The organism is Pseudofrankia sp. EUN1h (genome assembly GCF_001854645.1).
Classification (GTDB): domain Bacteria; phylum Actinomycetota; class Actinomycetes; order Frankiales; family Frankiaceae; genus Pseudofrankia; species Pseudofrankia saprophytica.
The window spans coordinates 1-57671 of record NZ_MBLN01000092.1 but is presented as its reverse complement, the minus strand read 5'-3'; the positions used below and the strand labels follow the sequence as shown (position 1 = coordinate 57671).

52 protein-coding genes, 2 pseudogenes and 1 riboswitch (1 of these 55 running past the window's edge) are annotated in these 57671 nt (G+C 68.9%); of the genes and pseudogenes, 22 read left to right on the top strand and 32 right to left on the bottom strand.

The genetic code is table 11. From position 1 onward, the window contains the following. Nucleotides 1-363, top strand: partial view of a sialidase family protein gene (locus BCD49_RS35370; protein ID WP_157845214.1) — the final stretch only. 1476 nt of this gene lie to the left of the window's left edge; 363 of the gene's 1839 nt are visible here — the last part of the coding sequence; its start codon lies beyond the left edge, outside the window; it ends in the stop codon at nt 361-363. A 180-nt stretch (nt 364-543) separates the two neighbouring features. Here the strand turns inward: BCD49_RS35370 and BCD49_RS35365 are convergent, their stop codons facing one another. From BCD49_RS35365 to BCD49_RS35340, 7 genes are all read right to left on the bottom strand, one after another. Continuing rightward, the gene (locus tag BCD49_RS35365) at nt 544-1017 is read right to left on the bottom strand and encodes a VOC family protein (protein WP_007507446.1); all 474 of its coding nucleotides are present in this window, start codon (nt 1015-1017) and stop codon (nt 544-546) included. Beyond that, a complete protein-coding gene (locus BCD49_RS44460; protein ID WP_007507448.1) occupies nt 1007-1174 on the bottom strand; it encodes a hypothetical protein in 168 nt (55 codons plus the stop codon). Before BCD49_RS44460 ends, BCD49_RS35365 begins: the two co-directional genes overlap by 11 nt. After that, nucleotides 1171-2421: an MBL fold metallo-hydrolase gene (locus tag BCD49_RS35360; protein ID WP_007507450.1), complete on the bottom strand. Its 1251-nt coding sequence runs from the start codon at nt 2419-2421 to the stop codon at nt 1171-1173. Before BCD49_RS35360 ends, BCD49_RS44460 begins: the two co-directional genes overlap by 4 nt. Further along, nucleotides 2418-3674, bottom strand: coding sequence for a sulfotransferase family protein (locus BCD49_RS35355; protein ID WP_241832464.1), 1257 nt, complete (start codon nt 3672-3674; stop codon nt 2418-2420). The genes BCD49_RS35360 and BCD49_RS35355 overlap by 4 nt, the downstream gene beginning before the upstream one ends. A 124-nt stretch (nt 3675-3798) precedes the next feature. Further along, nucleotides 3799-4014, bottom strand: coding sequence for an SDR family NAD(P)-dependent oxidoreductase (locus BCD49_RS35350; protein ID WP_232794040.1), 216 nt, complete (start codon nt 4012-4014; stop codon nt 3799-3801). Between the two features lie 110 nt (nt 4015-4124). Next, nucleotides 4125-5051, bottom strand: coding sequence for an IclR family transcriptional regulator (locus tag BCD49_RS35345; protein WP_007507456.1), 927 nt, complete (start codon nt 5049-5051; stop codon nt 4125-4127). Nucleotides 5052-5346: 295 nt separating this feature from the next. Beyond that, complete coding sequence (locus BCD49_RS35340) at nt 5347-5952, bottom strand: TetR/AcrR family transcriptional regulator (protein ID WP_198939480.1); 606 nt, start codon at nt 5950-5952, stop codon at nt 5347-5349. Nucleotides 5953-6766: 814 nt separating this feature from the next. Here BCD49_RS35340 and BCD49_RS35335 point away from each other — a divergent pair. From BCD49_RS35335 to BCD49_RS35320, 4 genes are all read left to right on the top strand, one after another. Further along, entirely contained in the window at nt 6767-7930 is a 1164-nt protein-coding gene (locus tag BCD49_RS35335) for an NAD(P)H-dependent amine dehydrogenase family protein (RefSeq protein ID WP_007507460.1), read from the top strand. Between the two features lie 459 nt (nt 7931-8389). Beyond that, the gene (locus tag BCD49_RS35330) at nt 8390-8806 is read left to right on the top strand and encodes a carboxymuconolactone decarboxylase family protein (protein WP_007507461.1); all 417 of its coding nucleotides are present in this window, start codon (nt 8390-8392) and stop codon (nt 8804-8806) included. Between the two features lie 184 nt (nt 8807-8990). Beyond that, nucleotides 8991-10229, top strand: a complete 1239-nt coding sequence (locus tag BCD49_RS35325; protein WP_241832461.1) for an ABC transporter substrate-binding protein — start codon at nt 8991-8993, stop codon at nt 10227-10229. A 391-nt stretch (nt 10230-10620) separates the two neighbouring features. Continuing rightward, on the top strand, nt 10621-11415 hold the full coding sequence (locus tag BCD49_RS35320; protein WP_007507465.1) for an SDR family NAD(P)-dependent oxidoreductase: 795 nt from the start codon (nt 10621-10623) through the stop codon (nt 11413-11415). Nucleotides 11416-11445: 30 nt separating this feature from the next. Here BCD49_RS35320 and BCD49_RS35315 read toward each other — a convergent pair whose 3' ends face one another. The 4 genes and pseudogenes from BCD49_RS35315 to BCD49_RS35300 form a co-directional block, all read right to left on the bottom strand. After that, the gene (locus BCD49_RS35315) at nt 11446-12324 is read right to left on the bottom strand and encodes an MBL fold metallo-hydrolase (protein ID WP_007507467.1); all 879 of its coding nucleotides are present in this window, start codon (nt 12322-12324) and stop codon (nt 11446-11448) included. A 148-nt stretch (nt 12325-12472) separates the two neighbouring features. Next, a pseudogene (locus tag BCD49_RS35310) lies at nt 12473-13182 on the bottom strand (IS6 family transposase). A gap of 214 nt (nt 13183-13396) precedes the next feature. Further along, nucleotides 13397-13870, bottom strand: coding sequence for a nuclear transport factor 2 family protein (locus tag BCD49_RS35305; RefSeq protein ID WP_007507470.1), 474 nt, complete (start codon nt 13868-13870; stop codon nt 13397-13399). 387 nt (nt 13871-14257) lie between these two features. Beyond that, a pseudogene (locus BCD49_RS35300) lies at nt 14258-14530 on the bottom strand (DDE-type integrase/transposase/recombinase); the annotation flags it as partial. Nucleotides 14531-14788: 258 nt separating this feature from the next. On the opposite strand from BCD49_RS35300, the gene BCD49_RS35295 reads away from it, so the two are divergent. Both BCD49_RS35295 and BCD49_RS35290 read left to right on the top strand, forming a co-directional pair. Next, nucleotides 14789-15172, top strand: coding sequence for a hypothetical protein (locus BCD49_RS35295; RefSeq protein ID WP_007507474.1), 384 nt, complete (start codon nt 14789-14791; stop codon nt 15170-15172). A gap of 94 nt (nt 15173-15266) precedes the next feature. Beyond that, entirely contained in the window at nt 15267-17711 is a 2445-nt protein-coding gene (locus BCD49_RS35290) for a tetratricopeptide repeat protein (RefSeq protein ID WP_241832460.1), read from the top strand. Nucleotides 17712-18207: 496 nt separating this feature from the next. Here the strand turns inward: BCD49_RS35290 and BCD49_RS35285 are convergent, their stop codons facing one another. Further along, nucleotides 18208-19647, bottom strand: coding sequence for an MFS transporter (locus BCD49_RS35285; protein WP_007507477.1), 1440 nt, complete (start codon nt 19645-19647; stop codon nt 18208-18210). 150 nt (nt 19648-19797) lie between these two features. Between BCD49_RS35285 and BCD49_RS35280 the strand changes: the two genes are divergently transcribed. After that, complete coding sequence (locus tag BCD49_RS35280) at nt 19798-20709, top strand: phosphotransferase (protein ID WP_071042377.1); 912 nt, start codon at nt 19798-19800, stop codon at nt 20707-20709. A gap of 260 nt (nt 20710-20969) precedes the next feature. Here the strand turns inward: BCD49_RS35280 and BCD49_RS41500 are convergent, their stop codons facing one another. Both BCD49_RS41500 and BCD49_RS46635 read right to left on the bottom strand, forming a co-directional pair. Then, complete coding sequence (locus BCD49_RS41500) at nt 20970-21365, bottom strand: NUDIX hydrolase (protein WP_027140563.1); 396 nt, start codon at nt 21363-21365, stop codon at nt 20970-20972. A 501-nt stretch (nt 21366-21866) separates the two neighbouring features. Then, nucleotides 21867-22334, bottom strand: a complete 468-nt coding sequence (locus BCD49_RS46635; RefSeq protein WP_157845213.1) for a ricin-type beta-trefoil lectin domain protein — start codon at nt 22332-22334, stop codon at nt 21867-21869. A 960-nt stretch (nt 22335-23294) separates the two neighbouring features. Between BCD49_RS46635 and BCD49_RS35275 the strand changes: the two genes are divergently transcribed. Next, nucleotides 23295-23759, top strand: coding sequence for a hypothetical protein (locus BCD49_RS35275; RefSeq protein ID WP_007507485.1), 465 nt, complete (start codon nt 23295-23297; stop codon nt 23757-23759). Between the two features lie 60 nt (nt 23760-23819). On the opposite strand, the gene BCD49_RS43840 is transcribed toward BCD49_RS35275, so the two are convergent. After that, nucleotides 23820-23972: a hypothetical protein gene (locus tag BCD49_RS43840; protein WP_157845212.1), complete on the bottom strand. Its 153-nt coding sequence runs from the start codon at nt 23970-23972 to the stop codon at nt 23820-23822. A gap of 147 nt (nt 23973-24119) precedes the next feature. Here BCD49_RS43840 and BCD49_RS35265 point away from each other — a divergent pair, with 147 nt between their 5' ends. Then, nucleotides 24120-24416: a metal-sensitive transcriptional regulator gene (locus BCD49_RS35265; protein WP_007507488.1), complete on the top strand. Its 297-nt coding sequence runs from the start codon at nt 24120-24122 to the stop codon at nt 24414-24416. 193 nt (nt 24417-24609) lie between these two features. Here the strand turns inward: BCD49_RS35265 and BCD49_RS35260 are convergent, their stop codons facing one another. The 5 genes from BCD49_RS35260 to BCD49_RS35240 form a co-directional block, all read right to left on the bottom strand. Beyond that, entirely contained in the window at nt 24610-26937 is a 2328-nt protein-coding gene (locus BCD49_RS35260; protein WP_007507490.1) for a heavy metal translocating P-type ATPase, read from the bottom strand. Nucleotides 26938-26968: 31 nt separating this feature from the next. Next, nucleotides 26969-27913, bottom strand: coding sequence for a hypothetical protein (locus BCD49_RS35255; RefSeq protein ID WP_007507492.1), 945 nt, complete (start codon nt 27911-27913; stop codon nt 26969-26971). Next, nucleotides 27910-28122 carry a heavy-metal-associated domain-containing protein gene (locus BCD49_RS35250; protein ID WP_007507494.1) on the bottom strand — a complete coding sequence of 71 codons (213 nt, stop codon included), beginning with the start codon at nt 28120-28122 and terminating at the stop codon, nt 27910-27912. The genes BCD49_RS35255 and BCD49_RS35250 overlap by 4 nt, the downstream gene beginning before the upstream one ends. 416 nt (nt 28123-28538) lie before the next feature. Continuing rightward, nucleotides 28539-29279: an ABC transporter permease gene (locus BCD49_RS35245; protein ID WP_007507496.1), complete on the bottom strand. Its 741-nt coding sequence runs from the start codon at nt 29277-29279 to the stop codon at nt 28539-28541. Continuing rightward, entirely contained in the window at nt 29276-29998 is a 723-nt protein-coding gene (locus BCD49_RS35240) for an ATP-binding cassette domain-containing protein (RefSeq protein WP_071042376.1), read from the bottom strand. Before BCD49_RS35240 ends, BCD49_RS35245 begins: the two co-directional genes overlap by 4 nt. Before the next feature lie 262 nt (nt 29999-30260). Here BCD49_RS35240 and BCD49_RS35235 point away from each other — a divergent pair, with 262 nt between their 5' ends. Together BCD49_RS35235 and BCD49_RS35230 are read left to right on the top strand one after the other, a co-directional pair. Further along, nucleotides 30261-31460, top strand: a complete 1200-nt coding sequence (locus BCD49_RS35235; protein WP_241832459.1) for a sensor histidine kinase — start codon at nt 30261-30263, stop codon at nt 31458-31460. Then, on the top strand, nt 31457-32125 hold the full coding sequence (locus tag BCD49_RS35230; RefSeq protein WP_007507501.1) for a response regulator: 669 nt from the start codon (nt 31457-31459) through the stop codon (nt 32123-32125). Before BCD49_RS35235 ends, BCD49_RS35230 begins: the two co-directional genes overlap by 4 nt. Nucleotides 32126-32273: 148 nt before the next feature. On the opposite strand, the gene BCD49_RS35225 is transcribed toward BCD49_RS35230, so the two are convergent. From BCD49_RS35225 to BCD49_RS45550, 3 genes are all read right to left on the bottom strand, one after another. Then, nucleotides 32274-33254: a M56 family metallopeptidase gene (locus BCD49_RS35225; protein WP_007507503.1), complete on the bottom strand. Its 981-nt coding sequence runs from the start codon at nt 33252-33254 to the stop codon at nt 32274-32276. 1 nt (nt 33255) lies between these two features. Then, nucleotides 33256-33627 (bottom strand): BlaI/MecI/CopY family transcriptional regulator, encoded by a 372-nt coding sequence (locus BCD49_RS35220; RefSeq protein WP_007507505.1) that lies wholly within the window; start codon nt 33625-33627, stop codon nt 33256-33258. A 308-nt stretch (nt 33628-33935) separates the two neighbouring features. Beyond that, a riboswitch (cyclic di-AMP (ydaO/yuaA leader) is annotated at nt 33936-34102 on the top strand. A gap of 61 nt (nt 34103-34163) precedes the next feature. Further along, nucleotides 34164-34421: a hypothetical protein gene (locus BCD49_RS45550; RefSeq protein ID WP_232794037.1), complete on the bottom strand. Its 258-nt coding sequence runs from the start codon at nt 34419-34421 to the stop codon at nt 34164-34166. Between BCD49_RS45550 and BCD49_RS45545 the strand changes: the two genes are divergently transcribed. Beyond that, entirely contained in the window at nt 34414-35148 is a 735-nt protein-coding gene (locus BCD49_RS45545; RefSeq protein ID WP_232794036.1) for a C40 family peptidase, read from the top strand. The two genes, BCD49_RS45550 and BCD49_RS45545, sit on opposite strands and share 8 nt — an antisense overlap. 122 nt (nt 35149-35270) lie before the next feature. Here BCD49_RS45545 and BCD49_RS35210 read toward each other — a convergent pair whose 3' ends face one another. The 4 genes from BCD49_RS35210 to BCD49_RS43310 form a co-directional block, all read right to left on the bottom strand. After that, complete coding sequence (locus tag BCD49_RS35210) at nt 35271-35888, bottom strand: class I SAM-dependent methyltransferase (protein ID WP_071042385.1); 618 nt, start codon at nt 35886-35888, stop codon at nt 35271-35273. Between the two features lie 230 nt (nt 35889-36118). After that, the gene (locus tag BCD49_RS35205) at nt 36119-36949 is read right to left on the bottom strand and encodes a methyltransferase family protein (RefSeq protein WP_007507509.1); all 831 of its coding nucleotides are present in this window, start codon (nt 36947-36949) and stop codon (nt 36119-36121) included. Between the two features lie 47 nt (nt 36950-36996). Beyond that, nucleotides 36997-37242: a hypothetical protein gene (locus BCD49_RS35200; RefSeq protein WP_071042375.1), complete on the bottom strand. Its 246-nt coding sequence runs from the start codon at nt 37240-37242 to the stop codon at nt 36997-36999. Between the two features lie 110 nt (nt 37243-37352). After that, entirely contained in the window at nt 37353-37967 is a 615-nt protein-coding gene (locus BCD49_RS43310) for a hypothetical protein (protein WP_158072987.1), read from the bottom strand. A gap of 379 nt (nt 37968-38346) precedes the next feature. Between BCD49_RS43310 and BCD49_RS35190 the strand changes: the two genes are divergently transcribed. Further along, nucleotides 38347-38634 carry a DUF2933 domain-containing protein gene (locus BCD49_RS35190; RefSeq protein WP_007507514.1) on the top strand — a complete coding sequence of 96 codons (288 nt, stop codon included), beginning with the start codon at nt 38347-38349 and terminating at the stop codon, nt 38632-38634. A gap of 60 nt (nt 38635-38694) precedes the next feature. After that, nucleotides 38695-41217, top strand: coding sequence for a heavy metal translocating P-type ATPase (locus tag BCD49_RS35185; RefSeq protein WP_051466253.1), 2523 nt, complete (start codon nt 38695-38697; stop codon nt 41215-41217). 166 nt (nt 41218-41383) lie between these two features. On the opposite strand, the gene BCD49_RS35180 is transcribed toward BCD49_RS35185, so the two are convergent. The 5 genes from BCD49_RS35180 to BCD49_RS35160 all read right to left on the bottom strand — a co-directional run bounded on the left by BCD49_RS35180 (nt 41384) and on the right by BCD49_RS35160 (nt 47549). Next, nucleotides 41384-42025, bottom strand: coding sequence for a DUF305 domain-containing protein (locus BCD49_RS35180; protein ID WP_007507519.1), 642 nt, complete (start codon nt 42023-42025; stop codon nt 41384-41386). Between the two features lie 246 nt (nt 42026-42271). Then, nucleotides 42272-42790: a hypothetical protein gene (locus tag BCD49_RS35175; RefSeq protein ID WP_131803628.1), complete on the bottom strand. Its 519-nt coding sequence runs from the start codon at nt 42788-42790 to the stop codon at nt 42272-42274. 94 nt (nt 42791-42884) lie between these two features. Next, on the bottom strand, nt 42885-43934 hold the full coding sequence (locus BCD49_RS35170) for a C40 family peptidase (RefSeq protein ID WP_007507525.1): 1050 nt from the start codon (nt 43932-43934) through the stop codon (nt 42885-42887). An 821-nt stretch (nt 43935-44755) separates the two neighbouring features. Beyond that, a complete protein-coding gene (locus BCD49_RS35165) occupies nt 44756-45874 on the bottom strand; it encodes an ABC transporter substrate-binding protein (RefSeq protein ID WP_241832458.1) in 1119 nt (372 codons plus the stop codon). Between the two features lie 550 nt (nt 45875-46424). Beyond that, complete coding sequence (locus tag BCD49_RS35160; RefSeq protein WP_007507528.1) at nt 46425-47549, bottom strand: aminoglycoside phosphotransferase family protein; 1125 nt, start codon at nt 47547-47549, stop codon at nt 46425-46427. Nucleotides 47550-48376: 827 nt separating this feature from the next. Between BCD49_RS35160 and BCD49_RS35155 the strand changes: the two genes are divergently transcribed. From BCD49_RS35155 to BCD49_RS35125, 7 genes are all read left to right on the top strand, one after another. Further along, nucleotides 48377-49591 carry a cytochrome P450 gene (locus BCD49_RS35155; protein ID WP_035927796.1) on the top strand — a complete coding sequence of 405 codons (1215 nt, stop codon included), beginning with the start codon at nt 48377-48379 and terminating at the stop codon, nt 49589-49591. Nucleotides 49592-49743: 152 nt separating this feature from the next. Then, a complete protein-coding gene (locus BCD49_RS35150; RefSeq protein ID WP_241832457.1) occupies nt 49744-50421 on the top strand; it encodes a TetR/AcrR family transcriptional regulator in 678 nt (225 codons plus the stop codon). A gap of 288 nt (nt 50422-50709) precedes the next feature. Further along, complete coding sequence (locus BCD49_RS35145) at nt 50710-52926, top strand: ABC transporter permease (protein WP_007507535.1); 2217 nt, start codon at nt 50710-50712, stop codon at nt 52924-52926. After that, on the top strand, nt 52923-53693 hold the full coding sequence (locus BCD49_RS35140) for an ABC transporter ATP-binding protein (RefSeq protein WP_007507537.1): 771 nt from the start codon (nt 52923-52925) through the stop codon (nt 53691-53693). Before BCD49_RS35145 ends, BCD49_RS35140 begins: the two co-directional genes overlap by 4 nt. Continuing rightward, complete coding sequence (locus tag BCD49_RS35135; protein WP_007507538.1) at nt 53690-54544, top strand: ABC transporter ATP-binding protein; 855 nt, start codon at nt 53690-53692, stop codon at nt 54542-54544. Before BCD49_RS35140 ends, BCD49_RS35135 begins: the two co-directional genes overlap by 4 nt. 288 nt (nt 54545-54832) lie before the next feature. Beyond that, nucleotides 54833-56122, top strand: coding sequence for an ABC transporter substrate-binding protein (locus BCD49_RS35130; protein ID WP_232794034.1), 1290 nt, complete (start codon nt 54833-54835; stop codon nt 56120-56122). Between the two features lie 993 nt (nt 56123-57115). Further along, a partial coding sequence (locus tag BCD49_RS35125; RefSeq protein ID WP_083401885.1) for an IS6 family transposase occupies nt 57116-57671 on the top strand: 556 nt, incomplete at its 3' end.

The following is a 57671-nucleotide window of genomic DNA, read 5'->3' as shown; positions in this document are numbered from 1 at the left end:
AGCGACAACCTGGAGGTTTACATCACTGAGAACTCCGGCGCGAAATGGACTGGGCCGACCGTGATTCCCGCGGCGGGCGCGGTCAAGCCGTGGATTGATTTCGGCTCGACGGGGCTTCTCGGCGTCATGTGGCGCACATCCGCCGTCGATGTGTACTCCGCGGTCTCATTCAATCGCGGGAAGACCTTCAGTCCGCCGGTGAAGGTCAACAAGGTGACGGAGCCAGGCGTCACCGCCGCGGGCGACGAGTTCTCGCGGATTCTGGTCACGGACAAGTACGCGTACGTGTCCTGGTCAGATGGCCGGAACGGCGGCACGCCCGACGGTGTTCTCGCCAGGGTGCCGATTTCTCGGTACAAGTAGGTCCTACCGGGGCAGGTTCGACGGGGCTCGGTACCCAACCGGCGCCAACCGAGGGAACCGCTGAATTCACGTTCGGAGCGCAGAGTGGCCAGGGGGCGACCGCCTCCTGGCCACTCGACGTACCCATGGCCGGCGAGGTCTCTCCGCGCGGGAGGACGTGCACGCCAGCCGTCGCGCTGGTCAGGCGAAAAGCTCGACCACCCGTTGGCGGCCGGCGCTGAACTCCTGTAGTTGGATCGGTGTTCCGTCCGGGTCGGCGATGAAGAAGAACCGCGAGACCCTGGTTTCGGTGATCGGGCACAGCGGCGTGGCCCCGATGGCGGTCACCCGTCGGTAGGTGTCTTCGATGTCGACCACGGTCAATGCGATCTTTGGCCGCCCGAACTCCATCGGATAGAAAGGGTCAACTTCTGGTTGGGGGAAGCCGTCGGAACGAGGCCCGAAGAGCTCGACGACGGTCTCGCCTATTCCGAGGCCGAGTCGAGTCCAGCCCTCCCCCGTGTCCGTGTACAACTGACTGAACCCGAGGACCCGGATGTAGAAGTCGGCCGAGGCGGCCGGATCGGCGACGGTGATTCCCAGGTGTGAGAAGCAGCTCACCGCCGCCGGCGGCGGCGTCCCACCGCCGGCGACCGGGCGACGCTCAGACGTCATATCGGTAGCGTGAGCTCGCCCGCCGGACCGTCGGCTCGACGTCGCGTTCCGTCCAGCAGTTACCCAGGTCGGCGATCAGGCTGAGCCCGGTGCGGTCGTCGGCGAATGTCCATGGATAGGTGCACATTTCGCTGACGGAGAGGCGCGGGTGCGTCATGACAGTGCTGCCTTGGCGTCGCGGATCTCGGCCTCCAGCCAGCGGACCTCGCTGAAGTTCTCCCGCCCGCTGCGTGCGAGCAGCAGTTCGTGGGCTTCGAGCTTCACGCGTAGGGCGGCGGTGTCCTGGGGTGTCTGCGAGAGGACGATCTCGGTGAAGTGCAGCGCCTCCAGTGCTCGTCCGGCTGCCAGGTGGGTCTCGGCCCGGTCGAGTAGTGGAGCGGTGCCGCCGGCGAGCTCGATGAGTTCCTCCCAGATCGCCGAGGGGGGCATGTCGTAGAGCTCGGTGGTCGATTCGTAGCGGAACCAGCCGGTGTGTTCCTCCCATATGGCCCGCACGATCCAGGGAATCTTGCCGTGGCCCTGGGGGATGGTGAGGTCGGGAGGCAGGGTGATCTGGCCCATCAGCGTCCACAGGTCGACGCCGGCGTTCATGCCCTCGATCGTCCGGTCACGCACGTACTGAGTCGCGTCACGGATCTGGGTCAGCCGGCGGCGGATCTCCTCGGCGCCGCGGACCGGTTCGCCGTGCCCGGTGATCAGCAGTTCGGCCTCCAGCGCGATGACCCGGTCGACCGACTGGATGAAGGCCAGCGAGCCGCGGATCTTGTCGCCACGGACCGTGTAGAGGTTCGGGACATGCCCGAACAGCGGACCGGTGAGGTTGCCAGTGAACACGGTGCGCTCGTTGGGCAGCCAGACGACCAGCGAGTCGGTCGTCTCCCCACCCGGCGTCGAGTACAGCTCGATACGGCGACCGCCCAGGGTGAACGCGTGTCGATCTAGGAAGGTTGTGGTGACGACGGGTTCGGGAGGTTGGTAGGAGCGGTCGACGCCCGTGATGTCACGGCTCCACAGCCGCCCGGTACGGCGGGTGTAGAACGGCTGCAGGCGCCGCCAGTACTCCCGCACCGTCGCGTGGTTGGCCTGGGCGATCGTCTCGACGCCCGGCTCGTTGAGCTGGGACCAGCCGCCGACGTGGTCGCCGTGGCCCTGGGTGAACACGATGACCCGCAACGGGTTGCCGCTCGCCCTCTCGAAGCGGTCCCGGATCTGCTTCGCCTCGTTGTACATCCCCGTGTTGATCAGCAGATCGCCGTCCGGGGTCGTGATCAGATAGCTGTTGGAGATCCCTCTGGAGGCGAAGATGTGGTCGTTGATCGGGACCGCGTCCTGCTCGCCCTCGCCCTCCTTCACGATCAGTGCGTTCTGCGGCTGCCTGAGCGGCTGGTCTGACGGCTGGTTCATCGGCCACGTCCCTTTTCTGCCTCCGGTCGCAGGCCGACGGCGTCGATGTAGAAGGCGAACCGGTCACGGAGCCGACCGGCGTCCAGGCCGAAGTCCCCCTCCAGGTCGTAGACCACCCGGCCGCGCCGACCTCGCGGATGCTTCGCCAGGTATGCCTCGATGTCGGCGATGCTTTCGCCGGTCGCTGCCAGGCCCGCTCGCTCGAGCACACCGGCCGCTGCCTCGACGTCATTGCCGACGATGTCGTCGAACCTGACCTCGACGAGCTGTTCTGGCGGCACCAGATGCCGATCACGCAGGTAGCGACGCAGCATGAGCTCGAGGCGGTTCACCCAGTAGTCGACGTGCGCGTTGATGTCAGGCCGGCGCTGGCTCATCTTGAGCGCGAGGCCCCGCATCGTCAGCAACGACTGGAGAGTAGCCACCGGATCCCGGTGGATCATCACGACGGTCACGTCCGGGTAGGCCGCCAGCAGCGGGCCGAGCTGCTCACTGTGCTGGTTCGACTTGAGCATCCACCGCAGCTCACGCTGTTCGGCTGGGAGCTGCCAGGCGATCGCCTTGAGGACGTCGCGCATATAGAGGTAGTGCGGCGTCTGGTCCCGCGTGAGGTAGTAGTCGCGCCAACCCGGTACCCGGGCCAGCCACTCCCACTGGTAACTCGCGAAGTCCAGCAGTTGCAGCTCGTTCTCGCCGCACGCGTGGTCGGGCGAGTGCTCGTGCATCGCCGCGAAGAACTCGTTCTGGCTGGCCCGCTCCCACCGCGCCTGCGACCTCGTCCACCGCGGGTCCACCACGCCCGCGCCGTGCCCGGATGGCTCGTCGGGGCGCGGCGCCGGCTGCGCCGCGAGGTAGACCGGCAGGTGGCGCAGGCGGCGGTCGGCACCGACCAGGTTCTCGAGATGGGTGCTCCCCGACCTCGGCAGGGCGACCACGTTGATCGGACGCACGATCGGCGCGCCAAGGCAGTCGGGGTGCGCCGTCCAGTAACGCTGGATCAACAAACGGTTGGCCGCGGCACCGACACAGTGTTCGACGAAAGTCGCCTTGTGTGCCTTCCAGACGTTCTCGTCCGCTCCGACCTCGGCGAGCAGGCGCGCCAGCCGCTCGGTGAAGTCCATCAGGCCGAAGTCGTCGAGACTCGTACGTGTCCGGGCGGCTGTCAGCACGGCGTCGACGGTCATGTCGAGCGGTTCGCGCTCCGCGGCCTCCAGGCGGGCGCGTTCCGCGGGATCGCGGTTGTCCTCCCGCATGCCCTCCACGCGAAGAATCTTTACGGCCATGGCGGCAGCTCCGAGACGTCGGTCTTGCCCGCGTTGGCCAACCACCCGCCGTCGATGACGACGACGTCGCCGGTGTGGAACCGGGAGACGTCGCTCATGAAGTACACGCCGCGTCGCTGACGTCGACCTCCTGGGCAAGGACCCGATGGCCGAACTCGCCCAGCGCCTTGGCTGCCTCGGCGTTTTTGTCAGCCCGTCGGCCCCAGATGACGACGTCACCGCCAGACCGCGCGATGCCGCGTGCGAAGGCGAGGCCGATCCCCGCGTTGCCGCCGCTGACAAGGACGACGCGCCCCGCTAAGTCAAACATAAGCATTGCTATAACAAAACCTGATTTGCGTCAACGGCAGCGGGTCGGATCAGCGTTCCACGTGGGCCGAGGCCCCGAACGGCCGGCCCGATCCGCCGGAGGCGACTACGTCAGCGAGCCATGCCCAGGACAGCGACACCCGGCCGGTCGCGGACCGGGATCCGACCACGGGCCTCGCGGGTCACGATCGCGGCGGACTGGACCAGACGACGGCCGAGATCGAGAACCTGGTCGACGAGCACCGGATGGTCGGGTGCGGTGATGCTGAGCGACACGAGCACACGGCCGATCGGGTCGAAGATCGGGGCAGCGACCGTCTTGACGAGGATCTCGTCCGCCTCGGCCAAGCCGTCAAGCGACAGGAGCATCTCGTCGGTCCGGCCAAGCACCTCGGCGAGATGCTGCTCCGCGTCCTCGTCGGTCGGCTCGCTACGCAGCTTCGCGACGGCGTCGATCACCGCCGGCGCGGCGATCGCCTGGAGCGGCACGCTGAAACCCCTCGCGCGGATCTCGGCTAGGACGCCGCGGTAGAGCTCGGCGAGCGGGCCGGTGAGGGCCGCACGGTCGAACCACGTGGCAACCGCGTCGTCATCCGCCCAAGCCAAGAAAACGGCGCCGATTGGCGCGAGCAGCGGCGTCCGATCGCCTGGGTATCCGATGCTCGGCGCGAGGGGTACTGGGCCGCGACGAGCGAGGAGGATGACGTCGCGGCCTGCGAGGGCGGACACACCGACCTCGACGTCGAGTTCGCTCGCRAGTACCTCGGCCTGCTCGATGGCGGCGCCAATCGCCGGATGCTGGTCGAGGGTGGCGAACCCGGTCGCCACCAGCGCCGGGCCCAGGCCATAGGTGCGATGCATCGGATCCCGGATAAGGAACCCGCAGTCGCACAGGACGGCCAGGGTGGCGTGGGCGGATGCGATGTTCATGCCCAGGTGCGTCGCAAGTTCGCTGATCGTGAAGCCCCTGCCAGGGTGCGCGGTGAGGAACGACACGATGTTCGTCGCGCGAGCGGATGCGGGCGCAGGCCTGGCCATACACCCAAGATAGCGATATTGACGTGGTCTGAGCTAGGCTCACGACTTGATTGCAAAGTGACTTTTGGCATAGCAATGAACACGACCTGGTCGTGACCTCAGCGGACAGCCAGAGGGCGGTCGATCTCGACGCGCCGCGGGACGCTGGCCGTTGGCCGGGGTCGATTCGCATGCCATCGGCAGGACGTCAGGAGATCCCGACACGGCCGACGGGCATGCGGGTCGGGTCTAGGGCGCGCTCCCCGGACCGCCATCCGCACCGCCAGGTAGTGCCAGGCCCGTAGCGTGCCGCCCGTCAAGAGGGGATCCCGATGCCGTTCATGATGGTGTCGTAGAAATATTGGGCGATTTCTGGGGCGGTGCGCTTCCCGCCAGGGCGGTACCACTGGTAAGTCGAGCCGCACATGCCCAGGATCGCCAGCGCGGTCAGGTTCGGGGCCGGGACCGCGAACGCGCCTTCGGCCACCCCCCGGTTGAGAACGTCGACGAGCATCCCTCGATAGCGGTCGGCCTGCTCGGCGATCTTACTGCGGATGACTTCGGGCAGCTCCCGGTTGCGCTCGAAGTAGACGCGCATGTGGCCGGGATGAGTCTCCATCAAAGAAACCAGGTCGGTCATCATGGCCAACAATAGCCCACGCGGGTCAAGGGTACCTTCGCCCAAGCGGCTCTGGTGCGCGTTGATGACCGGTTCGATCATCTCCTGCTGCATCTGCCCCAGCAGCTCGTCCTTGCTGCGGAAGTAATAGTACAGCGACGCCTTGCGAATCCCGACGTGTTGCGCAATGGCCTCCATGGACGCCTCCTGGTCGGCGCGCCGCTCGAACAGGTCGCCTGCCGCCTTCAGGATCTGCGCCTTACGAGACTTCGCCGGCAACGGGGCCTGCGCCTGCTCGTCCACCACTGAGGACCTCCGTCCGTTCCGCTAAATTTCTTGATTCTATGAGCGCCGAGGACGCCCAGGCCGAACCGCCGACGGTTTCGACACGCGAATCCACAGGGTGGCGTCGCGCGGGCGAGGGGCAGGAACCGCCGGACGAACAGGAGCGCACCGGCGATCCGGGCTGGGGCCCGACGCCTTGATCATTTGAACCCGCGGATGCGGGGAGTCGCCCGCCGTGTCGTCGAGCGTCCAGGCCGGCGGCTGGCCGAGCGCGCCTCGGACCGGCGGCGGCCGGCAACCGTTCGGAAGGCTCCAGTACACGCGGACTGACGCCAGCAGGCCGTTCTCGTGGCGGTCGATCGTCACCGGTCTCCCAGCGCCAGAGGYAGACCCGGTGCGCCCGGGCGGGCGAGGTAGCTTGCGCGATGCGTTGACACAGGTCTGAACTCACCCTAGGTTACCTACCGTCCGGACGGTAGACAGAGGTAGGGATCGACTTCTCGTCACCAGGGCCTCCGCCGCCCTCCCGCGAGCGAGCTCCTGGCCACGCGGCGCGAAGGGGAGGTCTCATGGTTGTCACGAGGGCACCGAGCCCGCACCTCCTCCGAGCGAACCTCTTATCGGGCCACCATCGTGGGAACGAGGCGTAGGTGTGAAGAACGCGATTTTCACCGGCGATGCCTCCGGCATCAGCCGGGCCAGACGCGGCGGTTGAACGCCGACGGGTTCGGCGCGGGCTGTCCTCGCTCTCACCCCGTCCGACGCGCCCCGTCGACCGTCCGGCGCACAAGAACGAACGCCGCCAAGTTCATGACCCCTAACACTTCGCAGCATGCAGAACCTCGGCTTCCTGATGGGTCTGGTCGAGAGTCGGGCCAGCGAGATGGCCGAGTCAGCTTCGAGGGAGCCCCCATTGACCAGCGATGGTTCCAACCCGACCCAACGTGTGGACAGGAAATACCGTGTCGTTCAGTGGGCCGCCGGCCGGATGGGGAAGAAGGCCATCCGCGGTGTCGTCGACCATCCGGACCTGGAGCTGGTCGGCCTCTACGTCTACTCAGAGGACAAGGAAGGCAAGGATGCCGGCGAACTGGCCGGAATCAGCCCGCTTGGCATCCTTGCCACCCGCGACATCGAGGACGTCCTGGCGCTGAAACCCGACTGCGTGCTCTACATGCAGGAGGGCTTCGACCTCGACGATGTGACGCGGCTGCTGAGCTCCGGTATCAACATCGTCACCACCCGCAGCGAGTTCTTCTATGCGGCGGCGATGGATCCAACCATCCGACAGCGCGTCGAGCAGGCCTGCCAGCAGGGCGGCACGTCGATCCATGCGACCGGCAGCAGTCCTGGCTTCAGCACGACCACGATGCCAATGACGCTCGTCTACCCCATGCGAAGGCTCGACGAACTCACCATCGACGAGTACGCCGATATCCCGGCCTCGGTGGGACCCGACATGATCACCAAAGTCATGCGCTTCGGCGCGCCGGTTCACCAGGACACGATGGACCCGCGGTTGTTGCAGGGCACCGCCGAGGGCTACCGGCAGTCACTCACCGCGTTTGCCGACGCGATTGGCCTGCCACTTGACGGCTTCGAAGTACGGGGGGATATCGCGCGCGCCACCGAGCCGTACACGCTTTCGGACGGCTCCGTCATCGAGAAGGGTACGATGGCGGCGCAGCGGATCACGGTCGCCGGCCTGCGCAACGGCAAGCCGTTTCTGACCTTCCGAGCTCATTGGTTCTGCACACCGCGTCTCGACAAGGACTGGAACATCACCGGCGAGGGCTGGCTTTTCACTACCAAGGGCGACGCGCCCATGCAGGTCCGTGTGACGTACGGAAGGACGGACGAGGGGTACTCCGAGCACCTCGCCGGATACACCGCGACCCCGGCCGTGAACTCGGTCCCCGACGTCGTGGAGGCCGAATCTGGCATCCGCACGGTATTCGATCTACCGCCGGTTGTCGCGCGCCTCGGGCATAGGTAGTCCGTCCTTGAAATCCCCGGCGATCGGCGAGATGGACGAACGAAAATCATTCGTGTTTCCAGGGACGCAGGCTGACCGGCCCGCAGAACCGCAACTCGCGGCAACACGGTCGCGCCATCGTCGTGACTGGGTGGCCGGAGTTGTCCGGCTGGCGGGTCGGCCGAACCGCAGCCGACCCACCAGCGGCTGAGGCCCGGGTACGCGGCACCGGGGCAGGAGTTCGTAGCGATGATCGGCGACGACTCGGCCGCGGACCTGGGTGGAGACCAGCGGCCCCGCGCTCGCCGGAGAAAGGACAACCTGCATGGACCGCATCGGTCCCATCGCGCCGCGTGCATGGACACAGGAGATGCGCGCAGCCATGACCGCCCTGTTGCCGCCRGCGCCGCGTCATCCACTACCAAAGTCCGAGGGCAAGCCTGTACCACTCAACATGCTGGGGATCTTGCGCATCATCCTGTGCTCGCCCGGGCATTCTTTACCTTCAATGCCCACGCTTTGCTGACGACCACGTTGTCGGAGCGGCAGCGGGAGATTCTCATCCTCCGGGTCGCGACGCTGCGACAGTCCTCCTATGTGTGGGCGGAACACGTCTTCATGGCCCGGGATGCCGGCGTGAACGATGACGAGATCGCAGGCATCGCCCGAGGCCCAGGCGCGCCGTGCTGGGATCCGCTTGAAGCTGCCCTGCTGCGCGCCGTCGACGAACTGGTCGCCGACGGCGCTATTCGCGACAGTACGTGGGTGGTCCTCGCGGCGGCGCTCGACGTCCAGCATCTCATGGACGTAATTTTTACTGTCGGCGCGTACGAGACCCTCGCCTGGATGTTGCGCTCGTTCGCTGTGAGCATCGAGGCCGGTTCCACGTCGATCTGACGACGAAGCAGCCCATTGTCCGCGCGAGTCAATACGGTGCGGCCGAAATTGCCTGCGAGCCGCACTCCGCTCCTCCACCACACAAGACCGCTAGATGGGGATGACAATGCCGCACATCGGAATTGCTGGGGTCAGCATCGCGCTCAGACGAGAGAGGCAACGCTCCGCGCTGGCGCTGTTAGCGGTGCCGCTGGCAGCCGTCACGTTCCTCGCCGCCGGCTGCGGCGGAGGCGGCGACAAGAACACCGCTCCGAACGCGCCGGGCTCGGCCCCGGCCAGCGGCGACAAGGTTCTCGGCGCCATGAACCCGGCCAAGGGTGAGCCGATCAAGATCGGAATGGTTTCCGATGGTAAGTACCCGGGCAGCGACGCCTCCGTCGAGGGCCGGGTGGCCGACGCGACCGTGAAGTGGATCAACGAGCGCCAGGGCGGGCTCGGCGGCCGGCCCATCCAACTCGTCAAGTGCGAGGACCTGGGTGACCCCGCGAAGGCCGCGGACTGCGGCAACCGCATGGTCGAGGACAACGTCGCGGCCGTCGTCATGGGCGGCCCGGCCTTCCCGGACGCCATCTGGCAGCCGCTGCACGACGCGAAACTGCCGATGTTCTTCTATGGCGCGAGCAGCAACAAGGTACTCACCGATCCCAATGCGCACGTCCTCGCCGACGCGGTCTTCGGCGCGCTCGGCATGCCGGCCGGCCTTGCCAAGGAGAAGGGCGTCAAGAAGGTCTCGGCGATCGTGATCGACATCCCGGCCGCCGTGGACATCTACCAGAACCAGGCACCCGCGATCTACAAGGCAGCTGGCGTCGAGCTCCAGCTGGTCACCGTCCCGCCGGACCAGGCCGACATGACGCCGCAGGCCCAGCGCATCGCGACCGACGGCACCGGCCTCGTCTTCGTCGTCGGCGGCGAGCCGTTCTGCATCGCCGCCTTCAACGCCCTGAACGCCGTCGGCTACAAGGGCATCACGGCCAGCATCACCCAGTGCCTCGGCGACTCGTCCCGCAAGGCGGTCCCCGGCAGCTTCCTGAAGGGCATGACCATCGGCGCCGCATCGCCGCTCGGCGACGACGATGACCCGTCGATCAAACTGTTCAAGGCCGTCTCGGAGACGTACGGCAGCAACATCGACACCGGCAACGGCGTCGCGATCGGTATGTTCTCCTCGATGGCCGGCTTCCGTGACGCCCTCGATGGGATCTCGCCGAACGACCTCACCCCGGCGGGCATCGCCGCGGCGCTCAAGAAGATGCCGGAGAAGGACCTGCCCGGCGCCGGCGGCATGCGCTACCGCTGCAACGGCAAGGCCAGTCCGGCGCTACCCGCCGTCTGCGTGCGCGGCGGTCTGGTCACCACACTCGACGACAAGGGCCAGCCGACCACCTACACGCCGCTTGGCCAGTCGCCGATCGAGGACTGAACAGAACCGATCAAGAACTGAGCAGGGCAACCGAAACCGCAAGCTACAACCCAGCCCAACCACCGCCGCTCCGCGGGTTTGTCCCGGGACGTCCCGGGACAGCCGGGCGCTCCCGGGACAACCTCGCGGCGGCGGCGGTTTGGCCGTCGTCACGCCGGCCCGATCCGGCTTTGACACCACCGGGCTGCGCGGCGCCGGATCGCTGCCGCGCAAGGACCTCGGCATCATGCTCGACGTCGCCGGACCGTCGGCGTGGCCGATCAGATCACGCTTGTCGAACTCGCCCACCAGAGCGTCATGACGCTGCGCGGTGGCGACCAATAGCCGTCGATCACCGCGGCTGCCCGCCAGCGCGCAGCGCCGACGGCACCCACGAAGGAGGCAGTTGAGGATGAACCGGCTCGCCGGTAAGACCGCCATCGTCGTCGGGGGCGGGCAGCGTCCCGGCGCCACCATCGGCAACGGCCGCGCCACAGCGGTCGCGTTCGCCCGGGAGGGCGCGCGTGTGCTCGTCGTCGACCGCGACCTGAACGCGGCCGAAGAAACCGTCGCCCAGCTGCGTGCCGAAGGCGGGTACGGCCTGGCTCACAGCGCCGACATCACCCGGCCGGCGGACTGCGAAACCATCGTGCGTGCCGCCACCGAGGCGTTCGGTCGCGTCGATATCCTCCACAACAACGTCGGCGCGGTCGTGGCCGCGGGGACCGAGGCGACCAGCCTCGACGACTGGGAACGCGGGCTCTCGATCAACCTCACCGGCCTGTGGCTGGTCTGCCGGCAGTTCCTGCCTGTCATGCGCGCCCAGGGGCACGGCGTCGTTCTCAACATCTCGTCGCTCGCCGGGCTCCTGGCCGGCGCGAACCCCTACTCGATCGGAAAGAACGGCGTGAACGCGCTTACCCGCGGGCTGGCGCTCGAGTACGCACCACATGGCATCCGGGTCAACGCGATCGTCCCAGGAATGATCGACACACCGATTGGCGTCGACCGGGTCGTCGAGGCGACGGGACGTGACCGAGACGAGGTCGCCGCCGCCAGAGCCACCCAGGTACCGATGGGCCGCCAGGGGACGGCCTGGGACATCGCCAACGCCGCCGTCTTCCTGGCTTCCGACGAGGCGTCCTACATCACCGGCGTCATCCTCCCCGTCGACGGCGGCAGCGCCCTGCAGGCGAGGACCTACTAGACCCGTCTTCCGCGCGTGCGGCAGGCGGGTCTAGCTGCTGGGGGCACCGCCGGGTACGAAGACGAACTCGTCGCCGTCGAGGTCCACATGTCCGTGATGCGGCGCGGAGAAGTGCGCCGGGAACAGGAGTGCCCCCTCAGCCCGCAGTCTGCGCACCAGTGCCCAGCGGGTCTCGATGGCCGCCGGGAGGTCGTCGCAGCCCGGCAGGTGCAGCTCGGGCCTGGACACCTGGGCTGGGTGGTGAAACGCGTCGCCGGTGAAGTAGGCGCGCTCGCCCCCGGACTCCAGGCGGAGCATCGCGTGGCCGGCCGTGTGCCCGGCCGCCGGCTCCACCGAGAGGCTCGCGGAGATCGCGTACGTCGCGGGGACGATCGTGGCCTGACCGGCCTCGGCAATCGGACGTACACACTCGTCGAACACCGAGACGTTGAAGTCGTTGGGATGGCGGTACGCGGAGCTGGTGTCCCAACGCCGGTACTCGGCATCGACGAAGAAGTACCGGGCGTTCGGGAAGGTGGGTACCCATCTCCCGTCGACCTTCATCGTGTTCCAGCCGCAGTGGTCGTTGTGCAGATGTGTGCAGAAGACGACGTCGATCGTGTCGGCCGGCGCGCCGGCGGCGGCGAGTCGTTCGAGGTACGGCTGGTCGAGATTGTCGAATGGCGGGACTCCCCGCTGGCGGCCGTTGCCGTTGCACGGGTCGACGAGCACGGTCAGGCCGTCCACGCGGACGATCCAGCTGTGGTTGGAGAACTCGAAGGTCATCGTCGCCCGGTCAAGAAACCCGCCCGGCAGCGGGTCGATGCGGCGAGCGACGAATTCCTCATCGCCGGCGAGTGTTCTGGCGGAGGCACGAAAACTCTGCTCCTCGACCCGCTCGACAAAGGCCGCGCCAACCCGAAAAGCCATGCGGCGATGCTACCGACCCCGGCCGGGGGCAGATGTCGCCGGCTCGTGGATCTCCATTCGCTCGTCGAGCGGCGAGGACCGAGGGTGAGAGGCGGGGCCTGTTGCGTAGTGAGGAGCCGGACGTGCGGAGCCGCCGCCGGCCTGGTGATCAGACGGCGCGGGCGAGTTCGGTGAACGCGACCGCAGCCGCAGTCGTGGCTCGGCGTCGGTGGCGAGTTCGTAGGGTCCGCGGCGGATGTTCTGAACCAGGGAGTGTCCGGCGCTGATCGTCTGGGCGGAGCGCAGGCGTTTGAGACCGCGCATCGGTCGCAGCCGGGCCTTGAGCCGGCTGTGGTCCGATTCGATGCGGTTGTTTTCCCGAGCGGCGTCGACGTGGCAGGCCTCGGGAAGCAGCTCGTCGAGAACCCTCGGGTAGACGGGCGCCTTGTCGGTGGTGACCTCGACCGGCTTACGGCCGTGGCCCAGCGCCCGGATGAAGAACCTACGCGCCGCGACCTGGTCGCGCCGCTCGCTGACGAGCACGTCGATGACCTGCCCATGCTGGTCAACGGCCCGGTACAGGTACGCCCAACGCCCGGCGATCTCGACATAGGTCTCGTCGACGAACCACCTACTACCCGGACGGCGCCGGCACGGCCGGGCCGCCTCGACCAGCAACGGCGTGCACCGCTGCACCCACCTGAAAATCGGCACGTGGTCGACGTCGATGCCACGCTCGGCCAGGAGTTCCTCGACGTCCCGGAACGAGAGCGCGAACCGCAGGTACCACCGGACCACGAGCGTGATCACCCCGGGCAGGAACCGGAACCCAGCGAACTCCGAGACCGGAGCCGGTGGACGACGAAGGCAGCGAGCCATCATCCGATCAGCCTGGGCGTCGACCGCGACCCCGCCTCCGACCAGCGCAACAGACCCGACGCATCGACCACTCGGCCCTACACGCTTCTGTTCGCCCTCGCCCGCGTTCTTCGCCTTTTTCACCCGCTTCCCAAGCTCGTCTTGTCGATCCCGAGACTCTTCGAGATCGGGATCGCTCCAAAGCTCAGGTATGAGGCTTGAACCGGATCAGGCTTCAGGAGAGGTCCGCGAAGTCCAGGACGGAGTTCGGGAGTTTCAGGCCCGCCGGGATTGACGTGCCCGCTTCGCTCAGGACCTGGTCGAGCCGGCGGCGCGCGATGCGCCAGGCACCGTCGTGGTACACAAGCCTGTCGCGGTAGACGACAGCGGCGCGGTTGATCCGGTCCTGCTTGGCCTGGTAGACCCACTGCACCCAGCCGTAGCAGCTGGCCCACACGCCGTTGTCGTCGGCACCCACCAGATGGTTGGTCATTACGTGCAGGGTCCAGGCGCAGCTGTCGTGGAACGGGATGAAGAAGTCAAGCCAGCTGGCGATTCCCCTGTAGGTTCCGGTCGGATAGACCGCGACGACGTCGGGCGTGAACAACGTCCGAAAGAAATCCCAGTCGCGGGTGTCGATGGCCCATGCGTAGCCGTTCTGGTGCCGCATGGACTCAACCGCGATCTGGTTCAGGTCGATCGCTGTCATCCCGTCGCCTCCCTGTGTGATAAAAGACCTCGGCAGGATCGACCATGAGCAAACCGGACACGATATTGAATACCCCGGTCGATATCGGGCAACCCGCGGCGCAGAGCATACCCCCCGTAGCGCTGTGCCTGCCGACCATGGCATCCGCCCTGGTCAGGGTGGTCACCGCCGCCGGGACCGATCATGGCCCTTCCAGCGTCCGGCCCTCGCCCGGCAGGACCGGGCGCTGGGCGTGGAGCCGGGTAGACCCGGCGGGGCTGTTGCGTTGCGTGGAGCCGGGCACGCGGAGCCGCCGCCAGTGCGACGATCACATGGCCTGGACGAGTTCGGCGCGCGCTGTTGCGTTCGGCCGCGGCAAGGCCTGGCGGATGCGGGTTGCTGCCCTGGTCAGAGCACCAGAGCGAGCTCGATGAACGTCTCGGCAAGCCGGCGGTGGGGTTCGGCGTCGGTGCCGACTTCGTAGTGTCCGCGGCGGACGTTTTGAACGGAGGCGTGCCCGGAGCTGACGATCTGGACGGAGCGCAGCCGCTTCAGCCCTCGCATCGGCCGCAGCCGGGCTTTGAGCCGGCGATGGTCAGCTTCGATCTTGTTGTTGGCGTACCGGACGTCGATGTGGCGGGCGGCGGGCAGCTGTTCGTCGAGGACCCGTGGTACAGGCGCCTGGAATGAGTCTCAGGATCTCCCACGGTCGAGTTCAGCAAATCGGCACGTTCGGGAAGATTAGTACTCTTGCCGATAAACGGGCAGGAGGCGCAATGCGCTAACCCGAGTGGGTGCATTCTTGGGCGACAGCGCCTGTCGACGACAGCGGTTGGCGAATGCACCGCCGAGGGGTCACTGCCGTACTACAAGACCAGGAAATCCTTACTCGTAGACTGGCGCCGATCACCAAGATCTGATCTTTTGAGGGCGGTTGGCATGCCTCGTCGGAGTTGGCGGTGGGTATGGGCCGGGCGCATCGTGTTCGGTGTGATCGTCGGGGCGCTGGTCGTCTATCTCGCCATGGTCGGGCTCGACGAGGCGGACAAACTGGCCAGCAGCATCGGAGCGGTGCTGGCGCTCAGCGCGTTGGGTGCGCCGTATCTGCTGCCCTGGCCCGGAGGCACGCCGGCGGCTGAGCCGAACCGGGCCGAGGACACGGGCAGTGCCCGTGCCGCGGGCGGTGGGCAGGCCAATACCGGGCTGCAGGCCCTGGACGCCGGTCGGCCGGTACAGGTCGCGCGGACAGGTGACACGTTCGCGGACGGGCCTGGATCCGTGGCCAATACCGGCGTCCAGCGGGGCCCTGGTCGTGATGGCTGACCGAGCGTCACCTCCCGTGGCGTCGGAGGCGGCCACGGTCACGGATTCCGGGCAGGCGTCGGCCGACCGTGGTGGTATCGCCAACTCGGGGGTCATGGGTGATCTGACCGTCGAGCACCATCACCATCCGTGTGCGGCGCCGGCGCCGTCCTGGCCGGTACTGGTGGGGCGGCCTCCGGCGTTGGCGTCGGCGTTCCAGCCCCGGCATGCGCTACGGGACCGGATCCTGGCTGCCCGACCGCATGATCAGGACGTCGTCGCGGCTCAGGGCGCGACGACGGGACGCGGCGGGGCGGGGACGGGGACGCGGGTGTTGGCCGGTGGGGGTGGGGTCGGGAAGTCGCAGCTGGCGGCATGGTTCGCCTGCCACGCCGCCGAGAGCTGCACGGACCTGGTCGTGTGGGCGGACGCGGCCAGCGCCGACGAGGTGATCACGACCTATGCCCGGGCGGCGGCGCGGGTGGAGGCGCCCGGAGCGGGCGGCGGCGATCCGGCCGGGGACGCTGCCGCGTTGTTGGAATGGCTGCATACCACCGACCGGTCCTGGCTGGTTGTTCTCGACGACGTCACCGACCCGGCGGCGCTGGCCGGCTGGTGGCCTCCGCACCGCCCGGACGGCTGGACGCTGGCGACCACCCGGCTGCGTGACGATCCGACGCTGGTCAGCGCGGGCCGCCACCAGGTCGACATCGACGTGTACCGCCCAGCGGAGTCCGCGGCGTATCTGGCTGGGCGGCTCGGTGACGCCGGCAAGGGCGAGCTGTTCGACGGTGCCGCGGCTGACCTGGCTGTCGCGGTGGGGCATCTGCCGTTGGCGCTGTCGCACGCCGCCGCCTACATGATCGGCCAGGAGGAGGGGTGTACGGCCTACCTGGCCCGCTACGCCGCCGCCGACGGCCGACTGGCCGAGCTGATGCCCCCGGATATCGACCCCGACGGCTACGGCCGGCCGGTGGCCGTCACCCTCCTGCTCGCCCTGGACGCCGCCGACACGGCCGCCCCTGCCGGGTTGGCCCGGCTCGCCCTGGCCCTGGCCGCGTTGCTCGACCCCGCCGGCCATCCCGACGCCCTGTGGGCCGCGCCCGCCGTCACCAGGTATCTGACCGCTCATCGCGCCGGCACCGGCGGCCCGCCCGTCACCGCCGACCAGGCACGCAAGACCCTGCGGCTGCTACACCGCTACGGCCTGCTCACCCACACGCCCGCCGACTCCGCCCGCGCGGTACGGATCCATGCCCTGACCGCCCGCGCCGCCCGCGAAACCCTCGCCGACCCGGCCGCGGTCGCCCACACCGCCGCCGATGCTCTGCTCACGCTGTGGCCCGCCGACGACTACGCCACCACCGAACTCGTCGCCGCGCTCCGCGCCAACACCACCACCCTCGCCGCCCACGCCGGCGACCAGCTCTGGCATCCCGACGGCCACCCCCTGCTGTACCGGGCCGGTCTCAGCCTGCTGCGCGCCGGGCTGCACACCGCCACCGTCGTCTACTGGCACCACCTGACCGGTAAGGCGACCCGGCTGCTCGGGGCCGAGCACCCGGACACGCAGCTTGCCCGCGGCAACCTAGCCTTCGCATACGGGCAGGCGGGACGGATCGACGAGGCGATCAGCCTGCTGGAACAGGTGGTCGCCGACACCGCACGGCAGCTCGGCGACGAGCACCCGTCCACGCTGATCGCCCGCGGCCACCTCGCCTGCCCCTTCGAGGAGGCGGGGCGGACGGACGAGGCGATCAGCTTGCTGGAGCGGGTGGTTGCCGACACCGCGCGGCTACTCGGCGACGAGCACCCGTCCACGCTGATCGCTCGGGTCAACCTCGCGACGTCGTACGGGCGGGCGGGGCGGACCGGCGAGGCGATCGTGCTTGAGGAGCGGGTGGTCGCCGACGCCGGGCGGCTCCTGGGGGACGAGGACCCGGACACGCTGATCGCCCGTGCCAACCTCGCCGCGTCGTATCGGGAGGCGGGGCGGACCGGTGAAGCGATCCTGATAGAGGAGAAGGTGATCGCCGACACCGTACGGCTGCTCGGMGACGAGCACCCGGACACGCTGATCGCCCGCGGGAACCTCGCCGCGTCGTATGGACGGGCCGGGCGGACGGCCGAGGCGATCGGCCTCGAGGAGCGGGTGGTCRCCGACCGCGCGCGGCTGCTCGGCGACGAACACCCGTCCACGCTGATCGCGCGGGCCAACCTCGCGGCCTCCTATGGGCGGGCGGGGCGGACCGGCGAGGCGATCGCCCTGGAAGAGCGGGTCGTGGCCGACGCCGGACGGCTGCTCGGGGACCAGCATCCGGACACGCTGCGGGCGCGTGGCAACCTCGCCGCCTCGTATCGGCAGGCCGGACGGACTGCCGAGGCGATCGCCATCGAAGAACGCATCGTCGCCGACACCGCGCGGCTCCCTGAGGCCGAGCATCCGAACACCGCGGCAGCGACTGGTGCGCTACCTGCCAGCGCCCACCGAACCACGAGCCGGCCACCGTCGTACCTTTCGACCGCCCGATCCGCCGCCGCAAGGTCCTCGGAGGTGTGATCAACGAGCACTACCGGCCGCCTGACCGAACAGCGAAACCCCAGGTCACGCCCCGAATCGAGTTTTGGCACACTGCACCCCACCGTTCGGTGCTGTGAATCGAGGCCAGATGAGAAGCGCGTGCCGGGCATGCGTGCGCCTTACGCGCACCGGGCCCTGATCACACCAGCGCTCGATGGCGGCCGACCCAGGTCATCCGTGTGTCGGGGCCTTTACTCGACTTCCGTCAACTTCCCGTTCGTGCCCATGGCCCAGCTTCCAGCCAGCCATGATCATTATGGCCGAGCGACATCGTCAACGGCGTGGACAACACGACTGGATTTCTCCGCACCATCCCGAACGGGTCGCCTACCGCGCCTGCGCCACAGGAGGGCTCGAGCGAGTGCAGAGGGCAGGCGCACGCACGCCGACGTGCGGGCATGTCGTTCGCGCTGACGGTGACGAAGTCCTGATCTGGCAGCGTGGAAGACTTCGGCGTACGAGCCCCGCCGACCGGTCAGTGTCCTGTCGGGGCCTGCGCGGGCCCAGGGGCCCTGATGACGAGCGCGATGACGAGCAGCGCTGCGCCGGTGAGTTCGACCGCGGTGAGAAAGGCCGCGGCCAGGCTCTCCTCGACCGAGTGGTACTCGATGGTCCGCGAGTAGGCCGTCGTCATGATGGCCACCCCCAGCGACAGGCCCACCTGTTGAGCTGCCTGCAACAGGCCCGACGCCGCGCCGATCTCCCGTGGCTCCAGCCCGTCCAACACAGTCATGGTGAGCGCGACGAAGGAAAGGCCGAGCCCAGCGCCCAACAGAAGGAGCGGCCCGAGCAGCGACGATGCATAGGAGTAGGTCCGGCCCCCCACGGCCAGCCAGACAGCCCCGGCGAGCATCAGCACGGCGCCGGTCACCACGACGTTCCTCCGGCCGAACCGGGGGATCAGCCTGACCGCCGCCGCACGAGCGGTGAGCACCTGCGCGGCCGTCAGCGGCAGGAGGCCGAGAGCGGTGACCAGCGGTCTCTGCAGGCGCACACCTCCCAGGTACTCCGACAGCAGGACGAACACATCGGCCAGGGCGGCCATGAGCAGCACGAACGCGAGAAGAGCCCCGACGCGGCCGTGGCGGGGCAACCGGCGCAGCGGCACGATCGGCTGGGCGGCCCCGCGTTCGATGAGCAGGAACCCCGCGAACAGGAGCGCCCCCACCGCGAACAGGCCGCGGGTGCTGGCGGCGGTCCAGCCGGCAGAAGACGCATGGATGCAGGCGTAGACGATGCAGACCATGCTCATGGTCGAGGTGAGCGCGCCGAGCAGGTCGAAGCGGGCGGGATGGCGTCGCGCCTCGGTGAGGTGGCGGCGGGCGATCAGGATGGTCACCACGCCGATCGGCACGTTGACGAAGAAGACCAACCGCCAGCTCACCATGGTGAGCAGACCGCCGAGGACCAGACCGAGCGGGAGGCCGAGGCCGGTGACCATGCAGGACACGCCCAGCGCCCGGGTCCGCTCAAGGCCCGGTGCGAAGCCCGTGACGATCAGGGACAGCGCGGCCGGCCCCGCGAGGGCGAACCCGACGCCCTGCAGCGCCCGCGCAGTGATCAGCACCCAGATCTCGGGCGCGAGCCCACCCAGGACGCACGCGGCCACCATGATGCTCACCCCCCACATGAACATCCGTTTCCGACCAAGGATGTCCCCAGCCCGGCCGCCGACCAGCAACAGCCCCCCGTAGACCAGCGAGCATGCGCCGAAAACCCAGGCCACGCCGGTGAACTCGGAGCCCAGACCAGACGTGATACTGGGAAAGGCAATGGCGATGACGCCGCTATCCATTGAAATCATCAGCTGGCAGGTCACGAGGACCGCCAGCGTGAGAGCCGGCTGGCGTACAACTGGGTCAGGTGTGTCGCTGACGCTCGTCCGCGTCCCGCCGTCCTGTTCCTGGCTGACCATCGGCGTCCTGTCCGAAGTGGACGGTCATCGGCCTTGCAACTGCAGTCTGGCGCCATCGTAGGTACAACCGCGACTGTCACCGACAACGGTAGACCGACCGATGTCCGCCAAGGAGCACCTCGCCAACCGCGGCGGCTGGGAGATCAACCTGTGAGCACCCGGCGCCTGCCGAGCATGACCCGCGCGGCCGGCCGCCCCGCCTGGTTGCCACCGGCCGTCTCTGACCAGGCGCTCACCGACGTCCACAACCACTACCCCGGGCTGGTCCTACGCCGCCTGCTGCACACCACCGGCAAAGCGGTGCTGGTCGCTGCCGACTACCACGGCTCCGCATCCGTGTTGAAGATCCTCACGGCCGGGGACGCGAGATGGCAGCGCCACCACGACGCCGAAGCACGCGCCTACACGCGATTCGCCGCCGACCCACCGCCGGTCCGCACACCCCGACTACTCGCCCCGCCGACTCCCGGCCTGCTGCTCATCGAACACCTACCCGGCAACCCAGCCGCCACCAGCCGATATCCCAAAAACATCACGCCGCCCATTMTCGAATCCGTCCTCACCRCCGCCAACGCGCTCGCAACCTGGCCCGGCGCAACGACGTTYGCCGCCGACCACCGCCGACCGCCGCTGACCCCCAGCGACCTCGCCACCGCCGCCGAAATCGGCGCACCGACCAGCACCCTGCAGGACTGGGCCGCCACCTTCACCTCGACCCCGCACGTCTTCAGCCACGGCGACCTGCTCCTGACCAACACCCTCACCACGGACACCGAGGCCGCGCTCCTGGACTGGGAATACGCCGGCCTACGACTCCCCGGCTACGACCACGCCCTACTCTGGCTCACCCACATGGACCACCCAGCCGCCCAAGCACACATCACCGCCCACGCCACCGACCACACAGCGTTCAGATTCAACATCGCGGCCCTGCTCCTACGAGAACTACGCATCCACCGCGACGCCACATCCATCCCGCAGGTCGCCGACCGGTATCGGGCACTGCGCCGCCTGGCTGACGACGTCCTCCTCACCGGCCCACCAGCCCGCAACGGCCCCTGACCCACTCCCCCAGCCCAGAACACCGCCCGGACGACTCCCCCGGCACAAGAGCCACCCGAACAACGAGACCGCGAACCCGCCGACATCAGATCRCCGGCGTGGTCGCAGCCGACAACAGCGTCGACCAGGCTGGGGCACCAGGAGACAAACTGGCGCCGGGGACGTCGAACTCGCAAGGCCACAACCATGGGGGTTCGAGTCGGAGGGGAGTTGCACCGTTGTTCCGTCAAGTTAAATGACCGCCTCACAGGAAAGGGATTTCAGAGCTCCCCACGGTCTCGAAGCCAGTCGAATATGATCTGATCCACTAGCGACGACTTCTCCCGCCCAGAGTAGTCAAGCCAGACCATCTCTTCGATTTCACTGCTCGGCGCCAGCTCGCCATCATATTCCGCCCGGTAACAAGTCATCCTTACAATAACGCCCTCGGATTTTCCGTGAGCTTGTGCTTCAAATACTCCTGCGAGCTCCATCGTCTCAGAAAGAAGTCTCACGCAAAGTTCCTCAGTAATTTCCCGCTGCAGCGCTTCCCGGTCCGTCTCAGCACCTTCTCGTTTGCCGCCAGGAATATAATAGGCATCCTTGCCTTTCGATCGCGTACTAAGTATTCTCTTTTCTTCAATCCGAATCCACGCGAGTTTATCAATTATCTTCATCTTTTCCTCTTTGCCTATTGACCGATTCTTGAAGGTGTGCTGCCGAGAATACCATCCGCCCATCCCACCAAGATCCACTCGGTTGCCACGGCCAGGCCACTTACACCCGCGATCAGACACTCCCAACGAAGATTGTCGAGTCTCAGGTGATGCTCAACGTTTCCGTCCCAGGACATGGTTGACAGTCGATCTGGGACACTTAAGGCCGTGTCGGTGAGAGATGCCGCGCTCGAGTCCCGGCTGGCTTCGGCCCGCTGACGGCCCGCCGCATGGCGCGCGAAAACCGCTCTTCTCTCGCGCCATCAAGGCAAACGGCCCACAGACATTTCACGGATGCTCGGTTCGGCCGGGACCTTGCCGTGATCGAATCACCGACACCGCGTGGGCGGGTGCTTGGCAATAGTGCCTTAATCCGCGCCCACGCGATGCCGGTGATCTCATGCCGACCGGCCATCGATTATGAAACTATCCAGAAACCTTGATTGCGAGGCGCGGCCTAGCCTAGCCGAAGTGCCAGTAGGTGCTCGTATCGGTGCAGGACCGGCCTTCGGGCCGGAATTCACTTCCCGCTGGCACGGGTATGCCCAGACACAGACCGTTATATTGGCTGCGCCACTGCGTCGACCCGTTGGGTCCAGACACCGGCGTCCACCGCACGCTAATCGAACCGTCGCAATCATACCCGGAAACGAACGAATTGGTATACATCATCATACAAGCCTGATTTTTGACGTCCCTGACGCTAGCGTACCCACTGCCATATATGGTCTGGAACTTCTGCGAGGAGGATCCGTTGCACTGGCGAGTCGTCCAGTAGCCGTACGTGCCATCCGAGAGTTTATAAACGTCGAGGCACTGGCCGTTCACATCGCTGATCAGCGAGTACTGGACGGGGTTAGACGGCGGCGGGTCGTCCGGCGGAGTCACGATGGCGTTGGCCTGACCTGCGAACACGACCACGGCGGCCATTGAACCCGCCATCGCCGCTACGAGCGCCGCGAGCCGCCCGGTAACCCTTCGGCGCCGTCGTTCCACGGCCGGCCTAGATTTTCTCCAGGTCTTCATCCCGAGATACCTCTTTCACTTCAAGCGTCACCGGGAGCCCGGGCCTCCACGCGCCGCCTCAAACATCACGGCCGGCTCGGGCGGGACGGAGAACAACTCACTGGTACAGGACCGCCACGCGACCAGGCCGTCGCGGCGACGGCCTGGTCGCCAGCGAGCGTTCCCCGCCGCAAACAATATTGGCACGCCGTCGCCTCGCCGCGCATGCCCGTCGATATCGATATCATGTCGGACCGCGGACAGGACCTTTGGAATTTCCTTACCGTGCGGGGTCTGGCGCAACGACCCGGCCGATGCATTCGGAAAGCCGAGAAACGCCGAGGACCCATGGCGCAACGCCGCCCAGCGTACAGCGATCAGGTCTGGTCCTGGGGTAGAGACAGATCACGGCAGGCCGGGGTGCGGGTCGATGCGGGCTGGCCGGGAGGACCCGGGCGGCAGATACGGTCACAAGACGCCGTGCGCTGCGCGCGGGAGAGCAAAGACCACCCGGGCTGCTCCGCCCCAGGCCAAGGCCCTCGCACCTCAGGAGCAGGGGCAGGCCACCCCGCCCGACGCCGCCACCCCCCGCACACGGCGGCCACGCCGCCAAGCGACCCCGAACCCACGACCAGAACTGAAGCCCGGCGCAGGCCGCCAAGCGGCAGGTAGGACCGAGAGGTAAAGCATCACCGAAGATCGGATAACCCGACTCAGCGGTGTGCGCCAAGTGCGCGCCAAGATCGTCGCGGACTTCCTGTACCTTTTTCCAGACCGGTATGCCCTTGACCTCAAGTTCGGTTGAAGTTCTAGCGTGATCGCCTGACGTCGGAATGTTGCTATCCGGCCAGGACGCATTGCCACGCGCCGGAGGGAAGGACTGTCATGGTCCCGGGCATCAAGGGGTATCCCGACGAGGTGCTRGCGGCGCAGCCGATCGGGTACTGGAGCGGCGAGACCTACCGCAGAGTTGTCGGCCGGATCCGCGCGGATCTGGCGGTCGAGGGGCTCACCCAGCCGCATTGGTGGATCCTCAACCATGTCGCGGGCGCTCCTGGCAAGTGGGATCGCACGCATCTGATCCAACGGCTGTCACCGTTCGACGATCTCGGCAGTGATTTTGACGGCGTCATCGACGATCTGCTCGAGCGCGGCTGGATGACTCAGACACAGGCAGGCACCTTCGGTCTCACTGAGGACGGAGAAGCGGGGCGGACCCGGGCCGCCGACCGTAGCCACCAGGCGCTGGCGCAAATCCACGATGGCATCGCAACGTCGGAGTACGTCGCCGCACTCAACGTCCTGCGACGAATGATCGCAAATCTCGGCGGGGATGCGGATCTGCCCTAACGAGCGGCGGTTGGACGACATGGGCATGTGGCCGCGCCGCCGGCCAGCCGTTCTCGCCGCTCACCAGGACGCCGCCGCACGGGCCTTGCCCACCACGGGCGGGCCGATCAGGGAGTCGACCAGCCCAGCGCCGATCCAGTCGCCGGTGTCGATCCCATCCCGGGCGATCAGGAGCCGTACCCCCGCGTCGCGCAGCATGCCCAGCACCCGCATCCGCCCAGCCTCAGTCGCCGCCAACCGATCCAGCGTGTCGGCCACGACCACGTCGACGTGCTCGCCAGGGCAAGACCTTGTCGCCGGTAGGAGCACCTCTCTACTCTCACAGGTGAAAATACCCCCGGGGGGTTATACCGTCGATCCATGGAGACACCCGCCACGGTCCGCGGTTACACCGCCACCAAGGACCAACTGCAGTCGCGCCTGCGCCGCATCGAGGGGCAGGTGCGCGGCGTCCAGAACATGGTCGACGACGACCGGTACTGCATCGATGTGCTCACCCAGATATCCGCCATCCAGGCGGCGCTCGACAAGGTGGCGCTCGGCCTGCTCGACGGACACGCCCGCCACTGCATGCACGAGGGTGCCGCCGAGGGACGTGCCGACGAGATGGCGACCGAGATGATGGCCGCGGTCGGCCGGTTGATGAAACGCGGCTGACCGTCCCCGAGGCATTCATGGGTGCCTCGGGGCCGGCCCGTCGCTCGTGGCCAGCCCCGGGCAACACTCGCCTCACACGGCGGCCACGGCTGCGGGTCAGCCCCTCGCCGCTGCCGGCGAAGACGGCGACGGCGACGGCCCGTCAATATCTTCCACCAGCCCCGTTGTTGGGAGCGGGGCCGGTGTCGTGTTGTCACGCGTTGGCGAGGCGCGGTGAGTCCGTGCGCGGTGCGTTCGTCGAGGGTGCGCTGTCCAACGCCTGGCTGGTGAAGGAGCGCAGGCGCAGGCTGTTGCCGACGACGAAGACGCTGGAGAACGCCATCGCGGCGCCGGCGAGCATCGGGTTGAGCAGGCCGAGGGCGGCGAGCGGGATCGCCACGATGTTGTAGGCGAAGGCCCAGAACAGGTTCGTCCTGATCGTGCCGAGGGTTCGACGGGAGAGCCGGATGGCGTCGGCGGCGCTGCGCAGGTCGCCGCGTACCAGGGTGATGTCGGCGGCCTCGATCGCGACGTCGGTACCGGTGCCCATCGCCAGGCCCAGATCGGCCTGGGCCAGCGCGGCGGCGTCGTTGACGCCATCGCCGACCATCGCGACGACCCTGCCCTCGGACTGGAGCCGCCTGACCACGTCGACCTTGTCGGCGGGCAGGACCTCGGCGATGACCTGATCGATGCCGACCTCGGCGGCTATCTGGTCGGCCACCGTCCGGTTGTCGCCGGTGAGCAGCACTGGCGCCAAGCCGAGTGCCTTGAACTGGTTGATCGCCTCGCGGCTGGTCGGCTTGACCTGGTCGGCCACGGCCAGCAGGCCGCGGGCCTCCCCGTCCCAGCCGACCGCGACAACGGTTCTTCCAGCCTGCTCGAAGTGGGCCTTGCGCTCGACCAGTTCGGCGGTGAGGTGCTGCGACCAGTCGGAGAGCAGGGACTGGCGGCCGACGAGCACGGCATGGCCCTCGACGACGCCCTGAACGCCCTTGCCTTCGATGTTCGCGAAGTCCTCCGGCGTCGGCAGGTCGCCGACCTGCTGGGTGGCGCTCTTCGCGATCGCCTGCGCGATGGGGTGCTCGGAGGCGTTCTCAAGGGCGCCGGCCAGGCGTAGCAGCTCGGCCCGGTCCACGCCGTCAGCGGTGACCACCTCGACGAGCGTCATCTTTCCGGTGGTCACGGTGCCGGTCTTGTCGAGAACGACGGTGTCGATCCGGCGGGTGGATTCCAGGACCTCGGGGCCCTTGATGAGCACTCCCAGCTGGGCGCCGCGGCCGGTGCCGACGAGCAGCGCGGTCGGGGTGGCCAGTCCCAGGGCGCACGGGCAGGCGATGATCAGCACGGCCACGGCGGCGGTGAACGCGGCGGCCGCGGGGAACCCGGCGCCGAGCCAGGCTCCAAGGACCGCCACGGCAATGGCGATCACGACCGGTACGAAGACGCCAGCCACCCGGTCAGCCAGCCGCTGGACCTCCGCCTTGCCGGACTGGGCGTCCTCGACCAGCCTGGCCATCTGGGCCAGCTGGGTGTCGGCGCCGACCCGGGTGGCGCGCACGACCAGACGGCCGCCGGCGTTCACGGTGGCACCGGTGACGGTGTCGCCCTCGCCGACCTCGGCCGGCACGGACTCGCCGGTGAGCATCGACAGGTCGATCGCCGAGGTTCCCAGGACGACGACTCCGTCGGTTGCGATCTTCTCCCCGGGGCGGACGACGAACTCGTCGCCCACCGCCAGGTCCTCGACCGGGACCCTGCTCTCGACTCCGTCCCGCAGCACCGCGACGTCCTTGGCGCCGAGTTCGAGCAGGGCCCGTAGCGCGGCGCCGGCCTGGCGCTTGGACCGCTTCTCGAAGTAGCGGCCGGCGAGTACGAACATCGTCACGCCGGTGGCGACCTCAAGGTAGATGTTGGCGGCGCCGTCGGTCGGGGTCACGGAGAGTTCGAAGCCGTGCTTCATCCCTGGAGTGCCAGCGGTGCCCCAGAACAGGGCGTACAACGACCAGACGAACGCCGCGAGGGTGCCGATCGAGACGAGGGTGTCCATCGTGGCAGCGCCGTGCCGCAGGTTGGTCCACGCCGCTCGATGGAACGGCCACGCCGCCCAGATGATCACTGGCCAGGCCAGCGCGAGAGAGGCCCACTGCCAGGAGGTGAACTGCAGCGCGGGCACCATGGCGAGCACGATGACCGGGACGGTCAACGCCACGGTCCCGGCCAACCGGTTCCGTAGTGTGAGCAGCTCGTGGTCGGGCTGTTCCTGCGCGGCGTCTGCGGAGCCGTTGGCAGCCTTCGGCGGTGTGGGCAGCTTCGCGGTGTAGCCGGCCTTCTCGACCTCGGCGATCAGGAGCTGCGGGTCATAGCCCGTCGGCACGGTGGTCTTGGCCTTTTCGGTGGCGTAGTTGACCGACGCCGCGACGCCGTCGAGCTTGTTGAGCTTCTTCTCGATCCGCATCGCGCACGAGGCACAGGTCATCCCGCCGATCTCGAGTTCGACGCTGGTTACGGACGGTGCCGACGGGGCCGGGGATGTGGCCATGGTGGTTCTCGCTCCTACCGCGCTTCTCGGATCAATGGCCGGTGTGTACGTCGGTGACGGTGTCGCCCGCGGTGCCGGACGTGGTGTCGAGGACGAAGGTCGCGGTGTGGACTTGTCCGTCGACCTGGAAGTCGAGGTAGAGCAGGTAGCGGCCCTCGGTAGGTACCTCGGCCATGAAGCCGATCTTCGGGCCTGACAGGTCACTCGCGGCCGGTTCCCCGCCTTCGGGGTGGACGTGCAGGTAGGTCAGGTCGCCCGCGCGCAGCGCGACCAAGTGGCCGAAAGCGCCGAGATAGGGCTGCAGGGCGGTGACCGGCTTGCCAGCGCGGGTGATCTCGACAGTCAGGTCTGACATCTCGCCGGCGCGCAGGGCGCCGTGCACGGAGGCGGTGAATCCGCCGACCTGCGACGTCGTCGCGGTGTGAGTGGCTGGGGCCGGGATGACGTCGCCGGCGACGTCGATCGTGCGGGTAAGGGTCACGTCAGGGGCCTCAGAGGTGTCCCGGTCGGCGGGCACGAAGTCGGCGAACACTCGGTAGGTGCCGGCGGCGTTCCACGTCCACGGGATCGACCAGGTCCCATCCGAGCTCATCGTCGGATGCACGTGACGGAACTGGGTGCCATCCGAACGCACCACGATGAGGTGAAGGTCCTTGTCATGCGACGTCGTGTACGCCGTCAACGGGTGGTCGTCGCCGCCCTGTACGTGGAAGGACAGGACACCGGACTTCCCGACCCGGCTGGGCGCGGCCACCTCGCCGAGCAGATATCCGTCCTGCTCGATCGAGAGCCCGTGCACCGGCGGGGCACTGGCTGAAGCCTGCGTCGAGGTGTGATCCATCGAGCTCTCCTGTGCTGTCCTCGTCCACGAGGCGACCATCGAGTCGGGGACAGCGCCGGCGCCGACGGCGAAGGCGCCGCCGAACAGGAGCGCCAGACCGGTGGCATAGGCGCCGAGCCGGGTCGGGACGTTCATCGGACCGGGGCCGCCTCGTAGCCGGCCTCGTCCACGGCGGCCAGCACCTGCGCGTCGTCCACCGGCCCGGTCACGGTCACGACAAGGCGGCCGGTCCGCGCGCTTACCTGGATGTCCTCGACACCGGCGATCTTGCCGACCTCGTCTCGGACCGAGGCCTCGCAGTGCCCACAGCTCATGCCCGTGACCTGGTACTCGCTCGTGGTCATCCCATTCGCCCCTTCGAACCTCATATACCCCGGTGGGGTATCTCACGGTCATGTTTATACCCCCTCCGGGTATCCCGTCAACGCGAGAGCGCGGAGAGCGGACAGACAAGAGCGCGACGGTCCGCGGGTACATGCGTCCACGACCGTCTGACGATCTTGCGACAGCCGTGATGTCGTGGCGCGCTGAGCCCGACAGCCGATGGGTACCCCCGGTCGTCGGCGACCTCGGCCAGCCGTCAATCGTCGGAACCGGACAAGGCGAGCCTCCGGGCGACGACTACCACGGCAAGCGCTCACCTTCGAGTATCAGGACGGGCGCGGCGTCGGTAGCTTCCAGCCGGCAGGTTCCACGGTCGAATACGAGCACGACCAGGGTGGTGAAGGTGTCGATCGTGGCGGCGTCGGTCTGGTGGGCCTCAGGGAACGTCGCGCTGGGATGTCGCCAGCATGGCGGCGATGAGGCCGAGACCGGCGTACACCGTCAGCAGGGCCGCGGCTCCGCCGGGGCTGCGCAGCGCGCCGGCGCGGTCCTGGCCCGCCAGTGCCTGGGCCAGCGCGCCGGGAGCGAACCGGTGCACCGTTGGCAGTTCCAGGAGCAGGTTCTCGACGAACAACAGCCAGGCGAAGACAGCGACGAGGGACGGCACCTGGCCACGGACAACAGCGCCGACGGCCAGACCCATCGTGGCGAGCAGCCCGCCGCCGGCCGCGCCGCCGCCGAGGAGCAGGGCATAGTCGCTCGCCGTGAGCTGGACCGCGAGCCCGCGCAGGTGCAGGGCGAGCCCGCCGACACCCGCGGCGGTTCCGGTCGAGAGCAGCCCGACGAGCAGTCCGGTCACGCACACGGAGACGGCCTTCGCGCTGATCACGGTGGTACGTCGTGGGGTCGCGAGCAGGGTTGGCCGGATGGTGCCGCTCCGGATCTCCGCCGTGATCGACAGGGCGCCGAGCAGGGCGGCAAACAGGGCGCCGAGATTGGCACCCACATCAACGAAGACACCGAGCTGCTCGGATCTGGTGGCGAGGCGGTCGGTGGCCAGGCCGTAGCCGTGCAGCGCCATGGCGAGCGCGACCAGTCCGACCAGGGTGGCCAGCAGGCCCGCCAGTGCCGGTGTGCTGGTGAGTTTGGCGAACTCGGAGCGTAGCTGCCGCCTCATGGCGCCACCACCGCGGTAAGGGCGAGATAGGCCGTTTCCAAGGTCTGACCGTCCTGGGCGAAGTCACTGATCGGCCGGTCGGCGACCAGCCTGCCCCGGCTGATGATGAGGGCGCGGTCGACTGTCTGGGCGACCTCGGCGAGCACGTGGCTGGAGACGAGCACGGTGCCGCCCTGATCGGCGTAGCTCCGCAGGAATGCGCGTAGCCAGTGCACGCCGGCGGGGTCCAGCCCGTTGATGGGCTCGYCGAGGACGAGCAGCTCGGGGTTGCCGAGCAGCGCGGCCGCGAGCCCGAGCCGTTGGCGCATCCCGAGTGAGTAGGTCCTCACCGCCCTGCTGCTGGCGGCCGTCAGCTCGACGGTCTCCAGCGCCTCATCGACGCGGGCACGTCCGATACCGGACGCCAGCGCGAGCACCCTGAGGTGGTCGCGACCCGACCGGGCGGGGTGGAAGTCGTTGGACTCCAGCACGGCGCCTACCGTGCGCGCCGGATCCCCGAGGTCGGCATAGGGCTTGCCGAGGACGCGGGCGGTGCCGCTGGACGGCGACGCAAGGCCCAGCAGGAGTCGCAGTGTGGTCGACTTGCCGGCCCCGTTGGGTCCGAGGAACCCGGTGATCTGGCCGCGGTCGAGGTGGAAGGTCAGGTCCTCGACGACGGCTTGGCCGTCGTACCGCTTGGTCAGCCCTTCGACGGCCACGACCGGTGGCGTGCCGTTCATGAGCGCCCTCGGCGGACGACGAGGACAACCACGACCGCGATCACGACGACGCCGATGACCGCGAGATGGAGGACGGGACGATCCGCGAACCCGGAGGCGGTCGCGGACGTCGTCGGAGGCAAGGTCAGCACCCCGGCGACGCTAGGTCCGTCCGCCGACGCGCAGAACACCCATGAGGTGGATCTCCACCGTCCCCGGGTCGTCCACCAGTGTCCCCCCGTGGGGGGATCCGAACGCAGCTCGCGCGGGCTACGCTCGCGGCGTGGCGACCGCGGCGATCCCGCACCATCCCTTCACTCTCTTCGTCTCCCGGGCGGCGACGGCGCCGGCCCGACGGCGTCGTCCTCGTCTCCTCGACGCGGCGATCGCGGCGGGGGTATTCAGTGGCTGGTTGGTCGGGCTGTCCCACGGCGACCGCTTCGAGATGACCGACCTGGTCCTGCTGGCTGCCTCGAGCCTCCCGATTGCCGGGTGGCGGATCGCACCGCTCGGCACCTTTACGACCAGCACTGTCGTGGCGTTGGGCCTCGCCGCGCGTGGCCAGGCGCTGTGGCCGCCGATCGGGCCCGCCGTCGCGCTCTACCTCCTGGCCGGCGGCAGKGACACCGCCGCATGGTCGCGGCGCACGACGCTTACGGTCGCGGGGCTGCTCACCGCCTACCTCGCGGTCACGATCGCCGCCAGCGGCTGGGTGGCGGTGGACCTGGGCCATACTGTCCTGGCCTGYGCCGCGGCGTGGCTCGCCGGCGAGCGCGCCCGGCTGCGACGCCAGCAGATCGAAGCTTTGCACGAGCGCGCGCACCGGGCGGCCGAGTCGGCGACGGCGAACCTGCGGCTCGCCGTCGCCGAGGAACGAACCCGCATCGCCCGCGACCTGCACGACTCGGCGGGACACGCGTTGAACGTGATCGCGGTACGCGCCGGGGCGGCGCGGCTGCGCAACGACCCACGGCGCGCGCTGGCCACGCTGGCCGACATCGAGTCGGTCGCCCGCCAGACGGCGGCCGACATCGACCAGATCGTCGGCTCGCTGCGCGCCGGTGAAGCGAACGAGACGGGCGATCTCGCGGTCGAGTCGCCGGTCGGTCTGGCCTCGGTGGACACACTCGTCGCCCAGCACCGAGCCGCCGGCCTGCGGGTATCCGTATCCCGCCAAGGTGATCCGGACGTCCTGGTCACGGCGGTCGATCAGGCGGCGTACCGCATCCTGCAGGAGTCCCTGACCAACGCCGCGCGGCACGGCGCCGGTTCCGTGGCCGTCACGATCGACGCATACTCGGCCGGCCTCGCGCTGACGGTCACCAACCCCGTCCCCGCGAACGCCGGCGCGGGCGCGGGCGGCCACGGCATCGCCGGCATGCGCGAACGCGCCAGCCTGCTCGGCGGCACGCTGACGGCCCGGCAGCACGGTGGCGAGTTCCGCGTCGAGGCGCGGCTTCCGCGCACCGGGCGCGCCGCATGACCAGGATCGTCATCGCGGACGACGACCACCTCATGCGCGCCGGCCTGGTGGAGCTGCTCACCGTCGACCCGACGATCGCCGTCGTCGGCGAGGCCGCCACTGGCCGCGCGGCCGTCTCCCTGGCGCGACAGCACCGGCCCGAGGTCGTGCTCATGGATGTACGGATGCCCGACCTGGACGGCATCGCTGCTACCCGCGAACTGACGCGCGGCGTGCCGGAGACCCGGGTGCTCATCCTGACCACCTTCGAGCAGGACGACTACGTGTTCGGAGCCGTGCGCGCCGGCGCCTCAGGCTTCCTGCTGAAGCGCACCCGCCCCGAGGAGCTCATCGCCGCGGTGCATACCATCGCGGCCGGCGACGCGCTGCTGTCACCGTCGGTGACCCGGCGGGTGATCGACAGGATGGCCCGGCAACCCGTCCCGGAGCTGGCTGGGACGCGGGAGCTCGCCGAGCTCACCCGCCGCGAACGCGAGGTCCTCGAGCTGATGGCGCGGGGTCTGTCCAACCGCGAGATCGCGAACTGCCTGGTGGTCGAGGAGTCCACCGTCCGCACCCACGCCAAGCGGCTCCTGGCCAAGCTCGGCCTCCGCGACCGAATCCAGGCAGTGATCTTCGCCTACGAGACCGGAATCAACCAGCCCGGCGGCACGATGGCGCCCTGACCTGTCGGTCGTCTCTCGCCACCGCCGTCGAACGCGCAGGCCGGCGTGGCCCAGCAGACGAGCAGAAGCTGGCCGACCGCATCAAGGCAGCCCTGTCCAGGTCGCCGGCTATCAATGCTCGTTTGCGTGCTCGTTCCAGGCTGCGAGATCAGCGCGCGGAGCGTGCCGCGACGTCCGCCGCGGTGGTGGCCGGAGGACAGTGGGTCGCGTCGTCGACGAGGGCTGGCACCGTCGGCACGGCGACCGGCAGGAGTAGCAACGCGGCGGCGCCGGCGGCGGCGAGGTAGCGCGCGGCCAGGCTGAGGGGACGGCTGGGGGCGAGCAGACGGCGCACTCGTTCGGCGGCACCGACGCCGGCCATCCCGAGCGCGGGCGCAGGTACCTGGCCGGCGACCAGGTCCAACAGGGCGCAGGCGACGGTACGTGGGGTGGTGCGGCGGGCGGCGCTGTCGTCGGCGGCCATCTCGACCAGGCGGCGTACCTCGTCGTCAGCGACGGTGAACAGCGGCAGTCGGGGGAAAGCGCGGGCCAGTACCGCCGTGACGGTGGTGATCAGGTAATGGTGGCCACGCAGGTGGGCGTGCTCGTGGGCGATCACGGCGTCCAGCAACGGCGGGTCCAGCAGCGAGAGGGCGCCCTCGGAGACGACGACGAGGCGGCGCCGCGCGGGCAGGCAGTAGACAGCCGGGACGGGGTGTTCGACGACGAGGATGTCGCCGCGGGCGGGGTGGCGACGGCCGACCATCCGCAACGCGGCGGCGTGCCGGCGCCGCAACCGCCGCTGCGGCCATGCGACGGCCGCCGTCGCGTACATGATGCGCGCCGCGATGACCGCCAGGACACCGATTCCAGCTGCGTCCATGGCCAGCGACACAGCGGTGCGGGAGATGTGGTGCAGCGAGATGCCGCACGCCATGACCAGCGAGATGATCGCGTGGCCGACGGTCAGCAGTGGCACGACCAGCAGGGCGCCGGCGAGGCAGACCGCGGCGACCGCGGACAGGCACGCGGCGATCCAGACGCCGATGCCCAGCCTCGGCGCCCTGCGGGTCCAGCCGGCGGCGCGCAGCAGCCGCGGCGCGAGGAACAGCATGATCAGGATGTAGCCGGTCAGCAGCGGGGCCGCCACGTCAGCCGGTGCCCTTCTCCTGGGCCCGCCAGCGCAGCGCGTCGCCCAGCGCCTCGGCCTCGGCGGCGTCCATCGACCGGACGAAGTGCAGCAGCGCCATCCCCGGGTTGTCGGTGCCGGACAGCACCTCGTTCAGCTGCCGGGCGGTGTATTCGCTGCGCGTKAGCGTCGTGGCATAGACGTACCCGCGGCCGACCCGCTCCCGGGTGAGCCAGCCCTTCTGGAAGAGCCGATCCATCACGGTCATGACCGTGGTGTAGGCGAGGGGACGGGCCTGCTGCAGCTCCTCCAGGATGTCGCGCACGGTGGCGGCTTCCACGCGTGCCCACATCCGGTCCATCACCTCGGCCTCGAGGTCGCCGAACAGCTCCATTCCGCCTCCATCACCCGCCCGCCCATGCGGAGTGTGCCGGAGCGCGTCTCCGGACGTTGCGATGGTGTCACGGCTCGGCGGCCGTCGACCGGGCGGATCGGCCGCCATCGGGGGAAGCGCTCACGAAAACACCAAGGGACCTCGGACCGACGTCCGGCGGCTGTCGGCTGCGGGGGTTTGTGGTCCGAGCAGTTCCGATGGCCGCGGCCGGTGCCATCCACCCCACGCGACCTACTATGGCGTGTAGTTGTTAGGCTGTGCCCGCTATCGCCGTCGGACCGAACGCCGAGTCCTGCCCCCGGTCCGGCGATACCCCTCCGACGCAGCCGGGGCAGGAGCGGGGGAACCACGTTCCACCGGGCGCCGCATCCCTCCGGCGGCGCCCTTGGGGTGAAGCCGGGCGTGTTCGACACGGCCGGCCGGGCTCCCAGCCCGAACCCGACAGCTCACCTCGCAGGCGTCTGGGAAAGGTTTCACGTGCAGGCACGCGAACCACAAACGTCCGAACGGAGTCCCGCCACGGCCCGGCGCGGTCGTCACCGCGCCCGCGCCCGCTCGGGGACGCTGCTGGCTCGGACTTCGAGCCGCGCCACCTTCGCGGTGATCACCACGGGCACCGTGGCCGTGTCCGGGGTGGCACTGGCTGGCTCTCTCGGCCCCGGCGCAGCGGACACGGACACCGGAGCGCACAGGATCACCGCGAACTCCCTGGGCGCGGCCTTGGGCACCGAGACGACTCCCGCTGCGGCCTCCACCTCCGGGTCGGCCCTGCCGGTCTCTCTCCACGTGCGCACGGCGGTCTCGCTGACGCCGGCCGTCCCCGACGTCACGGTGAACGCCGACGAGCCGGTCGAGGTCGGCTTCCGGCTCACCACCCGAGGCGGCGGTGCCCTCGCGGACCAGGACATCCTCGTCCAGGCACTGTTCCCGACCGGCTGGACGACGTTCAAAGCACTACGCACGGACGCGGGCGGCTACGCCAGCTACGCGGCGCGGGTCCTGACGACCACCCAGATCAGGGCGACATTCGCGGGCGGCCCGGAGCTGGACGCCGCGACCTCCGACGCCGCGGTCGTCCGCGTCCGCCCCGCGCCGCCCGCGACCGCCGCCCCGGCCGCCGCCCGCGGGCCCGCGGGCGAGACCATCGCCGACGCGCCCACCGGCGCGACGACGATCGGGGAGAAGGCGGTGTACCTGGCATCACTACAGGCCGGCAAGCCATATGTGTACGGGGCGGAGGGGCCGTACGACTTCGACTGCTCGGGGCTGGTGCAGTACGTCTACAAGCAGCTCGGCATCACGCTGCCCCGCACCACCGACCAGCAGTTCGCGGCGACGACCCGGATCTCGCGCGGCTCCGAACAGCCAGGGGATCTGATCTTCTTCGGCGAGCCGGGGTCGATCTACCACGAGGGCATCTACGCCGGCGACGGAAAGATCTGGGTCGCGCCGAAGAGCGGTGACGTGGTCAAGCTCGAGGCCATCTGGACCTCGTCCTACTACGTCGGCAGGGTGCGGTAGGACCAGACGGGTGCCCGTGGGCCGGTCCCACCGTCCGGCCCGCGGGCACCCGCGGCGGCATCCGAGCAAGGACGCGTCGGCGATCGGTCCTCACGATGCGGTCATCCGGCCTCGTACCCGGTCTACTGCGCCTGGTGGCCTGCGGCTGTGTCGTCGAGTGGCCGCTGGGCGCGGCCGAGGATGTGGGCGGTCGACGGAAGGAACCGCAGGGGTCGGAAGGTGAACCGGGCGATCTCCTCGACGGCGAAGCCGGCGGCGCGAATGGCCTCGGCCGTCCGGCGGTTCGGGTGGCAGCCACCACCGCCCTTCGCCCACAGCGGCGTGATGAGATCTTCGGCCAGCCCTCGCAGTCGATGCTCGGACCGCACGTGTTCGTAGAACCGCAACTGCCCACCCGGCCGAAGCACCCGGCGGACCTCGGCCAGCGCACTGGTTGGGTCGGGGACCGAGCAGAGCACCAGCGAGACCACCACGGCATCGAACTCTCCGTCGCACCCGGGAAGCGCACCCGCCTGGCCGGCGATCACGCGCACCGGCACGGGGGCGTCCGCCGCGGCCTGGCTGGCGAGTCCGCGCAGCTGGTCTTCGGGCTCGACCGCCACCACCTCGCGCACCTCCGGCGGATAGTGGRCAAAGTTCGGCCCGTGGCCGGCCCCGATCTCCAGCACCCGGCCTGCGAGTCCGGCGAGCAGGCGGTCGCGGTGGGCGGCCGAGCCACGCCGGTCGGACTCGGCGCTCATCCGTGGGTAGGACCGGGCGAACCGGGGATGCTGCAAGGCCGACAGATCATTCCTCACCGCTCACAACCCTTCCAGCCCGGGTCGTCCTTGTTTCCCAGCCTGAGCCGCGCTGCTTCCGGACACCAGGCCACCAATCGGCCTGCTTGCCGACCAGGAGGAGGCGACGCAGGTCACGGACCGGTCCGCGGCACAGCCTGGCCGGAGCCGCCGAGGGTGCGTCCTCGCGCTACTCAGAACGGGCGGTGCCCGGCTTCTACCCGGCGAGAGATGTGATCGTCGCCACGGGCGGGTGCCCGCGCCGCGGACCCGCCGCCACCGCGCCGGCCTGCGGCAGCGTCGGCATCCGTGACGTCAGGCCCGGTGAAGGTCCGGCCGGCGTCCGCGCGCCCACCGGTGTCAGGGCCGGTGCCCTCGGCGTCGCCAGTGCCCGTGTCGCCGTGACGGCGCCGTGGCAGGAACCCCGGAGTAGACGCGGCATAGGCCGACCAGCGTTCGCCGAACCGCGCGGCCACCTCCCGTTCCTCGCTACGGGCCAGCCGAACATAGACGGCGACCAGGATCGGGAACATGACCAGTGTGGGGATGGTCGGCCACTGCAGCAGGAAGCCGACCATGACGAGAAGGAGACCGTCGTATTGGGGATGCCGGACCCGGGCGTAGGGGCCGGTGACGGCCAGCTTGTCGGTCCGGGCTGCCTCGTGCAGCACCCGCCACGCAGCGGCGATCAGCCAGAAGCCGCCGCCGATGAACACGTAGCTGGCGAGGTGGAACGGGCTGAGATGCGGATCACCCTTCCAGCCGATCAAGTCGTTCCATAGATGCCCGCCCGCGTGGGTGTCGCGCAGCAGCGGGAACCGCGATCCCAGCCAGCTTCCCAACAGGTAGATCGTCAGCGGCGCTCCGTACATCTCGGTGAACAGCGCCACCAGGAACGCGGTGAACCCTCCCATCGCCCGCCAGTCTCGGCGGGTCCGCGGGTGGAAGAAGCTGACCGCAAAGGCGGCGAACAGCAACGTGTTGAGAACGACCAGGGGCCACAGACCGTACGCAGCGTCAGCCATCGAGCACCGCCATCTCCAGGGCTTCTCGGCCTCTGACCGGGCGGTCCTCACCCGTGGGTTCGCGGCAAGTCATCGTGGTCGYGGTCGTCGGTGCGGCGAGCGTGGTCGTCGGTGTGGTCCTGGTCGTTCCCTCCCATCCCCATGGCCCGCATCATCACGAACATCATCAGAGCGCATCCGGCGATCAGCAGGAGCGAGACCAGAGCCGCCGACGGCAGCCCGRCGACGAGAAAGACGATCACTGCGACTGCCGCGATCGCCACGTAGATGGGCAGGTGCTTCTTCATGTTCATGGCTCTCCTCCTCAGTGCCTCGTGAGGAGTGTTTCCGCTGGCTGAGCCGTCGAAAAGGGGACGACCGGGGGTGACCGGTGGGGCCGATGCGCACGCCGTCGCATGCCACATTACCTACTATTCAATGTAGTAGAAAATGCTTTTGGGTGCTCAGCCGTCAGTCGAAGGCTCCGCTCTGCCCGTCGACTCCATGGCCGTGGCCTGGYCTCATCCAGTGCAGGATGCCGACCGCGGCGCCGAGCATCGCGAGCAGGCCGCCGGCGAGCACGAAGGGAGAGGCGGGCCGCCAGTTGAGCAGGCCGACTCCGGCCGGGGCCCACGAACTGGCCGACGCTGGTCGCCGTGCTCTTCATCCCCAGCGCCGCTCCGGCGTGGTCACCTCTGCCGGCCGATACCAGGGCGGACAGGTTCGGGGTGACGACGGCGGAGCCCGCGGCGAGCAGCGCGACCACGCCGAGCACGACGGCGAAGTCACGCGTGATGACGATCGCGGCGATGCCGATTCCCATGACGACGAATCCGGCCGCGACCTGGACGGTCGGGGCGGCGACCTTCGACAGCGCGCCGGCCGCGGCGACCTGCAGTGCCGCCATCACCAGCCCACAGATCATGAACGCGACGCTGGCCCGAGCAGGCCCGATCCCCAGCCGGCTCTGCCCATAAAGCACGAACGTTCCCTCGAACAAGGCAAGGCCCGCCGAGGAGGCAGTAACCAGACTGAGCAACCCATGCAGCCCCTTGCGAGGTCGTCTGGGCCCGTCACAACCGATACGGCAGCCGTCGCCGTCACGGAGCGCCGGGTGTGACGACGAGTCCGGCAGGTCGTCGAGCCATCCCCAGACGCGGTATCGTTCGCCGACCCCACATCCTACGATGAAGCGTAGTAGGTACTTGGACGCCTCTCGGCGTGCATATCTACCCGTCGCGACGGTGCAGGGTCCCCTACCTCCGGGGGGTATGCCGAGAGAAACTGGCACCGCATCGCGGAGGTGGGTTCCCGGCGATGGGAAGCCAGCCGGTGACGTGCCGCTGCGCGGCGGCCGGTGAGGCCGTTTCCGCCGACTCACCGGTCGCCACCCGGTCTGTCCGAAGGAGGGGAGCATTATGACGCGGAAGAACCTGCCGTCGCTCGCGCTGGCCCTGGTGGTGGCCGCCGTCGTCGCTGTCCTCACGGTCAATTTGCCGGCCGGCGTCCTGCTGCCGCTGCTGCTGGTGCTCGCGTGCCCGCTGACGATGTTCTTCATGCACGGTGAACACGGCATGCACGGCGGCGGCGGTTCGCATCAGCACCGTGACACGCCAGGCCCTTCGTCTCATCAGCCGTCCTCACCTCACTCGGAGGCGTCGAAGCCGACCCGCGACGCACCGTCGGGCGAGACCAGGCGGATCTGATCGTTCCTGGCCACGCCTTTCACAACACTGCCCAGGCCGCGCGCCGGATTGGAGCTGAGCATGCACGCTCACCACGGCGGATCCGGACGGCCGCCGCTCGCGACGGTTGTTCTGCAGGTCTCGGGGATGCGTTGCGCCACCGAGAAGGCGCGGGTGGAGGCCGTGCTGGGGCGCCGGCCGGGGGTGGTCGTGGTGGCGGCCAACCCGGTGGCGCAGACCGCGGTCGTCACGTACGACCCGGCCCGGACATCCGCCGAGCAGCTCGCCGGCTGGATCCGGGACTGTGGCTACCACTGCGGTGGGCAGTCCGTTCCGAAGCATGTTTGTGATCCGCTCGCGGAGCCCCTTCAGGCTGGTGGCCACGGGCCTGAAGGGGCAGCCCCGGTGCCCGGAACGTCGGATCGGGCGGCGGTGGGAACCCTGGAACCGCCTCAGGCCGATGCCGTCCACGAGGGGCACGCCGCCCACGAGCACGGTGGGACTCGGGTGACGTCGCCGCACGAGGCGATGGGCCATGGCGGGCACGGGTCCATGTCGATGGCGGCGATGGTCGCGGACATGCGCAACCGGTTCGTGGTGGCCGTGGTCTTCGCGGTGCCGATCGTGCTGTGGTCATCGATCGGCCGTGACGTGCTCGGGTTCCGCGTGGCCGCGCCGTTCGGTCTGCGGGACGACGTGTTCCAGCTGGTCCTGAGCCTGCCGGTGGTCTTCTGGTCGTCGTGGATCTTTTTCGACGGTGCGGTGCGGGCCCTGCGTGCCCGGACCTTGGACATGATGGTGCTGGTCGCGGTCGCGATCGGCACCGGCTGGGTCTATTCGCTGGTCGTGACACTGACGGGCGGTGGCGAGGTCTTCTACGAGGCCGCGGCCCTGCTCGCCGCGTTCGTGCTGCTCGGCCACTGGTTCGAGATGCGCGCCCGCGGCGGCGCGAACGACGCGATCCGCGCCCTGCTCGAGCTCGCCCCCGAGCAGGCGCTCGTCGTACGTGACGGCGAGCCGGTCGCGGTGCCCACCGCCGAGGTCGTCGTCGGAGACCTGCTGCTGGTCCGCCCCGGCGCCAAGATCGCCGTCGACGGGGTGGTGGAGGCCGGCGAGTCGGACGTCGACGAGTCGATGGTGACCGGCGAGAGCCTGCCCGTGCACAAGGCGCCCGGCTCGCAGGCCATCGGAGCGACCGTCAACACCAACGGCACGCTGCGGGTCCGCGCGACCAAGGTTGGCGCCGACACCGCGCTGGCGCAGATCGTCGCGCTCGTCCAGGAGGCGCAGAACAGCAAGGCTCCCGGGCAGCGGCTGGCCGACCGGGCCGCGTTCTGGCTGGTGCTGGTCGCTCTGCTCGGCGGGCTGGGCACGTTGCTGGTCTGGCTGTTCGCCACCGGCCGGCCCGCCCGCGAAGCGATCCTGTTCGCGATCACGGTCGTGGTCATCACCTGCCCGGACGCGCTCGGGCTCGCGACCCCAACCGCGATCATGGTCGGTACCGGTCTCGGAGCGCGGCGCGGCATCCTGTTCAAGAACGCCATCGCGGTCGAGTCCGCGGCCCGCATCGACACCGTCGTGCTGGACAAGACCGGCACCCTGACCAAGGGAGAGCCCGAGGTCACCGACCTCTTCGCCGCGGCCGGCGTCGCCGAGAACGAGCTGCTGTGGCTGGCCGCCGCGGTGGAGCGGGAATCGGAGCATCCGCTGGCCGCCGCGGTTGTTCGGTACGCAGGCACCCGCGGGCTGAAGCCGCCGCACGCGGACGGGTTCGTCAACGTGCCCGGCCACGGTGCCGTCGCGACTGTGGACGGACGCCGGGTCGCGGTCGGGAACCTTCGCCTGATGACCCGAGAAGGCGTCGAGGCCGACGAGCTCGGCGAGCGTCGGGACGCGCTGGTCACGGGCGGTCGGACCGCGGTACTTGTCGCCGTGGACGGTAAGGCGGCCGGGCTGATCGGCCTGGCGGACGCGCCTAGGCCGACCGCGGCCCAGGCCGTCCGGGCCCTGCACGACGCCGGCGTCGAGGTTGTCATGCTCACCGGCGACAACGAGGCGACCGCGCGGCGGATCGCCGGACAGCTCGGCATCGACACCGTCATCGCCGAGGTGCTCCCCGGCGACAAGGCGGCCAAGGTCGCCGAGCTGCGTCAGGCCGGGCGGCGGGTGGCGATGGTCGGCGACGGCGTCAACGACGCGCCGGCGCTGGCGGGCGCCGACCTGGGCATCGCGATCGGCGCCGGCACCGACGTGGCGATCGAAACCGCCGACGTGGTCCTGATGCGCTCCGACCCACTCGACGTGCCGGCGGCCCTGCTCATCGGCCGCGGCACACTGCGCAAGATGCGCCAGAACCTCGGCTGGGCTGTCGGCTACAACGCCATCGCCCTACCGATCGCCGCCGGCGTCTTCGAGCCCGCCACCGGGCTCACCCTCCGGCCGGAGATCGCCGCCCTGGCCATGTCCGGCTCCAGCTTCCTCGTCGCCGTCAACGCCATCCTTCTCAAGCGTCTGCGACTGCCCCGCACGGTCGCCGTGCCTGGACCGGCGACGGCAGTCTCCACCGTCACCGCCGACCGACCGCCGGTTCACCCGGCGAGGTAGGTCCTTCGACAGCGACTGCCCAGCAGTGGGGATGAGACGTCTTTGGCTCTTCACCCTGGTGAATCGCTGTAGATGCCAGAGCCGGTGGCAAGGGAGTCATGCCAGGTGCCGGTCGCGCCCGGGTGGTGGGTTCCGGTTGGTGGAGCCCACCACCCAGGTCAGGGGGTCAGATCTTCTGGAGGAGTGTCTGCATGGTGGTGATCTCGGCGGTCTGGTTGGTCACGATCGCCCCGGCCAGCTGCTTGGCCGGGCCGTAGTCGCCGTCGCGCTGCTCCGTGGTCGCCATGGCGATCGCCCCCCGGTGATGCTGGATCATCATGGTGAGGAACATCCGGTCAAAGCCGCGGCCAGAGGCGTTCTCCAGCATCGACATGTCCGCCTCGCTCATCATCCCGCCCATCGAGGCACTGGGCGTGGCCATCGGCATCGACGACATGTCGCCGTGATCCATATCCATCCCGCCGCTGGCGCTCGGCGCGGCCGTTGGCTCGCCCCAGCTGGTCAGCCAGCCGGTCATCGTCGTGATCTCCGGGGCCTGGGCCTCGCGGATCTTCTGGGCCAGTGCCTTCACGTCAGGCGAGGACGCCCGGGTGGGGGCGAGGTCCGCCATCTCGATGGCCTGCTGGTGATGCGGAATCATGCCCTGTGCGAACGCGACGTCCGCCGCGTTGTGATCTTCGCTGGCGGTCGTGCCCATCGAGCTCATGGAACCGCCGGAACCAGCGCTGGCACCGGTCGAGGCGCCGCCGCACGCGGCGAGCACGACCGCGGCCAGCACGGCACCGAGCAGCATGACGAGTCGTTTCATGAATCCCTCGCAAGAGGTCGTCTGGATGTCCGGTTCTCGGACGGGGACGCGTCATCGCCCGCGTGTCCATGCCAGACAGGGGTCCGCCGCCCGACGTCATGCGCCGGACGCGCGACGCGCCGTGTGACAGGCACAGGCACAAACGCCATGTGGCGGGCAGACAGCCAAGCCGGCTACGCGATCACGATGTGGATCGCGGGCCGCGGCACGCCACGGATGGCCTTCAGCGCGGGCGGGGGCGTCGGTTTACAGACGAAGCACGCAGAGGGCGGACAGTAACGGCCCCGTCGGCCGTGAGAGATATCGGAGCCGACCCTGACCGGCCCTGAGTGGTCCCGGCAGCGCCTCGCCGCCGCGGACACCGACGAACAGAAACACCAGCAGCAGACCGGCGAACAGCACCACGGAGCGCAGCACCGCCAGGCACAACTCACCCGCATGACCGTCATGGCCGGGAATGGCGGTCAGCATCCTGGCCGCGCCGGCCAAACCCACATCGTGGTCGGCATGCCGGGTCGGGACGGGATCCGGTGCCATCGAGACCAACGACGCAGACGCCGACGTCGGCGTCGCCATGCCCACCTCGCCGCTGGCCGGCGCCATCCCGGCCCGGGACTCCATCATCATGCCGGCGCCGAGGTGAGTGCCCAGCCCGCCGTGCATGAGCAGGATCCCCAGCAGCACCGCCCCGACCAGCACCAGGCTGCGTACCCCGACACGGGGGACGGCMAGGCGACTGGCCGCGCGACGAGCTGGGCTGGTCACGGCCTCATCCTTCCAGATCCACACGGCGACCATTACGCGTCACGCCCGCACCAGTGATGCACCGTTCTCGTCCAGGACTGGCGGTCACAGAGATCTACAGCACGCGGCCGACCCAGTACGTGGACGTGTAGATCGGCTCCAGCTTCACGACGTCGCCGGTCTGCGGCGCCGCCCACATGTAGCCGTTTCCTGCGTAGATGGCCATGTGAGTGATGTTGTCGGGAGAGCCGAAGAACAGCAGGTCCCCGGGCTGCTTGGCCGACTGCGGCACCCGCAGCGTCGCCTCGAACTGCTGCTGCGCGGTCCGGGGCAGGTAGCGACCGAGCTGCTTGTAAACGTATTGGGAGAAACCGGAGCAGTCGAACGCGTACGGGCCCGTCGCGCCCCACACATACGGCTTCCCCCTTTGCAGGGACGCCAGGTAGACCGCCTTCGCCCCGATCGTGCTACCCGGGATGGCGGCCACACCGGTAGGGCGGGTCGGGGTGGGGCTGGTGACGGTGACCGTGGCGGCGGCGGCCACCGACGGGCGCAGCGAGGCCCCGCCGTCGAAGACCGCCGTGACCGTGGTGGTCGACAGCAGCCGCGCGCCGATCCGCGCCATCCCCTCGTCGTCGGTCCGCAGCGTCGCACTCCTGGACCAGCGCGTTCCAGCCACGACGACGACGTTCACGTTCTCGCCCGCGACAGGCGCTCCCGTCGTCGCGTCGCGGACGTGGATCGTGAACCGAGCCTCCGCGTTCGGGGCGATGGCGGACTTCTCAGCCTCGATCGTCGTGGTGGTGAAGTCGGGAATCGGGTCGGCGAGCGCCGCCGCGAGCGAGTCGGGAGCACGCTCAGCGGCCGGTGCGGCGCCAGCGCCGGCGCCGGCGCCGAACATCGCCGCCTGGGTGACCGGAGCGCTGTCGACCGGACCGATGTCGCTGCCGGTGGTCGTGACCGTCGCGGCAAAGCTGGCGGTCGAGACCGCGAGGCCGCTGGTTGTCAGGGCCGCGATCGCGGCTACCCGGTTCTGCCGCCGCGTGAGGCGAAACGCCCAGCCCGTGGAACGCCGGACCGTCTCGGCCGGTGGCCGCCGGGGGCGATGACCATGCTGGGACCAGGCCTCGTCCGCGGACGGACGGTCACTGTAGGGAGCAGGCAACGCACATCCTTCCGTAGGTCCGCCATCGAGGCGGGCACGCCGATCCCCCGTCCGCTCCCGTTCCGTTTCTAGGAGTTCGAGGACGGCGAGCACCGGCGGATCCGCGGGCTCGCCTCCGCTCCCGCCCGACCGCGATGTCCGAGATCTCGGACTCGGGGCAGGACTGGCGCGGCCCGGCGCTGCTGACGACGTCAMCCTAGACCACTATGATGCGTAGTAGATAGGGGCGGGTCACCTCAAACCGGCCGTTCCCCGCAGATGGGTACTTAGCGTAGTTTTCTGTGTGGATGCGCCGATAGGCGGCCAGCCTGACACTCGGGCTAGGGATGCAACCGGAAGCGCCGCTACGATCGATCATCGTTCTTGCGGTCGCGGCGGAAGGCCGAGCACCTACCCGCACATGCGGCCCACCCTGTGCGGCCGGCGGGGTCAGCCGTCGGCTCCACAAGCAGTCGCGCCAAGACGGTCTGTAGGTCCATGGGAGTGACAGTGTTGATGAACGGGGCGGCGGTGCGCCCCCGACAGTCCACGATCAGCGCGCTGGGACGGTGGTGGCGGCCAGGCCCGAAAGGCCGCCAGGCGGGCGGCGGTCGGGGCATGTGGATCTCCGTGCGGCGTGTGAGCCAAGGAGTTCGGGGCCAAAGAGCCGGCGTCAGGTGCAGCTACGTCATGGGGAAAACTAGTCACCCAGGCACTGCGGACGCATCGGGTGCTCGACGCGGCCACAACGCGACGGTCCGGCTGGCGGACCAGCGGGCGTCCCGAACACGCCGATGGCCGGTGCGCCGGCTTGAGATCACCGGGCACCGGCCCAGCCGGCGTCAGTTCTGCCGAGTGCCGCACCACTGGGTGGGATCAGGGGCTCCGGTGTTCGGCACCACCTCGAACGCGGTGCCGGCCTCGTTGACACGGACGAATATGTAGCAGAGGGTGGGTTCGCTGTAGCGGCTGAGGTCGATGTCGGGTATCAGGCCGCCGGCATTGTAGTTCTTCTCCGCGCGCAGGTTGGTGATGAATGACTGGCGCGTTGGGCAGTCCCCAGCGAGTTCAAGGCCACGGATGAACTCGTCCGCCGTGACATACCCCACCAGAGTGATGTCGTTCTCGACCTCGGAGGACTCCGGCGCGAACGCCACCATGGCCCGCCGGTAGTTGTCCATCGCGGCCGACTCCACGCTGAACGGCGTGTGGTTCRCCATCAGCGAGATACCGGTCGCCGCGGTGCCGTACTTGGCAAGCATCTCGCGGCCGTCACCCGAGCCGTTCAGCGCCACCTTGATCGTCACGCCAGCCTTCTTGGCCTCGTCGTAGACCGCCACGAAGTCGTCGGGTGTCAGCGGGCCGAAAAGAGCATCCGCCCTGGCGGCCCGGATCTTCGCGGCCACGCTGACCGGGTTCGTGACCCCGGCGGTGAAGGGAATCGTGTCCACCACCTCGATGCCCTGAGAACGCAGGCTGACGGCATACGACTGGCTGAGCTGGACGACCGACGGTGACGACGGATCGGTGACCACCACGGCGCGGGTGGCTCCGAGCTGGTGCGCGAACACCCCGAAGGTCGTGATGGGGGAGGTCGGGGTCGGGAGGACGGCGAGCGTGAACATGTTCCGGTGCTGGGTCCACGCCGCCTCCGCCGGCAGCCCCGTGATCGGGATGCCCTGCTGGTCCAGCCTGTCGGCCACGTTCGTGATGTTGAGGGTCTCGGCGATGAGACCGAAGACGCCCTCCCCTGTCACCAGCTCCCCGGCCGCGTTCTCGAAGGTCCGCGCATCTCCCCCGTCGTCCTTCCACGTCAGTTCGATCTGACGCCCGTTCACTCCACCGGAGGCGTTGGCCAGACGGACCCTGGCCTCGACACCCGCGCGCGTGGGTCCGAGCGTCGCGGCGATGGGACCGCTGTCGGGGTAGATCAGCCCCACCTTGATCGTGGTGGGGGTCACGCCGGGGCTGTTACACCCCCCAGTTCCACCTACGGCCTGACCGCTGTCCGAACAGCCGATCGCGGCGAGCGGGATGACCATACTGGCGAATACCGCCGCCACCTGGTGCCGGCGTAGGCGAGCAGACAAGGACTCCATCTCCTTAGGGCAGGGAAAATGAGAGCCACCAGACCCTCGGGTAAGCAGGTCTTTTGGCCCCGGGGACCGGTCGGTGAACCAGCAGGAGGCAATCTGAAGCCGGCCGGGCTGAGAATCCCGGCGGCGTGGATGGCATCAGCGTTTCGACACCATCAACCACATCGGCGATCGCCTCTCAAGCGAGATGACGCACAGGGTAAGACGATAGTGACATTCTCAGGGCAGGCCCGCCTGATATCGCAAACACCCAGAGCGCGATTCTCGGATCGAGGAGCCTGCCGCCCAACGAACCATCGGCTCGACAACTTTCCTCCGGCCAGCCTTCGCCGGTTCCGCGAGCCGCGGACGGTGCCCGGTTATGGACGCCGGGTCATACGGTCGATGCCGGCAGCGCTGTGCCCTGCCGTTGTCGTCACCACTCCTGGTCGTTCTCGACGGCGGTGAGGGCGTCGTTGTCGGCGACGGCGGTTCCGATGCGTGTCAGGAGCAGGCTCGTGATCGCGGGGTCGACCTTGAAGGTAATGCCCCACATGAAGAATCCCTGAACCATGCCGCGACGCACGCCCAGCCAGGCGTGGTCCCAGGACGGGACGTCGACGCCGCCGGCGCGCAGCCGGTCGAGGTAGTGACCGACCAGGTCGCGCTCGGTCCGGCGCCGGTCCTCCACGGTCAGTGCGGACGCGATGTGGTAGCCGACGTCCAGGTACCAGGGCGCGCGCTGTGCAGTCTGCCAGTCGACGAACGATGGCCGGCCGGCGCCGTCGAGGAAGACGTTGCCGACGTGCGCATCGCCGTGGATCACCGTCCATCGGCGCACGGACTCGACCCGCCCGGCYAGCACGCGGTAGGCCGCCTCGAGCCGCTCGGCGTCCCGCGCCTCGACCGGCACCCCGGCACCGATCGGCCCGCCGAAGTTGTCCCGGATCTCCTGGACGCCGCGGACCAGCAGATACATGCTCATGCGGCTGGCGAGCCAGTCGGCCTTCGCGAGTGCCGGGTCGCCCCAGGCCGCCGCGTGCAGCCGGGCGAGCTCGCCAAGGCTCTCGGCGGCCTGGTCGGGGGTGTAGTCGCTGCGGGCGTCCAGGAAGACCGCGCCCTCGGCGACGACGTCCTCGGTGATGACGACCCCGTGGCCGGTCACGGGATCGACGTCGGCGTAGACGGCGCGCAGCGTCCGCACACCCGCCGAGGCGGCCACATCACGGTAGAAGGATGCCTCGAAGGCTCCGATCACCGCGGCCCCACGGCCCTCGTCCGTGAAGTAGCCCTTGACGCAGAGGTTGGGCGACAGCCCCGCCGGAACACCGCCAACGCACTCGATCGTGAACCTGGCGTTCGTCGCCACTCGGCTGATCACTGGGCCGGGTGTGACGGCGCTGACCTCGATGCCAGGGAACCTCCGGCCGAGCGCCGCGGTCAGCCACGCCGGCGTCAGCAGCTCTTCCAGGCTGTCCGGCACCCGCGGCGGAGCACATATGCCCGGCCCGGCGACCACACCAGCGACGGCCGCGTTGTCATTCTCGGAGACGAAGGTCACAGCACGGCCTCGCGGTTCCCGGACGACGACACCGCACCGCCGGACGTCGCCAGGTGGTTAGCGGTCAGCCCACCCACGCCCAGCAACAACACAACCGTTGGCTGATGAGGCGGCAGCACCATAGGCCCAAACAACATTCTTCTCTCTTCCATCGCGGAGGGTTGGGTGTTGGCTGTGACGGACTTGCGCGGAAGCCCCGCCGCCTGTTCCGGACAACGGTGAACGAGACCCGTCGCAGGTCTGTGAAGTTCTGCTGGTAGACGGCGCATCCCGACTACCGCTCCCCTGCCGTCCCGCGCCGGGTCGATACCACATCCCACGACATCGCACGGCGGCCCGGACCGCGATGTGGGTCCGTAGCTGCCAGGCTCGGGCTTGCGCTCACCAGTGAGTTGGCCTCCAGCTTCCCACACATCAACGATCCAAAATTTCTGGTAGACAGCTCTTCCAGAGGTGAGAGTCATGTTCTAGTTTTCGACTGCGCCTCACCTTATAGTGAGCCGCGACGATCACTGGAGGGTGCTCTCGATGGAGGCAGACGTGGGCGCGGTTGGCGGCGTGAGTGTCGTCGGCACGGCGCAGCGGGTACTTTTGCCCGTTGCGAGCCCACCGTTGGCCGTCTGGAGAGCAGACGTAGTCCCGGCCAAGCCCCTGAGAGATGCCCTGCGCGGCGGTCTCGTATTGCTCCCATCCCCCGCCGAGAAGGCAGCATGCGCTGCTCGCCAGGTGGCCGTCGTCGGCGATGGGCACGGACCGATCCAGCGGCACGCGACCGCCATGTGCCGGGGTCCGGCGTGAGCGCGGCCGTCCCCCTGGACCGGGACCGCATGCGCGAGCTTTTCGACCTGCGCAGCAGCTACAACGCCCTGTTCGGCGGCAGCTATCAGGACGATCCCTACCCGGTATGGCACCGGCTGCGGGAGCAGGCTCCGGTTCACGCCGGTGTCGTCCATGAGCTGACGGGGCACCAGCAGCCAGCCTTCTTCCAGGGCCTTCCCTTCGACGACCGGCCACACTTCTCGGCATTCACCCACGCGGCGTGTGACGCAGCGTTCCGGGATGCCGAGGTGTTCGCGTCGTCCAGCGAGCCAGTAGATCCGAACGTCGGCCCGGTCGACGCGCAGAACAGCCTGCTGACGATGGGTGGCGCCCAGCACCGCAGGTACCGGGCGCTGGTCCAGCCCTCGTTCGTCCCCAACAAGGCTCAGTGGTGGATCCGCAATTGGATCGAAGAAACCGTCCATCTCCTGATCGACGGCTTCGTGGGTGACGGCCGAGCGGAGCTCAACGTCGACTTCTGCGCGGCGATACCCGTCCTGACCATCACCGGCAGCTTCGGCGTACCGGTCGAGCAGGCACTGGACGTCCGCGCTGCCCTGCGCAGCGCCGACGACCTCGTGGCGATGATCAAACCCATTGTGGCGGCCCGGCGCGGCCTGCCTCAGGACGACCTGATCAGCGTCCTGGTCCAGGCCGAGCTAACGGACGAGGATGGCATCGCCCACCGACTCACCGACGCGGAGATCCACTCCTTCGTGGTGCTGTTGCTCACAGCCGGATCGGGCACCACGTGGAAGCAGATGGGTATCGCCCTCACGGCGCTCCTGCAGCGACCGGAGGTGCTCGCCGCGGTCAGGGCGGACCGCACGCTGCTACGCCCGGCCATCGAGGAGTCGCTGCGGTGGATGCCTACCGACCCGATGTTCTCCCGGCACGTCACCCAGGACGTCGACTTCTACGGAACGCACCTGCCCGCAGGTGCGGTGCTCCATCTGTGCCTGGGCGCGGCGAACCGGGACCCCGCCCGATGGGACAGGCCGGACGAGTTCGACGTTGGTCGCGCCCTGCGGCCGTCGTTCGCGTTCGGCGGGGGGCAGCATGTCTGTCTCGGCATGCATGTCGCCCGGGCCGAGATGCGCGTCGCCATCGGTGCCCTTCTCGACCGGTTACCCAACCTCAGAGTCGACCCGGACGCCGAGCCCCCACGTTTCATCGGCATGTACGAGCGTGGCGCCACCGAGATTCCCGTCGTATTCGACTGACGCCACTACCGATCACCTGGAGGTCCGGATCGTACCGAAGCCCGGCTGCATCGCTTCCGATCTCGACGCCCGGCCCATCTACGGCACCCGCCGGGCCGAGACCGCGCGGACGGCCCCCTCGCCATCCCGTCACCGTCGTGACGACCGATAGCGTGTCCGGCGTGTCCTGGACCGAGCACGCCGCCGATCAGTCGCCACTCGTCCAGCGCTCGCGGTCACGCACGTTGCGACAGATGAAGATTCTCGTCGAGGCGGCGAAGCGGCTGGTGGTCGACAAGGACAGCCGGTTCACGACGCAGGAGGTCGCGAAAGAAGCAGGCATGGCGCTGCAGACGTTCTACCGGTACTTCTCGGGCAAGGACCAGCTGCTCATCGCCGTCATCGAGGACCTGATAACCGAGCAGGTCCGACGCCTCGAGGACGCCACTCGTGACGTCGCGGATCCCATGGAGCGACTACGTCGGCACGTCACGGACACGGTATCCCTGATAGACGCCGGCGGAGAGGTGGCGTCCGCCTCGCGGTTCATCGCGAGCGAGCGCTCCCGCCTTCATCGCCAGTATCCGGGTGACCTGAGGCGAGCGACGCAGCCCTTCGCCAGTCTCATCGCGCGCGAACTGCGGGCGGCGCGCGATGCCGGACTGATAGCGACGACCGACATCGATCAGGATGCCGCCCTCGTCGCCAGGATCGTCATGGCCACCTATCACGAGTACGCGTTCACGGAACACGAGGAGTCGGTGGAGACCATCACCGAGCATCTCTGGGATTTCTGCCTGCGCGGCATAGGAAGCAGCCGTAACCGGAGTCGCACCACTCCGACGGGCTAGGCGGTTCGTTCGAGCGGTACATCCCGCGTGGTGTATCACCCCCGCCCGTCGCCACGATGCGAGGCAGGCAGCGGCGACGGCGACGTTCCACCCACGGCCCGCGCGCCGGAAATCGGCCTCTCGGGATCGGTCCGCTCGGCATCTGTCACCCGATGTCATCAATCACGCACCGACGATAAGGAATGCCCCTCCATGAAGCAGCGCGAGCTCCCGCCCGGCATCGCATCGACCACGCACCACGGGTGGTCTGGCTCCCAGACCTCGGCCGGCTGACCGGGAAGGCACGGCATGGCTGGCTCCTCACTAGGCGGAGATCTTTTCAAGGCGATCCTCCAGGGCACACCGCCGGGCGCCGTCTACGCCCTGGTCGCTCTCGGCTTCGTGCTGACGTACAAGACGTCGGGGGTCTTCAACTTCGCGTTCGGTGCTCAGGCGTACGTGTCCGCCGCGATGTACTTCAAGGCCAGGCTCGACTGGGGCTGGCCGACGGTCCCGGCGGTCGTCGTGTCGGTGTTCGTCCTGGCGCCGGCGCTGGGGCTGCTGCTGGAGCGGCTCATCTTCCGCCCGCTGCGGACGGCGCCGGCGGTGGCGAAGCTCGTCGTCGCGGTGGGGCTCGCGGTGGCGATCCCGAACCTGTTCGACATCCTCTTCGGGTTCTCGCCGCGTTCGGGGGCGACGCCGGTCGGCGTCGTGCCCGACGGGGCCGGGGTGTTCTACGACCCGTTCGGCAGCTACGCGTTCAGCCGCAACGAGCTCGTCGACATGGGCGTCGCGCTCGCGGCCCTGGTCGCTCTCGGCACGCTGTTCCGCTGGGGTGACCTCGGGCTGCGGATGCGGGCGGTCGTCGAGAGCCCGCGGATGACCGAGCTCAACGGGATCGCGGCCGACCGGATCTCAGCGTTCGCGTGGGCGTTGTCGTCGCTGTTCGCGGGCGTGGCCGGGGTGCTGATCGCGCCGCGGTTCAACACCCTGGCCGCGGGCGACTTCTTCAGCCTGATGGTCGTCGCGATCGCGGCGGCGGCCGTGGGCAGGCTCGTGAGCCTGCCGCGCACGGTGGCCGGCGCCTTCATCCTCGGCATCGGGATCGCGCTGCTGAACACGTTCCTGCCACGCTGGGCGGACGATCATGCCTGGCTGAAGACGGTGCAGGACAACCTGACGCCGTCGGTGCCGTTCGTCGTGCTGTTCGCCGTGGTCGTGCTCGTCCCGAGCATCGCCCGCGCGCGGGAGTCCACCGACCCGCTGGCCGGAGTCGAACCACCCCCGCCGTCGGTGCACGGACGGGTCCGCGACCCGAGGGCGACGCTCGTCACCAGGCTCGTCGCGGCCGTGTTGCTGCTGGTGGTCGCGGTCGTCGTGCTGACGGTCGGCAACCAGCTGTGGGTCTATCTGGTGACCCAGGCGGTGGCCATGTCGGTGATCTTCCTGTCGATCACGGTCATCACCGGAATGGCGGGGCAGATCTCGCTGTGCCAGGGCGCGTTCGCCGCGATCGGCGCGTTCACCGTGTACCAGCTGGTGGCCCACTACAACATGCCAGTGCTCGTGGCCTCGTTGGTGGGCGCGGCGGTCGCGGCGGCGGTCGCCGCGGTGCTGGCGCTACCGATCCGCCGGCTCGGCGGGATCTGGGTGGCGATCGCGACGATGGCGTTCGCCTACGCGTTCGACGCCGTGGGCGTGAAACTGTCCTGGATCGGCGGCGGCGACGCCGCCATCATGACCGGCACCGCGGTCCCACGGCCGCTGATCGGCACCTGGGACCTGGCGAACGACAAGAGCTACCTGGTGTTCGCGGCGCTCGTGCTGGTCGTGGTCGCGCTCGCCGTGACGGCGCTGCGCGCGGGCACCTTCGGCCGGACACTCGCGGCACTGCGGGGCAGCGAGCTCGCGGCCGGGGCCATCGGGATCTCGGCACCCCGGGCCCGGCTGGTCGCGTTCGCGGTCTCGGCGTTCATCGCGGGTCTGGGTGGCGCGCTGTTGGCGATGTCGCAGGAGTCGGTGAACTACGACACCAACTTCTCGCCGTTCGCGGCCATGTTCTGGCTGGTGATCGTCGTGACCCTCGGCGCGCGGACCGTTCCCGGCGCGTTGAACGCCGCCGTCGCGTTCTCGCTGTTCGACCAGCTCATCCTCAAGGGCGACCTGTTCGGCTGGATCATCGGCGGCTCGGACAAGCTTCCGGGCCTTTTCCCGATCACCGGCAAATGGGTGTTCGTCCTGTTCGGGCTGGCGGCCGTCCAGTTCGCCCGTCACCCCGAGGGCCTCGTCGAACGCGGCTACGCCCGGCCGTCGTTCGCGGACAGGCTGTTCCCCCGCCTCCGAGGCGCTCCGGCCGACGACCTGCCACCCTCGCCGCGGCCGGCCGTCCCCGGCGTGGCGAACCAGGACGCCGCGGACGGGACTCGGGACGGCACCGCGAACCGCTCCGCCGGGGCGACCACGGCGGTCGGCGCGCCGACCGGGCCCGCCGCCGCGTCGGCGCGAGAGGAGGACCCGGTTCGATGACACCCGTCATGTGCGCCCGCGGCATCACGAAGAAGTTCGCCGGCATCACCGCGCTGCACGACGTCAGCATGCAGATCGAGGCGGGGGAACGGGTCGGCCTCATCGGCCCGAACGGCGCTGGGAAGACGACGTTCTTCAACTGCCTGCTGGGCGTCATCCCGACGGGCGGCGGCACGGTGGAGATCGCCGGGCGCGATGTCAGCCGACTGCCCGCCTTCCGACGGGCGAGGCTGGGCCTGGGCCGGACCTTCCAACGCATCGAGCTGTTCGGGGACTGCACGGTGCGCGACCACCTGTTCATCGCCGAACGCGTCCGGCAAGGCCACGGACGGCTCTGGAAAGACCTCCTCGGCCTCGGCGGACCCACGAAGGACGAGATTGCTCGTTGCGACGAGGTTCTCGCGCTACTCGGGCTCACCGACCTCGCCGACGAGCCGATCGAACGGCTCTCCCTGGGCCAGGGCCGCCTGGTCGAGGTCGGCAGGGCACTCATGACAGAGCCCAAGCTCCTGCTCCTGGACGAGCCCTCCTCGGGCCTCGACCGGCCCGAGGTCGCCGCACTGGCCTCCACGCTGCGCGACGTCCAGGCCGAGCAGGGCTTCGCCATCCTGCTCGTCGAACACGACGTGGAGCTGGTCACCGACTTCACCACCCGCTCCTACGTCCTCGACTTCGGCCGGCTCATCGCCGAAGGGCCCACCCGCGAGATCATGACCAGCGACCGGGTACGCGCCGCCTACCTCGGCGACCTCGAGGTGGCGCGATGACCGGTCCCACGACCGAACCAGGAAAAGACACCATGTCCACCCCGGCGACCCCCGACGAAAGACGGACCGCGGACGAGTACGCGGTCACCGCCGGCGAGACGGCCAGCGGCGACGCGGTCGGCGGCGGCAGGAACGGCGGCTCGGCGCCCGTTCTCGAACTCGACAACGTCCACGCCGCCTACGGACCGTTCCGCGCCCTGTTCGGCGTCTCCCTCAGCCTGGCGAAGGGCGAGGCGCTGGCCCTCGTCGGCTCCAACGGCGCGGGCAAGACCACCATCGCCCGAGTGGCATCCGGCCTGCTCCCACCCGGCCACGGCACGGTCCGCGTCGACGGCGCCGACCTGACCGGCAAACCGACTTTCCGGTTCGCGCGAGCGGGAATCGCGCACGCGCCCGAGGGGCGCTCCGTCTTCGGCACGCTCAGCGTCCAGGAGAACCTCACGCTGTCCTTCCGGCGGGTCCTCGGCCGAGGCGGGGTCCGCGGCGGYCTCGAGCATTCCTATGAGCTCTTTCCCGTCCTCGGCCAGCGCCGCAAGCAGCTCGCCGGCAGCCTCTCCGGCGGCGAGCAGCGCATGCTCTCGATGGCACGCGTCCTGGTCGAGAAACCCAAGGTCCTCGTCGCCGACGAGCTCTCCCTCGGCCTGGCGCCGAAGATCGTGGGCGAGCTCTACGACAGCCTCACCCGCCTCCGGGCCGACGGGGTCGCGCTGCTCCTCGTCGAGCAGCACGTCAGCCACGCGCTGCGGCTTGCCGACCGGGTCGCCGTGCTCGACCACGGACACGTCGTCTGGGCCGGCAACAGCGACGACGCCACCCAGCGCGTGGCCCAGGCGTTCGCCGTCGGTGCCTAGGGCGCCGAGCCGGCATCGCTGACCAACGCGCAGGCCCCACGCCTGTCCGTCCGCGGGCTGTGCCTGGTCGGCTCCGAGCGTCTCCACTCGGCAGGACCCGTCGGGGCGGGAGCGGGATCGGCGTTCGCGATGCCGAACAGGGAAGAATTCGCACTTCTGAGGAGGAAGAAATACGTGAGAAAATCTGGCATCAGGCAGCGCGACGCGGCTGGAGGCGGTCCGCGTGGAGGCCATACTGGCCGTAGGCTGGGCCGGCTGACGGTTCTCCTGGTCGCACTCGCACTCGCCGTGACGGCCTGTTCGAACTCGGCGGGCGGAAACTCGGGCACGTCGGCCGCGAACGACTCCGCCGCGGCGCAGGGCAAACCCACCGGACCCGGCGTCACCGACGACGAGATCCGCTTCGCGATGCTCGGGACCAAGTCCAACAACCCGCTGGGAACCTGCCTCCTGGACTGTTTCCTGTCCGGGGTCAACGCCTACTTCGCCTACCGCAACAGCGAAGGTGGCCTCGACGGCCGCAAACTGGTGGTCTCGAGGACGATCGACGATCAGCTGGGTAGCAACCAGCAGGGCGCGCTGCAGATCACCTCCTCGAACGACACTTTCGCCACGTTCGCGGCACCGGTCGTCGGCAGCGGGTTCAAGACCCTCGCCGCCGCCAAGATCCCCCTCTACGCACTCCCCGCCAACAGCACCGAGATGGCCGGCAACGACTCGATCTTCGCCAGCTCCGGCGCCTTCTGCATCGAGTGCACCCAGGTGTACTGGACCTATCTGGCCAAGCTCGCCGGTGCCACCAAGATCGCGGCGCTCGGGCTGGGGGTCTCCGCGGTCTCCAAGAACTGCGCGAACGGAGTGGTCAAGTCCATCGACCAGTACGGCGGCCAGTTCGGGCAGAAGGTCGTCTATCTCAACGACAGCCTCCCGTTCGGCCTACCGAACGGCGTCGGCCCCGAGGTCACCGCCATGAAAAGGGCCGGAGTCCAGCTCGTCATCGGCTGCGTCGACCTCAACAGCATGAAGACCTTCGCCCAGGAAATGGAACGCCAGGGCATGGGCGCGGTTCCGATGGCCCACCAGAACACCTACGACCAGAAGTTCGTCGCGGACGCCGGCAGCCTGTTCGAGGGCGACTACGTCCTGTCCACCTTCCGGCCGTTCGAGGCCGACCCGGGTACCTCCGGGCTGAAGGACTTCATCACCTGGATGGGCAAGACCGAGGCCGACGTGACCGAGAACGCCATGATCGGCTGGATCGACGCCGACCTCGCCTACCAGGGCATCAAGGCCGCGGGCTCATCGTTCTCCCGTGCCTCCGTCATCGCCGCCACCAACAAGATGACCGCCTACAGCGCTGACGGGATCATCAACCCGATCGACTGGACCCGCCAACACGAATCCCCGACCGAGGGCGACCCGGTGACCCACGGCTACAAGCAGAAGTGCATCTCCGCCGTCAAGGTCCACAACGGCGCGTTCGAACCCGTCGCCGGTAGCAGGTCCAAGCCCTTCATCTGCTGGCCGGTCACCGCAAAACCAACCTGGTCCGAGCCCACGTTCACCGACTTCAAGTAGTCGACAGCCGCTGACCATCGTCCCCGGGGCTGGACCGCCGGCCCTGGGGACGAGCCATCAGGTCACCGTTGCGGCTGTGGCCGTGCGTCTGCTCCATCCGTTCTTCGGTCAGGTCATATTGATCAAGCCGACGAGGGACTCGAACCCAATGCCGCTTGATTAGCGGGATGGTCGTGTTGTCAATTTCAACACACCAATAGACTGTCCGGGTTAGGGCAACCCGGGCTGGTCATTTGTCGAAGATGGACAACGCGCTCCGTCGGCGCGTTGATCATGGTCTGGTCCGCCCAGTTCCACCGCGGCTTGGGCTGGGCGCGTCGCGGCACTGCGACCACGTGCCGAAGGACGAGCAACTCGATGTCCTTTGGACGCCGATGAACGACCGAGCAGCGTCAGCCAGCCACACACCCGAACGAAGATCAGGTAGAGGGGTCAGCCAGCGCGTCGGCGCTGATCAGCGTCCCGTCGGAGATTCGGTAGGCGGCGCTGAATCGGATCGGGCGGCCTGGGCGAACTTGCGGACGGTGCGGCGTCCCATCCGCAGTTGGCGGGCGATCGCCCGCTCGGTGTGGCCAGCGGCGAGCAGGTCGTGCAAGGCCGTATGGGTGCGTCGGATCCGTTCGACTGCCCCGTCTAAGCAGACCTGGCCCGTGATCAAGGCTCTGACCAGGGCAGCCCTGGGGCCGCATCCCTAGGCGTCTCACTGAAGCCGGTCCGTCGATCTCGTTTGGTCGCCAGGAGCCGGACAGGCGGATGTCGGCGCATAGCGGGGCGGGCCAGGCGCGTTTGGAACCGTGAACGAGGCCGGCCAGCGGAATGGCCGTTGCCCGGCGAGGTGGACGAGGACCCCAGCCGATCGGAGCCGAGGGTGCGCGCGGATGAGAAACGATCATTTGAGGCGTTCATGGGAGACGCTGCCGACCGGTTACTACTGACCGCGCACTGTTGCGTCGGTGGACGCTGTGGTCCGTCCCGGCGGCCAGGCATGATCGGATGATGGCGCACCGCCGTCCTCATCCGCCGGTCCCGGTCTCGGCCTCGGAGTTCGCCGGCTTCCGGTTCCCACCGGAGGTGATCGTTCTGGGAGTTCGCTGGTATCTGCGGTTCGCGTTGTCGTACCGGGACATCGAGGAGTTGCTCGCCGAACRCGGCGTCGACGTTGATCACGTGACCGTGTACAGGTGGGTCCGCCGGTTCACCCCGCTGCTGATCGACGCCGCCCGGCCCTGTCGCCACAGCCCGGGCGACAGGTGGTTCACGGACGAGACATATGTCAAGATCGCGGGCCGGTGGCGCTACCTGTACCGAGCGATCGACCAGTACGGGCAGGTCATCGACGTACTCGCCTCCGAGAATCGGGACCTGGCCGCGGCGCGTCGGTTCTTCACCGCCACGTTGTCGCATGGTCGTCGCCCGGTGGAGGTGACCACCGACCGGGCCCCGGCCTACCCACGCGTCCTCGACGAGCAACTGCCTGCTGCTCACCACGTGGACGCCCGCTACGCGAACAACCCGATCGAGGCCGACCACGGCCGGTTGAAAGCCCGGC

What these genes read in the sequence shown, in the direction of transcription:
- BCD49_RS35365 (WP_007507446.1), bottom strand. Translation starts at nt 1,017, where the DNA reads ATGACGTCTGAGCGTCGCCCGGTCGCCGGCGGTGGGACGCCGCCGCCG.
- BCD49_RS44460 (WP_007507448.1), bottom strand. Translation starts at nt 1,174, where the DNA reads ATGACGCACCCGCGCCTCTCCGTCAGCGAAATGTGCACCTATCCATGG.
- BCD49_RS35360 (WP_007507450.1), bottom strand. Translation starts at nt 2,421, where the DNA reads ATGAACCAGCCGTCAGACCAGCCGCTCAGGCAGCCGCAGAACGCACTG.
- BCD49_RS35355 (WP_241832464.1), bottom strand. Translation starts at nt 3,674, where the DNA reads ATGCGGGAGGACAACCGCGATCCCGCGGAACGCGCCCGCCTGGAGGCC.
- BCD49_RS35350 (WP_232794040.1), bottom strand. Translation starts at nt 4,014, where the DNA reads ATGTTTGACTTAGCGGGGCGCGTCGTCCTTGTCAGCGGCGGCAACGCG.
- BCD49_RS35335 (WP_007507460.1), top strand. Translation starts at nt 6,767, where the DNA reads ATGCAGAACCTCGGCTTCCTGATGGGTCTGGTCGAGAGTCGGGCCAGC.
- BCD49_RS35320 (WP_007507465.1), top strand. Translation starts at nt 10,621, where the DNA reads ATGAACCGGCTCGCCGGTAAGACCGCCATCGTCGTCGGGGGCGGGCAG.
- BCD49_RS35315 (WP_007507467.1), bottom strand. Translation starts at nt 12,324, where the DNA reads ATGGCTTTTCGGGTTGGCGCGGCCTTTGTCGAGCGGGTCGAGGAGCAG.
- BCD49_RS35305 (WP_007507470.1), bottom strand. Translation starts at nt 13,870, where the DNA reads ATGACAGCGATCGACCTGAACCAGATCGCGGTTGAGTCCATGCGGCAC.
- BCD49_RS35295 (WP_007507474.1), top strand. Translation starts at nt 14,789, where the DNA reads ATGCCTCGTCGGAGTTGGCGGTGGGTATGGGCCGGGCGCATCGTGTTC.
- BCD49_RS35285 (WP_007507477.1), bottom strand. Translation starts at nt 19,647, where the DNA reads ATGGTCAGCCAGGAACAGGACGGCGGGACGCGGACGAGCGTCAGCGAC.
- BCD49_RS41500 (WP_027140563.1), bottom strand. Translation starts at nt 21,365, where the DNA reads ATGAAGATAATTGATAAACTCGCGTGGATTCGGATTGAAGAAAAGAGA.
- BCD49_RS46635 (WP_157845213.1), bottom strand. Translation starts at nt 22,334, where the DNA reads ATGGCCGCCGTGGTCGTGTTCGCAGGTCAGGCCAACGCCATCGTGACT.
- BCD49_RS43840 (WP_157845212.1), bottom strand. Translation starts at nt 23,972, where the DNA reads ATGCGGGTGCTGGGCATGCTGCGCGACGCGGGGGTACGGCTCCTGATC.
- BCD49_RS35265 (WP_007507488.1), top strand. Translation starts at nt 24,120, where the DNA reads ATGGAGACACCCGCCACGGTCCGCGGTTACACCGCCACCAAGGACCAA.
- BCD49_RS35260 (WP_007507490.1), bottom strand. Translation starts at nt 26,937, where the DNA reads ATGGCCACATCCCCGGCCCCGTCGGCACCGTCCGTAACCAGCGTCGAA.
- BCD49_RS35255 (WP_007507492.1), bottom strand. Translation starts at nt 27,913, where the DNA reads ATGAACGTCCCGACCCGGCTCGGCGCCTATGCCACCGGTCTGGCGCTC.
- BCD49_RS35250 (WP_007507494.1), bottom strand. Translation starts at nt 28,122, where the DNA reads ATGACCACGAGCGAGTACCAGGTCACGGGCATGAGCTGTGGGCACTGC.
- BCD49_RS35245 (WP_007507496.1), bottom strand. Translation starts at nt 29,279, where the DNA reads ATGAGGCGGCAGCTACGCTCCGAGTTCGCCAAACTCACCAGCACACCG.
- BCD49_RS35230 (WP_007507501.1), top strand. Translation starts at nt 31,457, where the DNA reads ATGACCAGGATCGTCATCGCGGACGACGACCACCTCATGCGCGCCGGC.
- BCD49_RS35205 (WP_007507509.1), bottom strand. Translation starts at nt 36,949, where the DNA reads ATGGCTGACGCTGCGTACGGTCTGTGGCCCCTGGTCGTTCTCAACACG.
- BCD49_RS35190 (WP_007507514.1), top strand. Translation starts at nt 38,347, where the DNA reads ATGACGCGGAAGAACCTGCCGTCGCTCGCGCTGGCCCTGGTGGTGGCC.
- BCD49_RS35185 (WP_051466253.1), top strand. Translation starts at nt 38,695, where the DNA reads ATGCACGCTCACCACGGCGGATCCGGACGGCCGCCGCTCGCGACGGTT.
- BCD49_RS35180 (WP_007507519.1), bottom strand. Translation starts at nt 42,025, where the DNA reads ATGAAACGACTCGTCATGCTGCTCGGTGCCGTGCTGGCCGCGGTCGTG.
- BCD49_RS35155 (WP_035927796.1), top strand. Translation starts at nt 48,377, where the DNA reads ATGCGCGAGCTTTTCGACCTGCGCAGCAGCTACAACGCCCTGTTCGGC.
- BCD49_RS35145 (WP_007507535.1), top strand. Translation starts at nt 50,710, where the DNA reads ATGGCTGGCTCCTCACTAGGCGGAGATCTTTTCAAGGCGATCCTCCAG.
- BCD49_RS35140 (WP_007507537.1), top strand. Translation starts at nt 52,923, where the DNA reads ATGACACCCGTCATGTGCGCCCGCGGCATCACGAAGAAGTTCGCCGGC.